General features: G+C 62.8%; 50 protein-coding genes, 3 tRNA genes, 1 pseudogene and 1 riboswitch (1 of these 55 only partly in view). Of the genes and pseudogenes, 35 read left to right on the top strand and 19 right to left on the bottom strand.

What is annotated here, in order from left to right:
• The 3 genes from mgtA to GGQ66_RS00250 all read right to left on the bottom strand — a co-directional run.
• Positions 1–1,091, bottom strand: partial view of a magnesium-translocating P-type ATPase gene (mgtA, locus tag GGQ66_RS00260; RefSeq protein ID WP_183788225.1) — the start only. Its footprint begins 1,504 nt before the window's first position; 1,091 of the gene's 2,595 nt are visible here — the first part of the coding sequence; the start codon lies at positions 1,089–1,091; the stop codon falls past the left edge of the window.
• Positions 1,092–1,137: 46 nt separating this feature from the next.
• Positions 1,138–1,530 carry a Co2+/Mg2+ efflux facilitator ApaG/CorD gene (apaG, locus tag GGQ66_RS00255; protein ID WP_183788223.1) on the bottom strand — a complete coding sequence of 131 codons (393 nt, stop codon included), beginning with the start codon at positions 1,528–1,530 and terminating at the stop codon, positions 1,138–1,140.
• A gap of 145 nt (positions 1,531–1,675) precedes the next feature.
• The gene (locus tag GGQ66_RS00250) at positions 1,676–2,860 is read right to left on the bottom strand and encodes an O-succinylhomoserine sulfhydrylase (protein WP_183788221.1); all 1,185 of its coding nucleotides are present in this window, start codon (positions 2,858–2,860) and stop codon (positions 1,676–1,678) included.
• 45 nt (positions 2,861–2,905) lie between these two features.
• A riboswitch (SAM riboswitch) is annotated at positions 2,906–2,984 on the bottom strand.
• Positions 2,985–3,060: 76 nt separating this feature from the next.
• Here GGQ66_RS00250 and GGQ66_RS00245 point away from each other — a divergent pair.
• The 3 genes from GGQ66_RS00245 to GGQ66_RS22965 all read left to right on the top strand — a co-directional run bounded on the left by GGQ66_RS00245 (position 3,061) and on the right by GGQ66_RS22965 (position 4,632).
• Positions 3,061–4,158: a 2'-deoxycytidine 5'-triphosphate deaminase gene (locus GGQ66_RS00245; RefSeq protein WP_183788219.1), complete on the top strand. Its 1,098-nt coding sequence runs from the start codon at positions 3,061–3,063 to the stop codon at positions 4,156–4,158.
• 65 nt (positions 4,159–4,223) lie between these two features.
• Positions 4,224–4,297: transfer RNA gene (locus GGQ66_RS00240), tRNA-Gly, on the top strand.
• Between the two features lie 134 nt (positions 4,298–4,431).
• On the top strand, positions 4,432–4,632 hold the full coding sequence (locus GGQ66_RS22965) for a hypothetical protein (RefSeq protein WP_237358746.1): 201 nt from the start codon (positions 4,432–4,434) through the stop codon (positions 4,630–4,632).
• 39 nt (positions 4,633–4,671) lie between these two features.
• Here the strand turns inward: GGQ66_RS22965 and GGQ66_RS22960 are convergent.
• Positions 4,672–5,466, bottom strand: a pseudogene (locus GGQ66_RS22960) (glycosyltransferase); the annotation flags it as partial.
• A gap of 198 nt (positions 5,467–5,664) precedes the next feature.
• On the opposite strand from GGQ66_RS22960, the gene GGQ66_RS22955 reads away from it, so the two are divergent.
• Together GGQ66_RS22955 and GGQ66_RS00230 are read left to right on the top strand one after the other, a co-directional pair.
• Positions 5,665–6,123: a hypothetical protein gene (locus GGQ66_RS22955; RefSeq protein ID WP_237358745.1), complete on the top strand. Its 459-nt coding sequence runs from the start codon at positions 5,665–5,667 to the stop codon at positions 6,121–6,123.
• 159 nt (positions 6,124–6,282) lie between these two features.
• Complete coding sequence (locus GGQ66_RS00230; RefSeq protein WP_183788217.1) at positions 6,283–7,164, top strand: transporter substrate-binding domain-containing protein; 882 nt, start codon at positions 6,283–6,285, stop codon at positions 7,162–7,164.
• A 6-nt stretch (positions 7,165–7,170) separates the two neighbouring features.
• Here GGQ66_RS00230 and GGQ66_RS00225 read toward each other — a convergent pair whose 3' ends face one another.
• From GGQ66_RS00225 to GGQ66_RS00215, 3 genes are all read right to left on the bottom strand, one after another.
• The gene (locus tag GGQ66_RS00225) at positions 7,171–7,836 is read right to left on the bottom strand and encodes a S24 family peptidase (RefSeq protein WP_183788215.1); all 666 of its coding nucleotides are present in this window, start codon (positions 7,834–7,836) and stop codon (positions 7,171–7,173) included.
• A 296-nt stretch (positions 7,837–8,132) separates the two neighbouring features.
• The gene (locus tag GGQ66_RS00220; protein ID WP_183788213.1) at positions 8,133–8,780 is read right to left on the bottom strand and encodes a response regulator; all 648 of its coding nucleotides are present in this window, start codon (positions 8,778–8,780) and stop codon (positions 8,133–8,135) included.
• A 150-nt stretch (positions 8,781–8,930) separates the two neighbouring features.
• Positions 8,931–9,353 (bottom strand): hypothetical protein, encoded by a 423-nt coding sequence (locus tag GGQ66_RS00215; protein WP_183788211.1) that lies wholly within the window; start codon positions 9,351–9,353, stop codon positions 8,931–8,933.
• A 127-nt stretch (positions 9,354–9,480) separates the two neighbouring features.
• Here GGQ66_RS00215 and GGQ66_RS00210 point away from each other — a divergent pair, with 127 nt between their 5' ends.
• The gene (locus GGQ66_RS00210) at positions 9,481–9,843 is read left to right on the top strand and encodes a DUF952 domain-containing protein (RefSeq protein ID WP_183788209.1); all 363 of its coding nucleotides are present in this window, start codon (positions 9,481–9,483) and stop codon (positions 9,841–9,843) included.
• On the top strand, positions 9,840–10,925 hold the full coding sequence (locus GGQ66_RS00205; RefSeq protein ID WP_183788207.1) for a quinone-dependent dihydroorotate dehydrogenase: 1,086 nt from the start codon (positions 9,840–9,842) through the stop codon (positions 10,923–10,925). The genes GGQ66_RS00210 and GGQ66_RS00205 overlap by 4 nt, the downstream gene beginning before the upstream one ends.
• Position 10,926: 1 nt before the next feature.
• On the opposite strand, the gene GGQ66_RS00200 is transcribed toward GGQ66_RS00205, so the two are convergent.
• Together GGQ66_RS00200 and GGQ66_RS00195 are read right to left on the bottom strand one after the other, a co-directional pair.
• Entirely contained in the window at positions 10,927–11,421 is a 495-nt protein-coding gene (locus GGQ66_RS00200) for a CAP domain-containing protein (protein ID WP_183788205.1), read from the bottom strand.
• A gap of 2 nt (positions 11,422–11,423) precedes the next feature.
• A complete protein-coding gene (locus GGQ66_RS00195) occupies positions 11,424–11,690 on the bottom strand; it encodes a DUF6460 domain-containing protein (RefSeq protein WP_183788203.1) in 267 nt (88 codons plus the stop codon).
• Positions 11,691–11,880: 190 nt separating this feature from the next.
• On the opposite strand from GGQ66_RS00195, the gene GGQ66_RS00190 reads away from it, so the two are divergent.
• The 5 genes from GGQ66_RS00190 to pdeM all read left to right on the top strand — a co-directional run bounded on the left by GGQ66_RS00190 (position 11,881) and on the right by pdeM (position 17,531).
• A complete protein-coding gene (locus GGQ66_RS00190) occupies positions 11,881–12,819 on the top strand; it encodes a class I SAM-dependent DNA methyltransferase (RefSeq protein WP_183788201.1) in 939 nt (312 codons plus the stop codon).
• A 133-nt stretch (positions 12,820–12,952) separates the two neighbouring features.
• Positions 12,953–13,591: a YitT family protein gene (locus GGQ66_RS00185; protein WP_183788198.1), complete on the top strand. Its 639-nt coding sequence runs from the start codon at positions 12,953–12,955 to the stop codon at positions 13,589–13,591.
• Between the two features lie 99 nt (positions 13,592–13,690).
• Positions 13,691–14,302: a YitT family protein gene (locus tag GGQ66_RS00180; protein WP_183788861.1), complete on the top strand. Its 612-nt coding sequence runs from the start codon at positions 13,691–13,693 to the stop codon at positions 14,300–14,302.
• Positions 14,302–16,779, top strand: coding sequence for a ligase-associated DNA damage response DEXH box helicase (locus GGQ66_RS00175; RefSeq protein WP_183788196.1), 2,478 nt, complete (start codon positions 14,302–14,304; stop codon positions 16,777–16,779). The genes GGQ66_RS00180 and GGQ66_RS00175 overlap by 1 nt, the downstream gene beginning before the upstream one ends.
• 26 nt (positions 16,780–16,805) lie before the next feature.
• On the top strand, positions 16,806–17,531 hold the full coding sequence (gene pdeM / locus GGQ66_RS00170) for a ligase-associated DNA damage response endonuclease PdeM (protein ID WP_183788194.1): 726 nt from the start codon (positions 16,806–16,808) through the stop codon (positions 17,529–17,531).
• Here the strand turns inward: pdeM and GGQ66_RS00165 are convergent.
• The 4 genes from GGQ66_RS00165 to GGQ66_RS00150 form a co-directional block, all read right to left on the bottom strand.
• On the bottom strand, positions 17,528–17,959 hold the full coding sequence (locus tag GGQ66_RS00165; RefSeq protein ID WP_183788192.1) for a universal stress protein: 432 nt from the start codon (positions 17,957–17,959) through the stop codon (positions 17,528–17,530). The two genes, pdeM and GGQ66_RS00165, sit on opposite strands and share 4 nt — an antisense overlap.
• Before the next feature lie 10 nt (positions 17,960–17,969).
• Positions 17,970–18,782 carry a TIGR02186 family protein gene (locus GGQ66_RS00160; protein WP_183788190.1) on the bottom strand — a complete coding sequence of 271 codons (813 nt, stop codon included), beginning with the start codon at positions 18,780–18,782 and terminating at the stop codon, positions 17,970–17,972.
• A 3-nt stretch (positions 18,783–18,785) separates the two neighbouring features.
• On the bottom strand, positions 18,786–19,706 hold the full coding sequence (locus GGQ66_RS00155; protein WP_183788188.1) for a sulfite exporter TauE/SafE family protein: 921 nt from the start codon (positions 19,704–19,706) through the stop codon (positions 18,786–18,788).
• A gap of 199 nt (positions 19,707–19,905) precedes the next feature.
• A complete protein-coding gene (locus GGQ66_RS00150) occupies positions 19,906–23,709 on the bottom strand; it encodes a peptidoglycan-binding protein (RefSeq protein WP_183788186.1) in 3,804 nt (1,267 codons plus the stop codon).
• Positions 23,710–24,175: 466 nt separating this feature from the next.
• Here GGQ66_RS00150 and GGQ66_RS00145 point away from each other — a divergent pair, with 466 nt between their 5' ends.
• The 4 genes from GGQ66_RS00145 (at position 24,176) to GGQ66_RS00130 (ending at position 30,000) form a co-directional block, all read left to right on the top strand.
• Positions 24,176–25,969, top strand: coding sequence for an acyl-CoA dehydrogenase C-terminal domain-containing protein (locus GGQ66_RS00145; protein ID WP_183788184.1), 1,794 nt, complete (start codon positions 24,176–24,178; stop codon positions 25,967–25,969).
• Between the two features lie 16 nt (positions 25,970–25,985).
• Positions 25,986–27,194 carry an acetyl-CoA C-acetyltransferase gene (locus GGQ66_RS00140; RefSeq protein ID WP_183788182.1) on the top strand — a complete coding sequence of 403 codons (1,209 nt, stop codon included), beginning with the start codon at positions 25,986–25,988 and terminating at the stop codon, positions 27,192–27,194.
• A gap of 21 nt (positions 27,195–27,215) precedes the next feature.
• Complete coding sequence (locus GGQ66_RS00135; protein ID WP_183788180.1) at positions 27,216–29,429, top strand: 3-hydroxyacyl-CoA dehydrogenase NAD-binding domain-containing protein; 2,214 nt, start codon at positions 27,216–27,218, stop codon at positions 29,427–29,429.
• 115 nt (positions 29,430–29,544) lie between these two features.
• Positions 29,545–30,000, top strand: coding sequence for a BA14K family protein (locus GGQ66_RS00130; protein WP_183788859.1), 456 nt, complete (start codon positions 29,545–29,547; stop codon positions 29,998–30,000).
• A gap of 51 nt (positions 30,001–30,051) precedes the next feature.
• On the opposite strand, the gene GGQ66_RS00125 is transcribed toward GGQ66_RS00130, so the two are convergent.
• From GGQ66_RS00125 to GGQ66_RS00115, 3 genes are all read right to left on the bottom strand, one after another.
• Positions 30,052–31,407, bottom strand: coding sequence for a virulence factor family protein (locus GGQ66_RS00125; RefSeq protein ID WP_183788178.1), 1,356 nt, complete (start codon positions 31,405–31,407; stop codon positions 30,052–30,054).
• Entirely contained in the window at positions 31,404–33,977 is a 2,574-nt protein-coding gene (gene mprF, locus GGQ66_RS00120; protein ID WP_183788176.1) for a bifunctional lysylphosphatidylglycerol flippase/synthetase MprF, read from the bottom strand. Before mprF ends, GGQ66_RS00125 begins: the two co-directional genes overlap by 4 nt.
• 73 nt (positions 33,978–34,050) lie before the next feature.
• Entirely contained in the window at positions 34,051–37,560 is a 3,510-nt protein-coding gene (locus GGQ66_RS00115; RefSeq protein WP_183788174.1) for a PAS domain-containing hybrid sensor histidine kinase/response regulator, read from the bottom strand.
• A gap of 258 nt (positions 37,561–37,818) precedes the next feature.
• On the opposite strand from GGQ66_RS00115, the gene mscL reads away from it, so the two are divergent.
• The 3 genes from mscL to galE all read left to right on the top strand — a co-directional run bounded on the left by mscL (position 37,819) and on the right by galE (position 40,828).
• A complete protein-coding gene (gene mscL, locus GGQ66_RS00110; RefSeq protein ID WP_183788172.1) occupies positions 37,819–38,247 on the top strand; it encodes a large conductance mechanosensitive channel protein MscL in 429 nt (142 codons plus the stop codon).
• A gap of 191 nt (positions 38,248–38,438) precedes the next feature.
• Positions 38,439–39,608, top strand: coding sequence for a pyridoxal phosphate-dependent aminotransferase (locus GGQ66_RS00105; RefSeq protein ID WP_183788169.1), 1,170 nt, complete (start codon positions 38,439–38,441; stop codon positions 39,606–39,608).
• 185 nt (positions 39,609–39,793) lie between these two features.
• Positions 39,794–40,828: a UDP-glucose 4-epimerase GalE gene (galE, locus tag GGQ66_RS00100; protein WP_183788167.1), complete on the top strand. Its 1,035-nt coding sequence runs from the start codon at positions 39,794–39,796 to the stop codon at positions 40,826–40,828.
• Between the two features lie 62 nt (positions 40,829–40,890).
• Here the strand turns inward: galE and GGQ66_RS00095 are convergent, their stop codons facing one another.
• Positions 40,891–41,229 carry a protein tyrosine phosphatase family protein gene (locus tag GGQ66_RS00095; protein ID WP_183788165.1) on the bottom strand — a complete coding sequence of 113 codons (339 nt, stop codon included), beginning with the start codon at positions 41,227–41,229 and terminating at the stop codon, positions 40,891–40,893.
• A gap of 284 nt (positions 41,230–41,513) precedes the next feature.
• Here GGQ66_RS00095 and GGQ66_RS00090 point away from each other — a divergent pair, with 284 nt between their 5' ends.
• The 6 genes from GGQ66_RS00090 to GGQ66_RS00065 are packed head-to-tail and all read left to right on the top strand — an operon-like array spanning position 41,514 to position 47,552.
• The gene (locus GGQ66_RS00090; protein WP_183788163.1) at positions 41,514–43,121 is read left to right on the top strand and encodes an ABC transporter substrate-binding protein; all 1,608 of its coding nucleotides are present in this window, start codon (positions 41,514–41,516) and stop codon (positions 43,119–43,121) included.
• Positions 43,122–43,128: 7 nt separating this feature from the next.
• A complete protein-coding gene (locus GGQ66_RS00085) occupies positions 43,129–44,118 on the top strand; it encodes an ABC transporter permease (RefSeq protein ID WP_183788160.1) in 990 nt (329 codons plus the stop codon).
• Positions 44,115–44,948, top strand: coding sequence for an ABC transporter permease (locus GGQ66_RS00080; RefSeq protein ID WP_183788158.1), 834 nt, complete (start codon positions 44,115–44,117; stop codon positions 44,946–44,948). The genes GGQ66_RS00085 and GGQ66_RS00080 overlap by 4 nt, the downstream gene beginning before the upstream one ends.
• On the top strand, positions 44,945–45,730 hold the full coding sequence (locus GGQ66_RS00075; protein ID WP_183788156.1) for an ATP-binding cassette domain-containing protein: 786 nt from the start codon (positions 44,945–44,947) through the stop codon (positions 45,728–45,730). Before GGQ66_RS00080 ends, GGQ66_RS00075 begins: the two co-directional genes overlap by 4 nt.
• A complete protein-coding gene (locus tag GGQ66_RS00070) occupies positions 45,727–46,509 on the top strand; it encodes an ATP-binding cassette domain-containing protein (RefSeq protein WP_183788154.1) in 783 nt (260 codons plus the stop codon). Before GGQ66_RS00075 ends, GGQ66_RS00070 begins: the two co-directional genes overlap by 4 nt.
• The gene (locus GGQ66_RS00065) at positions 46,506–47,552 is read left to right on the top strand and encodes a pyridoxal-phosphate-dependent aminotransferase family protein (RefSeq protein WP_183788152.1); all 1,047 of its coding nucleotides are present in this window, start codon (positions 46,506–46,508) and stop codon (positions 47,550–47,552) included. Before GGQ66_RS00070 ends, GGQ66_RS00065 begins: the two co-directional genes overlap by 4 nt.
• 1 nt (position 47,553) lies before the next feature.
• On the opposite strand, the gene GGQ66_RS00060 is transcribed toward GGQ66_RS00065, so the two are convergent.
• Positions 47,554–49,080: a peptidoglycan L,D-endopeptidase MepK gene (locus GGQ66_RS00060; protein ID WP_183788150.1), complete on the bottom strand. Its 1,527-nt coding sequence runs from the start codon at positions 49,078–49,080 to the stop codon at positions 47,554–47,556.
• A gap of 248 nt (positions 49,081–49,328) precedes the next feature.
• Positions 49,329–49,403, bottom strand: a tRNA-Thr gene (locus tag GGQ66_RS00055).
• 161 nt (positions 49,404–49,564) lie between these two features.
• On the opposite strand from GGQ66_RS00055, the gene GGQ66_RS00050 reads away from it, so the two are divergent.
• From GGQ66_RS00050 to GGQ66_RS00005, 10 genes are all read left to right on the top strand, one after another.
• Positions 49,565–49,765, top strand: a complete 201-nt coding sequence (locus GGQ66_RS00050; protein WP_183788148.1) for a hypothetical protein — start codon at positions 49,565–49,567, stop codon at positions 49,763–49,765.
• A 175-nt stretch (positions 49,766–49,940) separates the two neighbouring features.
• Entirely contained in the window at positions 49,941–51,233 is a 1,293-nt protein-coding gene (gene murA, locus GGQ66_RS00045; RefSeq protein WP_183788145.1) for a UDP-N-acetylglucosamine 1-carboxyvinyltransferase, read from the top strand.
• Between the two features lie 102 nt (positions 51,234–51,335).
• A complete protein-coding gene (locus GGQ66_RS00040; protein ID WP_183788143.1) occupies positions 51,336–51,776 on the top strand; it encodes a DUF2948 family protein in 441 nt (146 codons plus the stop codon).
• Between the two features lie 93 nt (positions 51,777–51,869).
• Positions 51,870–53,168 carry a histidinol dehydrogenase gene (gene hisD, locus GGQ66_RS00035; protein ID WP_183788141.1) on the top strand — a complete coding sequence of 433 codons (1,299 nt, stop codon included), beginning with the start codon at positions 51,870–51,872 and terminating at the stop codon, positions 53,166–53,168.
• A 3-nt stretch (positions 53,169–53,171) separates the two neighbouring features.
• Positions 53,172–53,645, top strand: a complete 474-nt coding sequence (locus GGQ66_RS00030) for a UPF0262 family protein (protein WP_183788139.1) — start codon at positions 53,172–53,174, stop codon at positions 53,643–53,645.
• Between the two features lie 5 nt (positions 53,646–53,650).
• Positions 53,651–54,115, top strand: coding sequence for an arsenate-mycothiol transferase ArsC (locus GGQ66_RS00025; protein WP_183788137.1), 465 nt, complete (start codon positions 53,651–53,653; stop codon positions 54,113–54,115).
• A gap of 133 nt (positions 54,116–54,248) precedes the next feature.
• Positions 54,249–54,467, top strand: coding sequence for a translation initiation factor IF-1 (gene infA, locus GGQ66_RS00020; RefSeq protein WP_027673809.1), 219 nt, complete (start codon positions 54,249–54,251; stop codon positions 54,465–54,467).
• Between the two features lie 81 nt (positions 54,468–54,548).
• A complete protein-coding gene (locus tag GGQ66_RS00015; protein ID WP_183788135.1) occupies positions 54,549–55,169 on the top strand; it encodes a Maf-like protein in 621 nt (206 codons plus the stop codon).
• Between the two features lie 4 nt (positions 55,170–55,173).
• Positions 55,174–55,386, top strand: a complete 213-nt coding sequence (gene yacG / locus GGQ66_RS00010; RefSeq protein ID WP_183788133.1) for a DNA gyrase inhibitor YacG — start codon at positions 55,174–55,176, stop codon at positions 55,384–55,386.
• 242 nt (positions 55,387–55,628) lie between these two features.
• A tRNA-Phe gene (locus GGQ66_RS00005) sits at positions 55,629–55,704 on the top strand.
• Positions 55,705–56,427: the final 723 nt, after the last annotated feature.

The raw sequence follows: 56,427 nt of genomic DNA, 5'->3' as shown, positions 1-56,427 counted from the left end.
GCCCAGAGCATCACGTCCGCCGAAGCCGCCCCGGCCGTATCGAAGGCGGCGTCCAGATGGATCACGCCCTCCGTCAGCGTGCCGGTCTTGTCGGTGCACAGAATGTCCATGCTGCCGAGATTTTCGATGGCGTCCAGCCGACGCACGATCACCCCACCAGCCGCCAGCGTTTTTGCCCCGCGTGCCAGCGTCACGCTGATGATTGCCGGCAGGAGTTCCGGTGTCAGCCCCACGGCCAGCGCCAGCGAGAAAAGCAGTGAATCCGTCAGCGGACGGCCGAACAGCAGGTTGAAGATGAAGACGATGAGCACGATGGCCAGCATCACCTGCGACATCAGATAGCCGAAGCGCTTCATGCCGATGTTGAAGGCGGTCTCGGGCGCGGAGCGCTCCAGAGATTCCGCGATCTTGGCAAACTCGGTCTTGTTACCGGTGGTCACGGCCAGCATGGTGGCCGTGCCGCTGCGCACGGAGGTGCCGGTGCAAACCATGTTGTTGCGCTTGGCGAGCGGCGCATCCGCCGGGCTTGTGCCCGGCCCCTTCACGACTGGAAAGGTCTCACCGGTCATTGCCGCTTCGCTGACATTGAAGTCGCGCGCTTCGATGAGGACCCCGTCGGCGGGAATGAGATTGCCGGCGGCAAGCTGGACGATATCGCCGGGCACGATGGTCTCTGCATCGATGGATTGTTCCCGCCCGTCGCGCACCACGTTCGCCCGTCGCGAAATGCTGGCTCTCAACGCCTGCATGGCCTTGGAGGCCCCGTATTCTTGCGTGAAGCTCAGAACGCAGCTTGCAAGAATGATGAGCGCGATGATGGTCGCTTCCTGAAGTTCGCCAGTGAAGGCGGAAACGATCGCGGCAAAGACGAGGATGAGCACCAGCGGGCTGGCGAACTGGCGCAGGAAAATGACGAGGCCGCTGGCGCTTTGCGCCTTGCCGATGCGGTTAGGCCCCTCGGTCGCGAGCCGGCTTTCGGCCTCGGCTGTGGAAAGGCCCGCCGGGCCGCTGCCAAGCGCCGCGGTCAGTTCATCGGTGGGCTTCGACCAGTAGGGATTGGCGGTGCTGTTTCGGGTTTGGGCCAGAGGCATGGGGACCTCCCTCAAGGGGAAAGAAAGCCGGGCGCGGGAATGCGCCTCAGTTCAGAATGCGGACCAGACCCGGAAGATCGAGAGAGAAGGCGGGAATGTCGGCGTTGAAAATGTCGCCTTCGTCCGTTTCCATGCGGAAATGGCCGAACATCATGCCCGACGGGGTGTCGAGCGGGCATCCGGAGGAATATTCGTAGACGCCGCCGGGCAGAATGCGCGGCTGGTCGCCGATGACGCCGGGGCCGGTCACTTCATCCACCTGCCCGTTCTCGTCGGTGATATGCCAGTAGCGGTGCGTGAGCGTCACGGCATTGTCGGAGTGGTTGGCGATGACGATGCGATAACCCCAGACATAGCGATTGTCTTCCGGATCGGATTGCTCCTCCAGATAAAACGGCTCAACTGAAATTTCGATGTCGCGCGTGCGGGCACGATACATCGGACCACCTTTTCCTTTCCCGGATACAAGGTCCGGGGTTGCGGGATCAACGGCTTGACCCCGCAACATATTCTACAGCTTTGCGGCAAGGTCAAGAAAGCCCTTGCCGAACGGATGCGAAGGGGTGGTGATCCGGAAGCCCGGATCAGCCCTGAACCTTGTCGAGCGCGGCAAGGACGTCCTCGATCAGGTCCTGCGTGTCCTCGATACCGGCGGAGAGGCGCAGCGTGCCGCCGGAAATGCCGAGTTCGGCGCGGGCCTCGTCGGTCAGGTTCTTGTGCGTCGTCGTGGCCGGATGGGTGATCAGGCTGCGGGCATCGCCGAGATTGTTGGAGATCTTGACGATCTTCAGGGCATCCTGAAGCGCGAAGGCCGCTTCCTTGCCGCCCTTCAGTTCCAGCGCCACCAGCGTCGAGCCGCCGGTCATCTGCTTGGCGATGATGTCAGCCTGCGGATGGTCCTTCCGGCCCGGATAGATGACGCGTGCCACCTTCTTGCTGTCGGCCAGCGCATCGGCGATGGCTGCGGCATTGGCGGCCTGCTGGCGAATGCGTAGCGGCAGCGTCTCAAGCCCCTTCAGCAGCACCCAGGCGTTGAACGGCGACATGGCCGGGCCCGTGTGGCGGAAGTAATCCTGAAACTCTTCTTCCATCCACTGCTTGTCGGCGAGAACGACGCCGCCGAGGCAGCGGCCCTGACCATCGATATGCTTCGTGGCGGAATAGACGACGATATCGACACCGAGTTCGAGCGGCTTCTGGAAGAGCGGCGTGGCGAACACGTTGTCGACCACCGTCTTGGCGCCGATCTGCTTGGCAAGTGCGGCCACGCCTGCGATGTCCACCACTTCCAGCGTCGGATTGGTCGGGCTTTCGAGGAAGAACAGCTTGGTGTTCGGGCGGATCGCGCTTTCCCAGTTCTTCAGGTCGCGTCCGTCGATCAGCGTGCATTCGACACCGTAGCGCGGTGCCAGCGTTTCGACCACCCAGCGGCAGGAGCCGAAGAGCGCACGGGCGGCGACGATGTGGTCGCCAGCCTTGACCTGGCAGAGAATGGCGGCTGCAACGGCGGCCATGCCCGAAGCGAGGGCGCGGGCGTCTTCCGCCCCTTCCAGCAGGCACATGCGCTTTTCGAACATGTCGTTCGTCGGGCTGGCGTAGCGGGCATAAATGAAGCCTTCCGTCTCGCCCTTGAAGCGGGCCTCGGCGGCGGCGGAGTTTTCATAGACGAAGCCCTGCGTCAGATAGATCGCTTCGGAGGTTTCGCCATAAGGAGAACGTAGTGTGCCGCCGTGAACGAGTTGAGTTGCGGGGCGCCATGTCTTGGTCATATCGGTTGCCTTCAAAACAAAAACCGGTCGCGAAAAGCAGACCGGTTTGATAGCAACCCGGCCTTTTTAGCTACTTGTTTAACGTGGCTGCAAGCCGACCGGCCAAATCACCACGGAATAGGATGTGCATTACGCCCGCTTGCGCCTTGCGTCAAGCGGCAGAGTTTGCTTCTGTCCCCGGTCAGACAGGGAAAATGACCATGACGGACAAACCGGGAATTCTGGCCGATAGCGCCATCCATGCGCTGTTTGCGACAGGCGCCTTGAAAAGCACGGCACGCCTCGATGCCGATCAGGTGCAACCGGCCAGCCTCGATCTCAGGCTCGGACCGAAAGCCTATCGCGTGCGCGCCAGTTTCATGCCCGGCCCCGGTCATCGGGTGGCCGACAAGCTGGAGCGGCTGAAGCTGCACGAGGTCGATCTTGAAGGCGGCGCGGTTCTCGAAACCGGCTGTGTCTATATCGTGCCGCTGATGGAAAGCCTGGCGCTGCCGGCGGCTCTGTCCGCCTCGGCCAACCCCAAGAGTTCCACGGGCCGGCTCGACATCTTTACGCGCGTCATCACCGATTTCGCCCAGGAATTCGACAAGATCCCGGCGGGTTACACTGGCGGGCTTTATCTCGAAGTGTCGCCGCGCACCTTCCCGATCGTTGTGCGAAAGGGGTCTCGTCTGTCGCAGATCCGTTTCCGCGTCGGTCATGCGCTCCTGTCGGAAGCCGAGCTTCTCGCGCTGCATGAGGCGGAAACGCTCGTCGCAAGCGAGCGCCCGAACGTTTCGGGCGGCGGCATTGCGCTCTCCATCGATCTCAAGGGCGTGGGGCCGGATGGCCTCGTCGGCTATCGCGGCAAGCACCATACGGCGGTCATCGATGTGGACATCAAGGCCGCTCACGATCTCTACGACTTCTGGGAGCCGCTCTACAGCCGCGGTCGCGATGAGTTGATCCTCGATCCCGACGAGTTCTACATTCTCGTCTCCCGCGAGGCGGTGCATGTGCCGCCGCTCTATGCGGCGGAAATGACGCCCTATGACCCGCTCGTCGGCGAATTCCGCGTGCATTATGCCGGCTTCTTCGATCCGGGTTTCGGCCATGCGGGTGCCGGTGGCGCTGGCAGCCGCGCCGTGCTGGAGGTTCGCAGTCACGAGGTTCCCTTCATTCTGGAGCATGGCCAGATCGTCGGTCGCCTGATTTACGAACACATGCAGGAGCCGCCGGCCGCGCTCTATGGCTCGGGCCTTGGTTCCAACTATCAGGCGCAGGGCCTGAAGCTCTCGAAGCATTTCCGCGTATCGTGAGTGCTTGACAGAGCCGGCGAACTGTCAGAAGAGTGCGGCAGTCTTCGCGTCGTGAGACGCGCCGGGCGGGTATGATGTAATGGTAGCCTGTCAGCTTCCCAAGCTGAACGCGCGGGTTCGATTCCCGCTACCCGCTCCAGTTTCCTCTTCCTCCATATCCTGCGCAGCAGGGATATGCGGCGTCTTCGCCCAGAAGAACGGTCGGGCGATGAGATCGGGTAAGGCCCGCCAGGCAGCCAGCGACAGCGCCAGCCAGTAGACAGGCAGGGCCCATTGCCGCCAGCCGATGGCGCGGCGCTCCTGCCGGGTCATGCGTTTCATGCCCATCTGCCGGAAAATCCAGTAGCTGCCGAGAACATTGAAAAGATCGATGGCCAGAAGGGTGTTCTCATTGGTGGTCAGCGGTCGGTCGCCAAGAAGGTCGTGCAGCGCATGAGCCACAAGCAGGATGGCGAGAGGATGGGCCAGCGATGACAGGATCATGCCACCGATGAGGAGATGAAAGGCAAGGCTCGCCTTCACGCCAATCTCGCGGACAAGCCTGAATGGCGAGCGCATTACCACCAGCCAGGTCTGCATCCAGCCCTTGTACCAGCGGGTGCGTTGATTGAGCCAGATGCGGAACCCTGTGGGTGCGTCCTCGACGGTCGGGAGGCTGAGCATCCCGCTTCGATAGCCGAGCCGGTGCAGGCGCAGGCCGAGATCGGCGTCTTCGGTGACGTTGAACGGGTCCCATCCGCCGATGGACCGCAGCACCTCCGTCCTGAAGTGATTGGACGTGCCGCCAAGCGGCAATGGCAGGTTGGAACGTGCCAGCATCGGTAGCAGCGAACGGAACAGGGCGGCATATTCCATTGAGAACAACGCGCTGACGGCGCTTTCCCGGCCATTGGCAATATGAAGGGGAGCCTGCAGGCAGGCCAGTGTCGCCGGCCCGGCGGAAAAGCGTCGGTGGGCCTCGCGCAACTGCCGGGGGTGCGGGCGGTCCTCGGCATCATAGATCACGGTGAAAGCGCCGCGCGCTCCACTTAACGCGTAGGTAAGCGCCTTCGGTTTCGTCACCGGCAGCATGGCCGGTACCTCGACGATCTCGAAAGCAGGGCCAAGCGGCAATGCTTTCAGTGCGGCAATGGTTTGGGTGTCACCGGCCTCACAGACCAGCTTGATATCCAGCCGCGATGAAGGCCAGTCGATCCGTTCGAGTGCTTCGACCAGTTGTCGCACCACGGCGCTTTCACGGTAAAGCGCGACCATGACCGTGTAGACCGGCAAGCCGGTCTCGTCCGGCGTTGCGGGTGGGATGTTCACAGGCTCTGCATTGGGGCCAAGAAGGGCGGCGGCACGGACCAGAAGGGCGGCAAAATAGAAGAACGACAGGAAGGTGTGCAGTGCCTGACCGGTCAAGAGAGGAGCGAGAAGTGCTCCGAAAGTCAGTGCCGTGAGCAGAATGCCGCCATAAAACCCCTGCAGGCCCCAGAGTGTGACCCGTGCCGAAAACTGTGGTGTGTGGTCGAAAAGGCGGGTCACGGCTTCCCGCACGCGCCGGCGCTCGCCCGCTTTCCAGACCGCAGCGCGCAGGGCCTTCCGGCTGGTGGCGGTCAGCGCCGTGCGGGCGTCCGGCAAACCATCGAGCAGGGCGGCGAGTTCGAAGAGCCGCGGCGCCGTCGGGACGACGGCAATGATGGGGGGCCTGCCCGGTGGATGAAGCCTCAACATCTCCGGCCGCAAAAGCTGAATATCGAGGCCAGACGTATCGGAGAGGTGGTTCGATGCAGGTTGCGGCAGGAAGGCAACGCCCAGATAGCGCGCCAAGGCGGCGAAGTAGTCGTTCTCGGTAAATCCGCTGGCGAGGATTTCGTCTTCGACAGTTGCGCCGCTGAGCGCCGCGCGATCCGCCATGCGCGCGATGAGGCCTGTGCCAAAGCCGGCGGCGGAGAGCGCTTCGGCCTCGCGGATCAGGTGTGACGCCACCGCCCCGTGGGATCCGGTGAGGGGGTACCGTTGTTCCGTGGCATGTCGCGATGCTGGTTCGGGAGGATCTGCGGCTTTGCCATGTCGCATGAGTCTGCTACCCTCTCCGCGAAGGTTGTGTGTTGTGACGTTTTTCCCCTGTAGCGGATCATAGTGATGGCATCGTTTTTTGCATCCCTCAAAAACAAGGGGTTGTATTTTTCCGGCATTTTGGTGTGTACGGTTGCGGCTCTTTCAGGGGAAGCTGGTGCCCAGGCAACGGCCCCCATGCAGGGCCTGCCGCTTCTCTTCGATGCGCGCGAGCATCTGCCCTTGCCCGATCTTTCCGCCTATCCGCGTCTTCGCTTCCTGACGACGACCGATTTCCCGCCCTTCAACTTTACCGATCAGAACGGACGTCTGACAGGCTTCCATATCGATCTCGTGCGCGAGATATGTGCGGTCCTCTCGATCGAGGATCGCTGTCAGATCCAGGCGGTGCCTTTCGGTGAACTGGAAACGGCGCTTGGAACAGGTCAGGGAGATGCGGTGATCGCCGGGGTTGCCGTGACCGCAGCGAAACGTGAACAGTTCCAGTTTTCGCGGCCTTATTTGCTGTTGCCGGCCCGGTTCGTGGTTACGAAATCGGCGCTCAAGACGGGGCAGGGTGTTCCCGCACCCGGTTGGCGTGTTGGCGTGGTCGCGGCCACGGCGCATGAGGCGATGGCGAAGGCCTGGTTTCCCGATATGCAAAGACAAGCCTTTGAAACCCCGGAGGCGTTACTTGAGGCGATGAAGACGGGAAAGATCGACGCGGGCTTTGCAGATGCGCTGCGCCTGTCCTTCTGGGTGTCGGGCGCAGGCTCGGGGGCTTGCTGCGCGCTGGCGCCGGGCGCCTATCTCTCCGAACGCTTTCTGGGCGAAGGGCTGGCCGTTATGGTGCGCCGTCAGGACACGACGCTGGCCGCCGCCTTCGATCACGCGCTCGCCGAACTTGCCGGCAGCGGGCGTCTGGAAGAAATCTATTTGCGCTATTTTCCACTGGGGCTGTTTTGATCCCGATTACTGGCTCGCCCAGATGATGCGGGCCACCCATTCCACCTCGCCCGTATCGAAACTGCGGTTCGGGTGTTCCGGGTTGAGCGACACAAGCTCGATTGTCCGGGGCGTCTGGCGGAAAAGAACCTTTGCCATCACCTCGCCCTCGCGGGTTTTCAAAACGACGCGGTCGCCGCGCCGCACTTGCGCGCCGGGCTCGACGATCAGCACGTCACCATCGCGATAAAGCGGCATCATGCTGTCGCCCTGCACCTCCAGTGCATAGCAACCCGTTCGCCGGGCGGGGTCGGCGGGAAAATCCACCACGTCCCAGCCCTGGCCGGCGGGAAATCCGCCATCATCGAAGAAGCCGCCAGCGCCGGCCTGGGCAAAGCCCAGCAGGGGAATGGCGCTGTTCTGCGGTGGAAATGCACCTTGCGGCAGGGCGTCGCGCACGCCGGACGGGGGCAGGCGGCTGAAGAATTCATCGACGCTGGCACCGGTTGCCTCGAGAACCTTTGCAATGGATTCCGTTGACGGCCAGCGCAGGCGGCCATCGGGCCCGAGCCGCTTCGATTTGTTGAAGGCCGTGGGATCAAGACCGGCCTTGCGTGCAAGGCCGGAGGGCGTCAGCTTGTTGTTTTCCGCCAGCGCATCGAGCGCGTCCCAGATCGTTTCATGCGAAAGCATTGCCGCCACTCCCGAAACCCGGCCTCATTCCGGCGCGGTTTGAATGCCCGCGATTGCTGCGCTCCACCCACATCAGTGCAGCGTTTTGAGCGACCTCAAAAGTGCGCTGTGAGCCTCAGGATCGGCACTCGCCCATCACGTTGACCGGGCGCATTTCACCTCACCTGGCTTGCAAAACGCGCCTTGAACCAGACGCTTTGCAAGCGTCTCTGCACGCCCGAACGCATGCGCGGGAGATTACCGGGAGACGGGGAGTGAGTAAAGAGGGAGAGGAATAAAATCCTCTGTCCTGGGTGTCAGGCCACCAGCGGCATGGTGATCTTGCTGAGCTGGATGACGGCCTGCGTGCGGCTGTCCACCTTGAGCTTCAGCAGGATGGCAGAGACATGCGCCTTGATCGTGGCTTCGGACACGCCGAGTTCATAGGCGATCTGCTTGTTGAGCAGGCCCTCGCGCAGCATGTTCAGCACGCGGTTCTGCTGCGGCGTCAACGTGCGCAGGCGGCCGATGAGTTCCGCCATGTCCGGGTCCTGTTCCTGAGCGCCCTTGTAGGAGGCGGGCGTGGCGATATCGCCTTCGAGAACGACGCGGATACTGTTGCGGATATCCTCAATGCCGGCGGACTTGGAAATGAAGCCAGAGGCGCCGAGTTCGATGGAACGGTGAATGGTCGTGGCGTCATCCGTGGCGGAAACGATGACAATGGGCAGGCTGTAGAATTCGGCTCTGAGCGACATCAGGCCGGAAAAGCCGCTGACACCCGGCATGGCGAGGTCGAGAAGCATGAGATCGGCGTCGGAATGGGCCGCGGCAGCCTTGCGGGCGGCGTCGAAATCGCCAGCCTCGACAATCGTTACATGACCTTCAATGCCGTCCACTGCCTGTCGCAGCGCGCCGCGAAACAACGGGTGATCGTCGGCGATGATGATGGTCAATGCTGCCATTTATCGGTTCCCTCCCAAGAACGGTTTACAATCCTGCCGTTCACTGTTTTTACTCGGCTGCCGACATTTATACAATAGTCTAGGGTCCCTGCCTACAGGATTCATATCGTCATTGCTATGAAAGCATGCGGCGAAGATATAGCGGCGGCATCACGTCCTTTCAGGTGGTCCGGGTACTGTTTTTTCTTCTTTTTCCCTGAACTCATCCACCAGTCCCATGAAGCTGCGCATGAAGCGTTCCATGATGGAAATGGATCGATCAACCTCCGCGTCGCTCGGCAGGGCCTGTTGCTTTGGCCCTGCACCGGTTTTTTCCAGCGCGGTCACGCGCTTTTCCAGCCGGTCGAGTTCATCCTCGAAGGCGGCACGCTCGTCGGCGGCCATGCGGCAGACGAGATTGCCATCGGTCAGCGTGCAATAGGACATGGCGCCACTTTGCCGGTCGAGGCGCACGAAGCCATCGCCGCTCTTTTCCAGAACGAACCGGTCGGTGGGTTGTTCCCGCGCCGTTTGCGCAAAAGCGACAATCGGCAGGACGGCAAGCGCCAGCGCGAAACCAAGCGGTCTTTTCATGGATATCGCTCCTCCTCTTTCGGGTCTCTCTTCGGGGGCGGACGGCCTGCAGGCCCGAGACCATGGACATGGCCGCCATTTTGCGGCAAACGAGGCGTCACATTCAACCGCTCGTGAAGGAACCGCGATGTCCGCAGCCGCGACTGCCGCCGTCATCTATAAGATCGTTCCCGTTGCGCTTTGGGAAGAGGCACGGAAAAACGGGCTTTTCGAGGGCGCGCCGGTCGATCTGGCTGATGGCTTCATCCATTTCTCGACGGCGGAGCAGGCGAAGGAAACGGCGGCCCGCCATTTCGCCGGCCAGGCTGATCTTCTGCTCGTATCGGTGGATGCAGCCGAACTCGGCGAAAAGCTGGTCTTCGAGCCCTCGCGCGGTGGCGCATTCTTTCCCCATCTCTATGCCCCGCTCGCATTCGCGGCTGTCCTTTCCGAAGCGCCCCTGCCGCTTGGTGAAGATGGCGCCCACATCTTTCCGGAGAATTTCGCATGACCGGCCTTTTCAAGCTTGCCCGTAACGGCCTGTTCCTCATTGACCCGGAAACGGCGCATGGCCTGATGATCAAGGCCCTGAAGGCGGGTCTGGTGCCGCCCTGCCGCCCTGTCGCCGATCCGCGCCTGGCGGTCACGGTCGCCGGCGTCACCTTCCCCAATCCGCTCGGCATGGCCGCCGGGTTCGACAAGAATGCCGAAGTGCCGGATGCGCTGCTTTCGCTGGGTTTCGGCTTTGCCGAGGTCGGCACGCTGACGCCGAAGCCGCAGGCAGGCAACCCCAAACCGCGCCTGTTTCGCCTGCCGGTGGACGAGGCCGTCATCAACCGCATGGGTTTCAACAATGAGGGGCACGCCCCCGCGCTCGCCCGCCTTCAGGCGCGTACCGGAAAACCCGGTGTCGTCGGCGTCAATATCGGCGCCAACAAGGACAGCGCCGACCGTGTGGCGGACTACGTGGAAGGCATCCGCCGGTTCTATGGCGTCGCCACCTATTTCACCGTCAACATTTCCTCGCCCAACACGCCGGGCCTGCGGGACCTGCAGGCGCGCGACAGCCTCAAGACGCTGCTGGAAGCGGTTCTGGCGGCCCGTGCCGACGAGGCTGCAAAGGCCGGCCGGCGCATTCCCGTTTTCCTGAAGATCGCGCCCGATCTGACGCGGGAGGGGCTGGACGATGTGGCCGCGGAAGTGCTGGAGCATGATCTCGATGGATTGATCGTCTCGAACACCACGCTGTCCCGCGACGGGTTGAAGGAGCAGGCGACCGCGAAGGAAGCGGGCGGCATGTCCGGCAAGCCGCTGTTCGAACGCTCGACGGCCGTGCTGGCCGCCACCCGCAAGCGTGTCGGCCCGGGCCTGCCGATCATCGGCGCCGGCGGCGTGTCGACCGCCGCCGATGTCGTGACCAAGATCAGGGCGGGTGCGGATCTCGTGCAGCTCTATTCGATGATGGTCTATGAAGGACCGGGCATTGCCGCCGCTATCCTGAAAGACCTTCCAGCCCTTGTCGACCGGGAAGGCGTGCAATCGATCACCGAGCTGCGCGACCGCGACGTGGACCGTTGGGCGGATCGCTTCTGAGCTATCGCGACAGCACCATTGCCCAGTAGGGATGGTTGCCGCTGGCCGGATCGCGTGCCACGGCCACGCCAAGCGTGGTGTAGGATGGCCCCAGCATGTTCTCGAGGTGGTGCGGCGAGGCGATCCACGCCTTGACCACGGCGTCTGTCGTCTGCTGGCCGGCGCCGATGTTTTCAGCGGCGGGCAGAGGCACGTTCGATGCCTTCATGCGCGCGCCAAAGCTGTCCGTAATCCCCATCAGGTGCTTCATCTGGCCGTTGGCGGCCATGCGGCTGGCCTGTTTCAGCGCGGCATCCTGCGAAGGCGCTGCAACCGAAAGCGCTGACAGGCCCTTGGAAGCGCGCAGCGCATTGACGGCGCCAAGCGCCTCTGCCGTCTTGTCCTCGGCGGTGCCGGTGAAGCTGCGTGGCGGTGGGGCCGTCGTGCAGGCGGCGAGAAAAGACAGGGCGCCTGCCGCGATGAACGGCAGCGCCCGGCGACGGAGAATTTTAGTCATGGTCAGCGCCTGTAGCTGATGATCCGGAGAATGATGAAGACGGGAATGACGACCGTCGCGCCCAGCGCCAGATAGCGCCACACCTCGCCCAGGGCCTCGAAGCCGCGATACCACAGGCCGAGGAAGAAGCGGTGCAGTCCGTCGAGAATATCGGCCGGGAAAATGCCGAGGAAGGCCATCACGAAGCCGACCACCAGCGACACCAGCAGCAACTTCACCAGCGTGCGTGCAGGCGTATCACCCAGGAAACGGTTGAACTGTTCGGACATGCGATACGTTCTCCTTCGAAACCGAGAGATAGGCTCTGGCGGTTGCGGCGGCAAGGGGTTTGGCAGAGGGGGTCTTGCTGCAAAGCGTGGAAATTTGATGGCAGGCCCGCCGTTGCTGGAAATCCCTTGCTTTCGACCGCACTTTTCCGCAAGGAAACGCACCGCTTCTCCTCCGTTTTCAGGATTTCCCATGGTGTCGGCCAGCCTTTCCTCGGGTGACGTTCTCGCAGACCGTCGCGCCGCTTACGCGAAAATGCTCTCGGAAGAGGGCCAGTTCGCGGAAGCGGCGGAACTCATGGAACAGGCGCTGGAACTTGCGCCCGACTGGCGGGCCGGCTGGTTCCAGCTTGGTGAATATCGCGAAAAGGCGGGACAGACGGACGGCGCCATAGGGGCCTATGCCCGCGTCGCCGAGGATGGTGGCGAGGATATTTTCGGCGCTCGGCTGAAGCTTGCCCTGCTGGGCGCGGCGGAGGTTCCGGCAAGCCCCGAAAGCACCTATGCCGAAAGCCTGTTCGACGATTATGCCGACAGGTTCGAAAAGGCGCTGACCGAAAAGCTTGGTTATGATCTTCCCGCCCTTCTGGCCAATCGCGTGGCGACCCATGGCGGTGGCGCGCCGCATTTTGCCGTCGCGGTCGATATCGGTTGCGGCACGGGGTTGGCGGGGCCGGAAATCCGGCCCTTCGCGGACCGCCTCGAAGGCTTCGACATCTCGCTGAACATGCTGGCCAAGGCGCGGGAAAAGGGCGTTTACGATTATCTTGACCGAGCCGACCTGTCTCTCAAGACGGATGAAAGCGGCCTTTTCGCCCCCGGTCTGCCGCATCACCGGGCCGATCTCGTTCTTGCAGCAGACGTCATGATGTATCTCGGCGATCTCGAGGCCGTCTTTGCGCTTACGGCCGCACTGGCGAAGCCCGCCGGTCTCTTCGCCTTCTCCGTCGAGGCAGCGGAAGAGGGCTATATCCTGCAGCCCTCGCTGCGTTACGCCCATTCGAAAACCCATGTTGAGGCTCTTTTTGCCCGTCATGGGTTCGATGAGCGCTTCTGCGAACGCGTCACCCTTCGCATGGATGGCGGGAAACCGGTCTTCGGCTTTGTGTTTATTGCTGAAAGACGGGCCTGACGGGATCGTTTCTTGCTATTTTCGGAAGGTGGGGTCGATAGGTCAGTATTGCTGACCGAACCACCTTGAAAACCAGCCCGGTAACCGGCACAATTCGGGGGGTCATCACGCCTGAAACCGGGGAGTTCCGCGCATGCCGCAGTTGAGCAAGGTATCGGGTTTCTGGAACACCAGCGCCACCCATCACACCGCTGTCGAAGACTTTCAGGGCCTCCTGACCGGCGCCATGGTGTCGTCCCTCGGCTTCTTCCTGCTCGGCAAGGCGGGTCTTCTGACGGGCGGCACGGCGGGTGTCGCCTTCCTGTTGCATTACGTGACCAATACCAGCTTCGGCTTCTGGTTCTTTCTCGTGAACCTGCCCTTTTATTATCTCTCCATCCGCAAGGTCGGTTGGGATTTCACCATCAAGACCTTCGTCGCCATCGGTCTGACTTCGCTCATCACCGAAATCCAGCCGCAGCTTCTGGGCTTTGACAAGCTCAATCCGATCTGGGCGGCGGTGCTGGGCGGCCTGCTTCTGGGGTATGGTCTGCTGGCGCTTTATCGCCACCGCGCCAGCCTTGGCGGCGTCGGCATTCTCGGCATCTATTTGCAGGACCGCTTCGGCATTCGCGCCGGTCTGGTGCAGATGACCTTCGATATCGGCGTGCTCATTGCAGCCTTTTTCGTTGTCGATCCCTTCATTGTCGGCTGTTCAGTGCTGTCGGCGGTGGTCATCAATCTTTTCGTTACGATCAACCACCGCAAGGATCGCTATATCGTTCTGCGCTGATGCGGGCTTGAACGGAGCGCGGGAGAGGATAAAACGGCTGCAGACCTGCCCGAATGCCGGCTCCGGAGACGCGCCTTGTCCGAAAAGAAAATCCTGAAGATGATGCTGGAATCAACGCCCGTGCGCCACTCGTTGGTGGAAGACGCGCAGGCGATCCTCGTGGGCGCCATGCTCTGCGCGCTCGGCGTCACGCTTCTGAAAAGCGCCGGCCTTCTGTCGGGTGGCACGGCGGGCGTGGCCTTCCTCACCTACTATGCTTTCGGCCTGCCCTTTGGTGCCGTGTTCTTCGCCATCAACCTGCCCTTCTATTACCTCGCGTGGAAGAAGGTCGGTCTCGCCTTCACCGTCAAGACCTTCATCGCCGTCACCATCACCTCCTTCATCACCGAGGCATTGCCGCGCTATATCGGCTTCGGCTTTCTCGATCCGGTGGTCTCTGCGCTGTTCGGCGGTGTGCTTCTGGGGAACGGCATGCTGGTCTTCTTCCGCCATCGCGCCAGCCTTGGCGGTTTCGGCATTCTCGCGCTCTGGCTTCAGGATCGCTATGGCATCAAGGCCGGACTGGTGCAGCTTGGTCTCGACATGATCATCCTCGCCGTATCCTTCCTCGTTGCGAGCCCCTATATCGTCTTTGCGTCTGTTCTCGGCGCAATCGCCATCAATATCGTGCTGGCGGTGAACCACCGCCGCGATCGCTATATCGCCGTCTGATGGACAAGGAAGGCACGCATCTTCCGCCGGTCTTCGAACGCTGGTTTGCGGAAAGGGCCTGGTCGCCGCGACCGCATCAGTTGGATCTTCTGGCCCGCGCCCGTGCCGGCGAAAGCACGTTGCTGATTGCACCCACCGGTGCCGGTAAAACGCTGGCGGGCTTTCTGCCTTCGCTGACGGCTCTGACCGAACGCGGCAGGCTACCGCCAGGAAGCCCCTTCACCGGCATTCACACGCTCTATATCTCGCCGCTCAAGGCGCTCGCCGTCGATATCGAGCGCAACCTGATGAAGCCCGTTTCCGCAATGGGCCTGCCGATCACCATCGAAAACCGCACGGGCGACACGCCGGTCTCCAAGCGCCAGCGCCAGAAGCTGAACCCGCCGGATATTCTGCTGACGACGCCGGAACAGGTGGCGCTGCTCATCGCCAACGGGCAGGCGGAACGGTTCTTCCGGGATTTGAAATTTGTCGTGCTGGATGAGTTGCATGCGCTCGTCACCTCCAAACGCGGCCAACTCCTGTCGCTCGGCCTTGCCCGGTTGCGGCAGATCGCACCGGATCTCCAGACCATCGGCCTCTCCGCCACCGTTTCCGAACCGATGGAGCTGCAACGCTGGCTCGTGGCGCAGCCGCCGGGCGGTGAGGCCCATGCCGGTCTGGTGACGGTGAAGGGCGGGGCGAAACCGCTGATCACCATTCTGGAAACCGAGGAACGCATTCCCTGGTCCGGCCACTCCGCGCGCTATGCGGTGCCGGATGTCTACGAGGTGCTGAAACAGGCGAAAATGGCGCTCATCTTCGTCAACACCCGCAGCCAGGCGGAGATGCTGTTTCAGGAACTATGGACCATCAACGACGATAACCTGCCGATTGCGCTGCATCACGGTTCGCTCGATGTGGCCCAGCGCCGCAAGGTGGAGGCGGCGATGGCCGATAACCGCCTGCGCGCCGTCGTCGCCACCTCCACGCTCGATCTCGGCATCGACTGGGGTGATGTCGACCTCGTACTGCATGTCGGTGCGCCGAAGGGCGCAAGCCGCCTTGCCCAGCGCATCGGCCGCGCCAACCACCGGATGGACGAGCCGAGCCGCGCCATCCTCGTGCCCGCCAACCGCTTCGAGGTCATGGAGTGCCGTGCGGCACTCGACGCGAACTATATCGGCGCTCAGGATACGCCGCCGCTTGGGGAAGGCTCGCTCGATGTGCTGGCCCAGCATGTGCTCGGCATGGCCTGCGCCGAACCCTTTTCGGCGGATGCGCTCTATGCCGAAGTGACGAGTGCTGAACCCTATCGCGACTTGCCGCGCGAAACTTTCGATCGCATCGTCGATTTCGTGGCAACCGGCGGCTACGCGCTGAAAACCTATGAGCGCTACGCGAAGATCCGGCTGAATGCGGATGGCCTCTGGCGCATTTCCAATCCGCAGGTGGCGCAGACCTATCGCCTGAACCTCGGCACCATCGTCGAATCCCCCATGCTGAATGTCCGGCTTGTGAAGCATGGCGGCAAGGCACGCTTCGGCGGCCTGTCGCTTGGCAAGGTCGAGGAATATTTTCTTGAACAGCTCGTGCAGGGCGATACGTTCCTGTTCTCAGGCAAGGTGCTGCGCTTTGAGGGCATTCGTGAAAACGAGTGCCTCGTCAGCCAGGCCTTTTCCTTCGACCCGAAAATCCCTGCCTATGCCGGCGGCAAGTTTCCGCTCTCCACGTTCCTTGCCGATCAGGTGCGCGGCCTGCTGGCTGACCCCGAAAGCTGGGGCAAGCTGCCGGAACAGGTGCGCGAATGGTTGGAAATCCAGCGTCTGCGCTCCATCCTGCCGAAGCGCGGCGAACTGTTGATCGAGACTTTCCCGCGTGCCGCCCGTTTCTACATGGTTGTCTATCCCTTCGAAGGGCGGCTGGCGCACCAGACGCTTGGCCTGCTTCTTACCCGCCGGCTGGAGCGCATGGGCCTGCAGCCGACCGGCTTTGCCGCCACCGACTATTCGCTTGCCGTCTGGGGCCTCAGGGACATGGAGGACGTGGATTTCGGCGAACTGTTCGATCAGGACATGCTGGGTGACGACCTTGAGGCATGGCTCGCCGAATCCTTCATGCTCAAACGCACTTTCCGCAACTGCGCCGTCATCGCCGGGCTGATCGAGCGCCGCCATCCCGGCAAGGAAAAGACCGGTCGGCAGGTCACGGTCTCGACCGACCTCATTTACGACGTGTTGCGCAGCCATGAACCCGATCACATCCTGTTGGAAGCGGCACGTCGCGATGCGGCGACCGGCCTGCTGGATATTGCCCGTCTTGGCGCTATGCTTGAGCGAATCAGGGGCCATATCACCCACAAGGCGCTGACACGGGTATCGCCGCTGGCCGTGCCCGTGCTGCTCGAAATCGGTCGGGAACCGGTCTCCGGCAGCGCCGAGGATGCGGTTCTGGAGGAAGCGGCGGGCGATCTGGTCGAGGACGCCATGCGGCTTTGACTGGCACGACATAAGAGGACGCAACGATGAACCGGATGGTTCTGGCTGAGACGCTGAAGACGGCACCGCTCGAAACCGGCGCGACCATCACGGTTGCCGGCGTCGAGGCCGTCTGTGAACCTTCCGGGGCGCTGTGGCTCCCGGAAAGGCGTCTGCTTGTCGTCTCCGATCTGCATCTGGAAAAGGGAGCGGCCTTTGCCCGCCGCCGCCAGTTCCTGCCGCCCTACGATACCGCCGCAACGCTTGCGCTGCTGGAACACGCGGTTGCCCGCCGCAATCCCGAAATCGTCATCAGCCTGGGTGACAGTTTCCATGACCGCATCGGCTCGGCCCATCTGCCCCTGCCGTTTCGCCAGCGGCTCTCCGCCCTGTCGCGGGGGCGGCAATGGATATGGATCAGCGGCAATCATGATCCCGATGGTGTCGAGGGACTGGAGGGGGATGTCGTCGAGGACATGTCCTGCGCCGGCCTGACTTTCCGGCACGAACCCGGGCATGGCAAGGCGCCGGGTGAGATCGCGGGCCACCTGCATCCGGCCGCTGCTGTCACAAGGCGGGAGAAGACGGTGCGGCGGCCCTGTTTCGCCAGCGACGGTGAACGGCTCATCATGCCGTCTTTCGGTGTCCTGACTGGCGGGCTCGATCTGCGCCACAAGGCGTTCACCGGCCTCTTCGACAAGGCGCGCCTGAGCGCCCATCTCATGAATGCGGGGCGGATCTACTCTGTACCCTATGGGCGATTGGCCGGTTAACGGTAGACGATCACCGGAACCTTGGATTCATTCAGTACCCGCGTCGTGACGCTGCCGAGCACGAGCGCCTTCAGGCCGCTGCGACCGTGCGAGCCCATGGCGATGAGATCGGCGCCGGCTTCTTCGGCGGCCAGCGCAATCGCGCCCGCCGGCTCGGAACTGTCGACCACCACGCCACCGGCCGTCACGCCGAGTTCCCCGGCGCGGGCCGTGGCCTCCGCCAGATATTTCTCCGCCTCGGCATGTGCTGTTTCCAGAAAATCGATGGTCGTCAGCGGCACGGTATCCATGGGCACGATCACCTGTGGCTCGACAACGGCGAGAAAGGTGACCTTCGATCCCAGAACTTTAGCGAGTTGCAGGCCCTGTTCGATGGCCATGGACGATCGGTCGGAGCCATCGGTGGGGATCAGAATGTGCTTGTACATGAAGTTCTCCTCAATCCTTGCGGAAGGCCACGCTTGCGCCCCAACCGGTGACAACGGCCAGTAACACGCAGAAAATGCCGTAGAGATAGGGCTGCTGATGCGCAGCGTCGGTAATGGTCTGTTCCAGCCCCGTCTTCACGACACGCAAAGGTAACGTGCGGCCGGCTACATAGGTTCCGCTCTTGAAGAGATAGGCCTTCACCGTATGAACGCCATCGGGAATGTTGGCCGGCAGGCGCAATGTGGCGCGGAACAGGTTGGAGGCAACGAAGCGTACGCCGTTGGTGTCGCGCTGGAAAAGCCCGTTGGTTTCCTTCAGCCGGCGAAACGCGTCCCGGAATTCGCCGAGCCGCGAGGCGGCCCCGGCAAAGTCCGTCGGCGTCAGGGGCATGTTGGAAAAGCCGGCTCCGACCTCGGCCAGAACCTGCGGCTTGGCGATGGCGTCGAGCGCACGGGTGGAGGCCAGTGAATAGGACTCCGGTGCCGGTGCAAAGCCGATTGACTGGGTGTTGACCCAGACGCCAAGCACGCGTTCCTTGCGGCGCACAGTGGCGGGCGCGGCGGGGCCTTCCAGCGTCACGATCACATCATACTGGCCGATGGCGAGCAGCAGTGCATCCGGATTGCCGAGCGCACCGAACACCGTCAGGTCCGCGCCGCGAAAATCGGAGGCGATGGCGATCTCGCTGGTCGATGTGCCGATCTCGATCGTCTCCTTCGGGCTGTCCGGCATCTGGAACGGCACCAGCGATTGCGCCGCCGCCGGCAGCACCGAAAGCGAAGACAGGGCGAAGAGAGCGGCAAAGGCTCGCCGGCGGAACATCGGTCAGAACCCTCCCACGGCGATGGAATAGATATCCTTCGGTGTCACGATGAGCTCGACGGCCAGACGCACGCCAACGGCCAGAACGAGCAGCGCCAGAAGGGCGCGCAACTGTTCACCACGCAGTTTCTGTCCCACGCGCAGACCGTATTGCGCGCCGATCACCCCGGCAATCATCAGGATGAAGGCCAGAACCACATCGACGGAATAGTTGGTCGCGGCCTGCACGATCGTCGCATAGGCGGTGGTGAAGATGATCTGGAACTGCGAGGTGCCAACCACGACATTGGTGGGGATACGCAGCAGATAGATCATGGCCGGTACCATGATGAAGCCGCCGCCCACCCCCATGATCGAGGTTAGGACGCCGATCACGAAGCCCAGCAGCAGAAGCGGCAGGACGCTCAGATAGATGCGCGACTTCTTGAAGCGCATCTTGAAGGGCAGGCCGTGAATCCAGTTGTGCTGGCCCGGCCGCTTCAGGGTGGCTGGCTGGTTGCGGGCCGCCTTGCGCATCGCCGAAAGGCTTTCCATCAGCATCAGGCTGCCGATGATGCCAAGCAGGATGACATAGAGCAGCGAGATGGTGAGATCGAGCTGGCCGAGCCGTCTCAGCCACGAGAAGATCCACACACCCACGGACGCGCCGACCAGCCCCCCCAGAAGAAGCACCGTCCCGAGCTTCATATCGAGCGTGCCACGCCGGAAATGGGTGATGGCACCGGACAGCGACGAGGCGACGACCTGATTGGCACCGGTGGCGACCGCCACGACCGGCGGCACATTGTAGAAGATGAGGAGCGGCGTGATGAGGAAACCACCACCCACGCCGAACATGCCGGACAGGAAACCGACAGCCGCACCCATCCCGAGAATGATGAACACATTCACCGAGAGTTCTGCGATGGGCAGGTAGATGGTCACGGCATCCTCGATACAACAAAAACCGGCAGTCGGCCCGCAAGGACGTGCGGGGAGGCCGGTCAAATGAAAAAGGCGCAGGGTGCTGCCCTGCGCCCAAGATGATCTTTGACCCTGCCGGATGGCCTGTCAATCGCCCGCTGTCCCCGGAGCGGTCCAAACCGCTTTTTTCATCAAAGTGTTACAGCGGTGGCGTCCGAAGTCACTTGTTGCGGGCCAGCAATTCCTTGACGAGCGCATCGGTGATCTTGCCGGTCGGCTCCTGACCAACCGATTTCTGGAAAGACTTGATGGCGGTCACGGTCTTCGGACCCAGTTCGCCATCCGGTGCGCCGGCATCGTAACCGTTGTTGTTCAGGATCGCCTGGATGTTGCGGATCGCCTTCTTCATGTCGATCGAAGCGGTTTTCAGCCCCTTGCCGGCCCATTCGTCTGGAATGATCGCATCATTGGCCTTGCTGTCCAGCGGAAGCTGTTTCCAGACTTCGGCCTTGGCACGGGCGCTTTCAAGCTGTTCCGGCTTCAGCGCATTCGCCACCTCGTCGCGCTTTTGCGCCGCGTCCTTGTCACCGCCATTGGCGGCAATGGCGAACCACTTGTAGCTTTCCTCCAGGTCGCGATTCACGCCGGAGCCGCGGGCATAGAGGATGGCCAGATTGAACTGGCTGTCGGAAACACCGAGATCGGCAGCCTGGCGGAACCAGTTGACGGCTTCGGTAAGATCCGGTGTGCCGGTCGCACCGGAGGCATACATGACGGCCAGATTGTGCATGGCGCTTGCATTACCCTGGCTGGCGGCCTTGCGGTAATATTCGATGGCCTTGGCCGCATCGGGCGCAACGCCCGTGCCCTTCTCATAAAGATTGGCGAGACGGTACTGCGCCGGTGCAAAGCCCCGGTCGGCGGAAAGCTTGTACCAGACGGCCGCTTCGGGCGGGTTGGCGGTCACGCCGCGGCCTTCGCTGTAACGCGCACCAATTTCGAACAGTGCCAGTGCATCGCCCTGACGGGCGGCATCGGCAAGGCTTGCCGGCTGCACATCGGCGGGCACGGAAATGGCAGGTGTCGTGGTGCCCGGCTGGGCCTCGAAGGTCGAGGTTGCCGTCGCGGCGGTGCCGGCCGGCGAAAGCGGCACGGTTTCCACATCGCCGGCGGGTGCCGGCGTGATCTGCGACGGTGCTGCCGTTTCGGCCTCGACTGCGGCCTGTTCCTGCGGTGCTTCGACGGCGGGCGCCATCGAGGTTTCCGCCTTCTTTTCCGGAACGGTTTCCTCGATCGCCGGGCGGTTCGTATTGTCGCCGACCGGGGGAACGCTGTTGCCGTTCAGGAGCGTGTTGACGAGCGGCATGCTCATGACGACGAGCAGAATGGCGCCGATGGTCAGAAGCAGCGGGCGGCGATAGCGGGAAAGGGCACTTTCCCCGGCAGTGCTTGCCGGTGCCCTGGTGGCCTTGCCCTTCTTGCCGGCACCCTTTTCCGGACCAAGCTCGCGCGCAGCGGCCTGGGCGGCACGGCGCGCGGCGGAAATGTAGTCCACCGGACCGTCCTCGGCGGCAGCCGCGTTCTGGCCCTGGCTGGCGCGCACGCGCTCCAGAATGCGCTTCACATCCGGAACGCCGGTGCCGGGCTCCAGAAATTCGTCCGCAGCACTGGCAATGGCCTGGTCATCCGGTGCAATCGGCGGGGCCGGATCGACAACGGTACGGCTGGCTTCGAAGGCGGCGGCGCTCTCCTTGGACTTGTTGAGGAAGCGCTTCGTCAGGCTGCCGATCAGGCTCGTCTTTTCCGCGGCGGCTTTGGCAACGGGCTTCGGCATTTCCGGCGGGCGGATGCCGGCAGCGGGTGCGGCGGCGCCTTCGCTCGACTTCACCTCGGAAATGATCGGGCCGTAATGGTCCTCACGACCGGCCGACGCGTTCGTCGGCCCTGGTGCGAAAAAATCGTCGCCCTCATCGTTGAACACCGGCACGGTGCTGGCGCCGATCGGGCGGCTGTCTTCGCGACGCGGCTCGCCGGTAAAGGCATAGGCCGGTTCTTCGGTGCGTGCGGCATCGGCTTGCCGGCGCGGTGCCGGCTCAGCATAGCCGTCCTCGACGGGCGCTTGCGGGCGGGTGCTTTCGATATGTTCAAGGCGGCCGGCAATCTGCAGAAGCGTATCGTGCAGCGCCTCGAAGGTGCGGTGCGTGCGCTCCTCGGAATTGCGCGTCAGTTCTTCCAGATGGCGCAGGTCGTCGGCCAGACCCGAAAGCGCGCCGATATCGGCGGCAGGCATCGCGGCAGCGGAAACGCCGCCACTGCGCATGAAACCATCGAGCACGGCTTCGGCGGCCTGCCGGGCGGCCTCGATGATATATTCATCGCTGGTCGCGATGTAGTCCTCGATGGCCGTCATGCGGCTGTCGAGTTCCGGCGAAAGCGTCAGCGGGCCGCTGGCGGTCCGCGGCTGGCTGATGAGGTGCGAGAGGTTGGCGATCTGCGCTTCGAGATTGGCAAGCGCGCGGTTGTCGGACACGGGCGCGTTGACCGTCTCGTCCAGACGCGCGGCGATGCCGCCGATCTGGTTTTCAAGGCGACGGATGGCGCTGTCGTCATAGGCCGGTGCCGGATGGCGCGAAACGTCCATCTCATCGATGCGGCGGGCCAGAAGATCGAGCCGTTCGGCCAGAACATCGTTGACGAGGCCGTGGTCCATCGCATCGATCTTCTGGGAAATGTCGGAGAGATAGCGGGTCAGGTCCGGCTGCTGCTGCGCCGGGCGCTGGTTGCTTTCCATCAGCGCGGAAAGCGCGTCGATGCGCTCTTCGAGGCGCGCGGCGGCGCGTTCGCCAGCCAGATCCTCAATGCGTTCGGCAAGCGATTCCAGCCGGGCGTTCAATGCCACGGCGGGGTCGGGCCGGCGGCTGGCGGCAGCACCGATATCCTCGATCTGTTCGGCGAGCGCGCCGATGCGGTTTTCCAGCCGTTGCAGGAAAACGGGATCGACGGCAGGTGTTGCCGCGCGCGAGGTGGCCGCGATGGCACGGGAAATCTCGTCCAGACGGCGGTCGAGCCCGGCGAACTGTTCGGCGGCAACCGCGGTGTCGCGCGGTTCGATACGCTTGCCGATCTCGTCCAGCGTGCTGGCGATCGACATCATGCGGTCCTCGAGCGCGCGGATCGCCGGAACGTCGTTCATCGAGCCAAGCTGGGACTTGATGTCATCAAGACGGTAGGCAAGTGACACCAGTTCGTCCTGAAGCGTTTCGGTGTTGAAGCCGCCCATGCGCTCCTCGAAGCCGTTCCAGCGGCTTTCCATGCGCTGGACGCTGTCCTCGCGGGCCAGGTTGTCCATCATGGCGCGCAGGTCTTCGAATTCGGCACGCAGGCTCTGGGCTTCATCCGGTCGGGCCTGACGGCTGATCTGGCCGATACCATCGGCAAGCCGGGCGAGGTCGCCGCGCATGTCCTCGGCATAGCGGCGGTCGCCGGCCATGGACTTGATGGCGCGCATTTCCGACAGGAGGCCGCCGATCTCGCGCGATACGCCTTCGGAAATATCCTGTTTCAGTTCGTGGCGCAGATTGACCAGCGCCTTGGCAATGTCCTGCTGCGTGGTGTCGCGGGCCGGCGCTTCGCTGCGATGGTCACGCGGGCGGGGACGCTCCTCGTAACGTTCGGCAGCGCGCGGCTGCGGTGCATAGGCTTCGCTGGCGCGAGGTGCATAGGGGTCGGCTGCGCGGGCCGGCTGACGGTTCGTCTCGAGCGCGCGCTGGCGCTGGCGGATTTCATCGAGCGCGCTCTGCACCGAGGAGCCGGCGGCACGGGCGGGCGGCGGCGGGCGGCGGTCATGTTCGATCTCGCGGTCACGCGGACGTTCGCGCTCCGGCGCTCGGCGCGGATCGCGTCCGCCGCCGGGGGCTCCCATCAGGTCCTCGATACGGGCTTCCAGACCCTCGATCGTGCGGCTCAGCGCATCGAGCGAAGACCTGTCGCCTTGGCGGGGATGAGAAGATCGCGATCCGTTCATGTTTCTGCTCGCTTCGACGTTGATCCGGCGGACAGCCGGATTTGGGCATGCTGCCCAACCGGCCCTGTTCGGGCCGAAAGGCGGAATCCCGGTCCTGCGGCTCTAGCAGGGTTGACTGTTGCGAGCCTGACCGGAAACGACATTTTCCCTCCGGTTCGCGCGAACCGATTCATGGGCAAATGTCGCCTACGCTCACATTTCACGAAACGTGGTAAACAACCCGTTAACTTCTGGAGTGTTTTCTTTAACAAACGGCTCCCGAAAGCGGGTGCGGCTGGTGAAAGTGCCGTGCGCAAAGAGTTTGCCGGCGCTTTTCACCGATCAAAAACTGTCGCGCAAGTTTGACTTGACGTTTACGCAAACGTCAATATTTTGATCCTTGAGGAGTGGCTGGCGGTATGAAGGAGGTTCGCGTTCGCGCGGGTGCCTCGCGTGCAGGAAGCCGGATGACGAGGAGGAGTAGACGATGCCTGTATACAAGGCGCCTGTAAAAGACACGCTGTTCGTGCTGAATGATGTTCTCAGCCTGCAGAATTATGGAAATCTGCCCGGTTTTGCCGATCTCGGTCCCGAGACGCTGGAAGCCATCGTCGGCGAGGCGGCGAAGCTGGCGGAAGAGCAGTTTTTCCCGCTTAACCTGCCAGGCGACAGCCAGGGCTGCAAGCGCAACGATGATGCGACCGTCGCAGTGCCAGACGGCTTCAAGCAGGCTTATGACGCCTATTGTCAGGGTGGTTGGCTGGGCCTTGCCGTGCCGGAGGAATTCGGCGGTCAGGGACTGCCCTACACGCTGCACGCCGCCGTCGGTGAATACATGTCGTCGGCCAATATCTCGCTCACCATGTATCCCGGCCTGACGCAGGGTGCGATCGCCGCGATCCTCGTGCACGGCTCTGACGCGCAAAAGGCGAAGTACCTGCCGAAGATGGTGGAGGGTATCTGGTCCGGCACCATGAACCTCACCGAACCCCATTGCGGCACCGACCTTGGCCTGCTGCGCACCAAAGCCGTTCCGGCGGGTGATGGTTCCTACAAAATCTCTGGCCAGAAGATCTTCATCTCCGCCGGCGAACATCCGATGACGGAAAACATCATCCATCTCGTGCTGGCCCGCATCGAAGGGGCTCCGGCAGGCACCAAGGGCATTTCTCTGTTCATCGTGCCGAAGTTCATCGTCAATGAAGACGGCACGCCCGGTGCCCGCAACGGCGTCGCCTGCGGCGCTATCGAACACAAGATGGGCATTCACGGCAATTCCACCTGCGTCATGAATTACGACGACGCCACCGGCTATCTCATCGGTGCCGAGAACAAGGGCCTTGCCGCCATGTTCGTGATGATGAACGAGGCCCGTCTCGGTGTTGGCCTTCAGGGCCTGTCAATCGGCGAGGCCGCCTACCAGAATGCTGCGTCCTATGCCCGCGACCGCCTTCAGGGCCGGGCGCTGACCGGCCCCAAGGCCCCGGAAAAGGCCGCAGACCCGATCATCGTGCACCCCGACGTGCGCCGCGCGCTGATGACCATGCGCGCCTATACCGAAGCCGGTCGCGCGTTCACGCTGTGGACGGCGCTGAAATCCGACATCGCGCATCGCTCGCCAGATGCCGTCGAGCGCCAGATGGCCGACGACCTGCTCTCGCTGGCGACGCCGATCCTCAAGGGCGTTCTGACCGACAAGGGCTTCGACCACGCGGTGGCCGCCCAGCAGGTATTCGGCGGTCACGGCTATATCGAGGAACATGGCATGAGCCAGTATGTCCGCGATGCCCGTATCACCATGATCTACGAGGGCGCGAACGGCATTCAGGCGCTTGATCTCGTTGGCCGCAAGCTGGCGGCCAACGGTGGCCGTGCGGTCATGGCCATGTTCAAGGAAATCGGCGATTTCTGCGAGGAAAACCGGGGCGACGAAAAGCTGACCTTCTTCACCAAGGGATTGAAGAAGGGCCTGAACGACCTTCAGGCGGCGACCATGTGGTTCATGCAGAACGCCATGGCGAAGCCCGACAATGCCGGTGCCGGTTCCACCGATTACATGCACCTCTTCGGCACGGTCGTTCTTGGCTACATGTGGGCGAAAATGGCGAAGGCTGCCGAAGACGCGCTGGCGGCAGGCGATCCGCGCAAGGATTTCCTTGAGGCCAAACTCGTCACGGCGCGGTTCTACATGGAGCGCATCATGCCGGAAACGGCGTTGCGCAAGACGCGCATCGAAGCGGGCGCCGACAGCCTGATGGCGCTTTCCGCCGACGCATTCTGATTTCCGGGAGGATGAAATGACGGACGTTTACATTTACGACCATGTGCGCACACCGCGCGGGCGCGGCAAGAAAGACGGATCGCTGCATGAAGTGCCCTCCGTGCGTCTAGCGGCCAAGGTGCTGGAGGCCCTGCGCGACCGCAACGGCATGGACACCGCGAAGGTCGACGATATCATCATGGGCTGTGTCGATCCGGTGATGGATGCCGGCGCGGTGATCCCCAAGGCGGCTGCGTTCGAAGCCGGCTATTCCACCAAGGCGCCGGGCATGCAGATCTCACGTTTCTGCGCCTCGGGTCTTGATGCCGTCAACTTCGCCGCCGCCAAGGTGGCGCAGGGGGCGGACGATCTGGTGGTTGCCGGTGGCGTCGAAAGCATGTCGCGCGTCGGGCTCGGCATGTCCGGCGGTTCGTGGTTCATGGACCCGTCCGTGAATTTCCCCGCCTATTTCATGCCGCAGGGCGTGTCCGCCGACCTCATCGCCACGAAATACGGTTTCAGCCGCGAAGACGTCGATGCCTATGCGGTGGAAAGCCAGAAGCGCGCCGCTCATTCATGGGAAAAGGGCTATTTCAGGAATTCCGTCATTCCGGTGAAGGACAGTAACGGCCTCGTCATTCTCGACCGTGACGAACATATGCGTCCGGGCACCGACATGCAGGCGCTTGCCGCGCTCCAGCCTTCGTTCCAGATGCCGGGCGAAATGGGCGGCTTCGAAGCTGTCGGCATTCAGGCACATCCTGAGATCGAACGCATCAACTATGTCCACCACGCCGGCAACTCGTCGGGCATCGTGGATGGCGCGGCGGGTGTCATTGTCGGCTCCAGGGAAGGCGGTGCCATCCTGGGCAAGAAGCCGCGCGGCCGCATCCGCGCTTTCGCCAATATCGGTTCCGATCCGGCGCTGATGCTGACCGGGCCGGTGGACGTGACGGAGAAGCTTCTGGCCCGCACCGGCATGAGGATTTCCGACATCGATCTCTTCGAACTCAACGAAGCCTTCGCCTCGGTCGTGCTGCGTTTCATGCAGCATTTCGAGGTGTCGCACGACATCATGAACGTCAATGGCGGCGCCATTGCCATGGGGCATCCGCTGGGCGCCACCGGCGCGATGATCCTCGGCACGGTGCTGGACGAACTGGAACGCCGCGATCTGAACACCGCGCTCGTCACGCTCTGCATCGGGGCAGGCATGGGCACGGCAACGCTCATCGAGCGTCTCTGAGTTTCGAGGGAGGAACGGAAAATGACTTACAGGAATTTCACCATCGAAACCGACGCCGACGGCATCGCCCTCGTCACCTGGGACATGCCGGAAAAGTCGATGAACGTGTTTACGGCCGAGGTTCTGCAGGAACTGGCCGCCATTCTCGATGCCACGGTGGCCGATGCTGCGGTCAAGGGCGTGGTCTTCACGTCCGGCAAATCCACCTTCTCGGGCGGTGCCGATCTCTCGATGATCAAGTCGATGTTCTCCTTCTATCAGGAAGAAAGCGCCAGGGACCCGGATGCTGCGGCGGCCAAGCTGTTCGAACTGGTCGGGCAGATGAGCGGGCTCTATCGCCGCATCGAAACCAACGGCAAGCCGTGGGTTGCGGCCATCAATGGCACCTGCATGGGCGGAGCGCTGGAACTGTCGCTTGCCTGCCATGGCCGGGTTGCCGCCGATGGCAAGAACGTCAAGCTGGCGCTGCCGGAAGTCAAGGTCGGCATCTTCCCCGGCGCGGGCGGCACGCAGCGCGTGGCGCGCCTCACCGATGCGCAATCGGCATTGCAGATGATGACCACCGGCCAGAGCCTGACGGCCCAGCGCGCCAAGGCCATGAACCTCGTGCATCAGGTCGTGCCCGCGGCGGACCTTGTGACGGCCGCAAAGCAGATGATCAAGGATGGCCTGAAACCCGTCGCGCCGTGGGACGAGCGCGGCTTCAAGGTTCCCGGCGGCGGCATCTGGACGCCGGCGGCGGCCCAGCTCTGGCCGGCAGCACCCGCCGTCCTGCGTCGCGAGACCGCCGGCAACTATCCCGCCGCGCTCGCAATCCTGAAATGCGTCTATGAAGGGCTTCAGGTGCCCTTCGACACCGGCCTGCGCATCGAGCAGCGCTATTTCACCGAAATCCTGCGCGGCAAGGTCGCCTTCGCGATGATCCGCTCACTGTTCATCTCCATGCAGGAACTCGGCAAGGGCGCGCGTCGCCCGGCAGGTCAACCGAAGACGGAGTTCACCAAGGTGGGCGTCGTCGGTGCGGGCTTCATGGGCGCTGCCGTCGCCTATGTCACAGCCGCCGCCGGCATTCCGGTGGTGCTGGTCGATCGCGATCAGGAAGCCGCCGACAAGGGCAAGGGCCATTGCGAGGAAACGGTGAAAGGCGCCGTCGGTAAGGGCAAGCTGAGCGCGGATGAGGGCAAGGCGATCCTCGACCTCATCACGCCGACCGCCGATTATGCGGCCCTTTCCGATGCGACCCTGGTCATCGAGGCGGTGTTCGAGGACCGCGACGTGAAGAAGGCGGTCATCGAGGCGGTGGAAGCCGTCCTGTCGCAAGGCGCGATCTTCGCCTCCAACACCTCGACGCTGCCGATCACCGGTCTTGCCAAGAATTCGAAGCGCCCGGCCGATTTCATCGGCATCCACTTCTTCTCGCCGGTCGAGAAGATGATGCTGACGGAAGTGATCCTCGGCAAGGAAACGGGTGACAGGGCGCTGGCCGTGGCGCTCGATTACGTCGCAAAGATCAGGAAGACACCCATCGTCGTCAACGATACGCGCGGTTTCTATGTAAACCGTTGCGTGCTGCGCTACATGGCCGAAAGCTACAACATGCTCATCGAAGGCGTGCCGCCGGTGATGATCGAGAATGCCGCGAAATTCGCAGGCATGCCGGTCGGGCCGCTGGCACTCAATGATGAAGTGGCTATCGACCTGTCGCTGAAGATCCTCAAGGCGACGGTTGCCGATCTCGGCGAAAAGGCTGTCGATCCGCGCCATCTGGAACTGGTAACGCGGCTTGTCGAACAGGAAGGCCGCTTCGGCCGCAAAAACGGCAAGGGCTTCTATGATTACCCGCCAAAGCCGGCGAAGAAGTCGCTGTGGCCCGGCCTCAAGGCCCTCTACCCGCAGCAGAAGCCGGATGATGTCGACATGGACGTTCTCAAGGAACGCTTCCTCGTGACCATTGCGCTGGAAGCCGCGCGCACGATGGAAGAGGGCATCGTCACCGATCCGCGCGAGGCCGATGTCGGCTCCATCCTCGGTTTCGGTTTTGCGCCCTATACGGGCGGCGCACTGTCCTACATCGATGGCATGGGCGTGAAGGCCTTTGTGGCGCTCGCCGAAAAGCTGGCTAAGGACTACGGCGCGCATTTCCGGCCAACGCCCCTTCTGAAGGAAATGGCGGAGAAGGGGGAAACCTTCTATGGGCGCTTCAACCCCTGGGGGGCGAGTGAACAGGCTGCCTGATTGCCAAAAAATGTCGGTGGCCGCGGGTAAACTCCGCGGCCGTTTCATTTCCGGGAACCATTTGGCGGACTTGGCCGTTATCCGCTCAGGAGAAGGAAAGGATATGACCATGAAAATGAAGTTCAGGTTCTTCACCATTGTGTCGCTCGGCTTTGCGCTGGTGGCGACCTCGCTGACCCCGGCTGCGGCCTTCAATGTGCCCCTGCCGATTGCAAAGCCTGCAACGAATGTCGAGGACGTCCAGTATCGGCCGCATCCGCGTGATCGCTGGCACCACAATCGCTGGGAGCGTGACCGCCGGGATCGTTACGGCTGGTATCGAGGCCACCGCGGCTATCGGGATTACCGTCCCGGCTATCGCCGCCATAACGACGGTTACTGGTATCCGCTCGCCGCTTTCGCCATCGGCTCGATCATCGGCGGCGCCATGACCGCCCCGCGCCCGGCTTACGCCATGCCGGCGCGCCACGTTCAGTGGTGCTCGGCGCGTTATCGTACCTATCGCGCCTACGACAACACCTATGTCCCGCGCGCCGGTGTTCGCGCCCAGTGCGTCTCGCCTTACCGTTGATCGCACCGAATACGAAAAAGCCCCGCTCTTGCGGGGCTTTTTGCGTTTGTGTCACTTTCCAGTGCGGGCCTTCAGGCTTGCAATAAGCTTCTGCGCCAGCGCCGGATAATCCTCGTCGAAATGGTGTCCGCCTTCGATGCGGATCGTCTCGACGCCCTTGTCGGCGAGCGTCGGGCAGGGGTCGTCTTCCTCATCGCTGCCATAGATGCATTGCAGCTTCTTCGGGTCGATCTTCGCCACAGCGTCCATGACGGCGGTGCCGTCGCTCGCATCGCTGGCGCCGATGATACCCATCACCGAAATCTCGTAATCGGCATAGCCGGACATGGCCATCAGCGATATGAGCGAAACGTCGTTCTTGAGGGCCGCCGGCAGGCGATCATAGGCATCGGGCATGACATCCGCGCCGAAGGAATAGCCGACCAGCATCACATGCTTCACGCCGAACTCCACGCGGTAATGGGTGATGATACGGGCGAGATCGCGCCCCACCTGCGCGGGCGTCAGCTTGGTCCAGAAATAGTGGAGGGAATCCAGACCGACGACGGGTACGCCGTTTTTCTGCAATTCCGCACCCACTTCCGCGTCGATATCGCGCCAGCCGCCATCGCCCGAGACGACGACGGCCATCGTATCCATGGTGGGCTTGGTTTCGAGAATGGTTAGCGGCAGGCCGAGCGTTTCCTCGACGGACGGCGGGTTTTCGACCAGCGGCAGAAGGTTCTCTGTCAGCGCTGCCGTCGCCTCCTTGTCGCTGTCGGCCAGTTCCACATCCGGCCAGTCCTTTTTCAGCGTTTCGGCATGGGCGCGGCCAGCCGCATCCGCCTTCTTCGTGAAAATGACGCTGACAGGATCCGGCAGGGCCCCTTCCGTCAGCGCATAGACGAACCGGTCGCCCTCCAGTTTTTTGTCCGCCGGGGTGCAGAGTTCCTTGGCGAGCGGAATGCCGGCCAGCGGATCGACCGCCACCGTTGCCGCCACCGTTGCGGGCGGTGTCTGGGCGGCCATGGCCAGCGCCAGCGCCCCGCCTTCGCCGATGCCGGCGATCACCGGGGGGCGATAGGTGGCGACACCCATGTTCCGCTCGATCTGCTGTGTTACGGATTCGATGTCGGAAATCGTGTAGACGCAATCGCCGTCATCGACTTTCAGTTTGGCGAGATAGGCGGGAAAATCGACGCCGATGACAAGCGCGCCCTCTTGCGAAAGTTCGGCGGCAACACCATCCTCCTTCGCCCCCCAGCCGGCGGCGTCGGAGAGCAGGACCACAGCCGACTTCACCGGGCCTGTCGGCTGGCTGACATGGGGTTCAGGCATCATCCCGAGATCAAGCGGAGCCGGATCGCTGGCAAAGGCAACGCAGGGAAAGAGCAGGGCGGCTGCAACCAGGCTTGCGTGTTTCATCATTTTCCGACGACTCCTTTTATACCACCGCCGATCAGCAGGGTTACGTCCATCAGGGCAATCAGCGGGTTTCCGCCGCCTGAAACGGCGAGATAGCGCGGTTGCCAATGGGGATTGAACTTCTGCTTGAAGGCACGCAGGCCCTTGAAATTATAGAAGCGTTCGCCGAGATCATAGACCGCGCCGCCCAGCCTGTCCCAGACGGGCGCCGCCTCGCGCTTGCGGATGCCGGCAAGCGGCGCCATGCCGAGATTGAAGGTGCTATAACCCTCTTCGCGCAAATGCAGCATGATCTTCACGAACAGGAAGTCCATCGCCCCCTTCGGCGCATCCGGGTGGAAGCGCATCAGGTCCACCGTTCCTTCGGCCTTGGTATCCGTGACCATGACCGTTGCGAAGGCGACGATCCGGTCTTCGACGCGAAGCACGGCGACCGGCTGGGAAGCGACGTAATCGGGATCGAAGATGCCCAGCGAAAAGCCCTTCTCGCGGCTGTCATGCTCGGCAAGCCAGGCATCGGAAACGGCGCGCAGGTCCTCCATCACCGCGGGCACGGCCTCGGGCGGAAGAAGCGCAAAAGTCAGCCCGTCACGTTCGCCGCGGCTGACCGACTGGCGCAAGTTCGCCCATCGACCGCCCTTCAGGTCGAAGGTGTCCAGCCGCACCTCTGCCAGTTCACCGAGCTTGAAGGCGCGAAGCCCCGCATCGGCCAAAGGCGAGAGAATGGCGGGCGAAACCTGATAGAAGACGGCACGCCCGCCTTGGGCACGGGCAAATTCCACGAATTGCCACACGAGTTCGGGCAGTTCGTCCGCTTCGCCCACCGGATCGAGGAAGGCTATGAACGAGCGCCCGTAGCAGCCATACATCAGGAAGCTTTTGCCGCTGTGCGAGAACATCACGCGCTTGTCGCCCATGCGAACCAGATTGGCGTCGGCGACGTCCTGCGTCATGACGATGGCGGTGGCCCTTTCCACCCCATGGGCTTCTTCGGGCGCCATATGGTGAACCACGGGCCTGAGCAGTGCGAAAAGACCGGCGGCGGTGCCGAAGATGGCAAGACCAAGGGCTGCGCGCAGCGAACGCGGTGCTTCCTCGGAAAACTCGAACTGCCACCACAGGTCGTGACTGTATTCCACATCGCGATAGACGAAGAACAGAATGGTGCAGGCGCCGGCCAGAACCACCAGCATGGCGAAGAGCCAGGGTGGCGAAAGCGGCTGGTTGATCAGCGAGGCGCGGCGATCGAAGCGGTGACGGGTCGCCACAAGGCTGAACACCAGAAGGGCCAGAAGCCCGGCTTCCACTACGGCGGCGGCCTTGACCAGCGAAAAGACGATGGCCGCAAGGCTCGCCACGATGGCCACGACCAGCGCCCCGTCCAGCCGTTGCTGAAGCCCTCGTGCCGCAAGGATCAGCACGAGGCCGAGGATGGAGGCGAGGAAATGCGCGCCTTCGATAAGCGGTAGCGGCAGGACATCGGAGAGGAAGTCGAGATTGACGTCCGGTGTCGGCGTGACGGAGGAGAGAACCAGCATCGTGCCGCACAGGAAGGCAAGCGCCGAGGTCAGCACCGGCGCCAACTGGGCGAGGGCGGCGACCGGAAGGCGGGTTGCCAGCGGCCGCACCAGCGACACGGAGAGAATGGCGATGGCGGTGACCATCGGCAGCACATAATAGATGATGCGGTATAAGACGAGCGCCGAGAGGATCTGTTCCACGCCGGCATCGCCGCCGCTGAGCGCGGCCACCATGACCGCTTCGAAAACACCGAGACCTGCCGGCACATGCGATAGCACGCCAAGACCGATCGCCGCCGCATAGATGGCGAGGAAGGACGGCCAGCCGAGACCGGTATGTGGCATCAGCACGTAGAGCACGCTGGCCGAGGCGGCGATATCGAGCGCGGTGACAAGGAACTGGCGGGCTGCGGTGGCCGTATCCGGCAGGGTCAGAGTCAGTTTGCCCAGTTTCAACGGCTTGCCGCGGTGACCGAGCCAGGCGAGGGCTGCAATCAGGATGAGCGCGACCACGGCGCCGGTTCGAAGCGCCAGTGGGTCGAGACCCATTGCGCTGCCGAGGTGGTTTGCAACCGGCAGCACTGCCAGCGCGGTCACGGTCGCAAGGCCAATGCCGAAGGAAAACGTAACAAAGGCGACAATCCGCGCGATATCTTCCGGCGAGAGGCCGAACTTCGTATAGACCCGGTAGCGGATGGCGCCGCCGCTCAACGGTCCGAAGCCGACGGAGTTGCTGACCGCATAGGCCGAGAACGCGGTCATGGCGACGGTGACGGGCGGCACCTTGTTGCGATGGATATAGGCCAGCGCATTGAAATCGTAGGCCACGAGCGCGGCATAGGAAAGGCCGGTGAAGAATACGGCCAGCAGCAGGTCGGAGACCGGCGTTGCCACAAGGGAGGCGACGACGTCGTCATAGCGCACTTCACCGGTCAGGCGATAGAGTGCGAAGACGACAAGGCCGAACACGCCAAGGGCGGCCGCGAAGGCAAGAGGTTCCGCCAGTCGCGCCAGAAGGCTGCGCGTGGCCGGGGCAAGCGAGGAGAATTTCATCGCGCGGCAATTCCGTTGAGAACAAAGCGTCGTCTTACATCGGGTGAATATGGCCGAATTCCAGCCGCCTCCCTTATTCTGCTGCGATTTTCTTCTGGCCGGCCACCTGGGTGAGGTAGGCGCGCAGTGCGGCCGGGCGAACCGGCTTGTGCTGCAGGCCGATATGGTGCTTCTCTGCCTCGCCGCGCACTTCCTGCGTCCGGTCGGCGGTGATGAGAAGGGCTGGAATGTCGCGCCCGTAAAGCGCGCGCAGTCGCAGAATGGCGCCGATGCCGCTTCCATCGTCCAGATGGTAATCGGCGATCACAAGGTCGGGCGCGTCCGGATTGTCTGCAAAAACCGTATCGAGCGCCTCGACCGAACCCGCCGTCTGCACGACGCAGCCCCAGCCCGAAATCAGCATGGACATGCCATCGAGAATGGCCTGCTCGTTATCGATGCAGAGCACCCGGAAGCCGCGCAGCGGCTGGATGGCCGGCTCCGGCGCGGGGGAGGCGACCACCGGCTGCGGCTGCGGCACGGTGAGGTCGAGCGGCGCGAAGACGCGGAAGGTCGTTCCCCTGCCGGGCCGCGACAGAAGCTCGACACGGTGGTTCAGTACCCGCGCGATGCGATCGACGATGGAGAGGCCAAGCCCGAGGCCCGAAGCCGTACGGGCCCCCTGATCCAGCCTGGCGAATTCCTTGAACACGGTGCGGAATTTGGAGGAGGGGATGCCGATGCCGGAATCCGTGACCTGAATGACCGTCTCGTTGCCCCATTTGCGCACGCCGACGATGACCTTGCCGGAGATCGTGTACTTGATGGCGTTGGATACAAGGTTCTGCACCAGCCGGCGCAGGAGATTGGGATCAGAGCGGGTTCTGAGCTTCGTCGGCAGAACCACGAATTCAAGGTTCTTTTCACGGGCCATGGGTGCGAAGTCGGTTTCGACGCGCTGCAGCAGTTCGTTGAGATCGACGGAGGAAAAGCGCGCTTTCATGGCGCCGGTGTCGAGGCGCGAAATGTCGAGAACGGCGCCGAGAATGATCTCCACCGATTCCAGCGCCGAATCGATGTTGCGTACCAGCGAACTGTTTTCGGAATCGCCCATGCGCTCCACCAGCGAGGAGGAGTAAAGACGTGCGGCATTCAACGGCTGAAGAATGTCGTGGCCGGCGGCGGCGAAGAAGCGGGTCTTGCCGATATTCGCCTCGTCGGCGCTGGCGCGGGCCTCGGCCAGTTCGCGGTTCACGCGGGTCAGTTCCGCGGTGCGTTCGCTCACTCGCTGTTCCAGCGTTTCGTTTGCCTGCTTCAGTGCCCGGTCTGCCTCCACGCGCTGGGTAATATCGGTAAAGGTCGCCACGATGCCCTTGTCGGGCATCGCGTTGGAGCGCACCTCGATGATGCGCTCGCCGCCAGACAGCACCAGCGGGAAGGGCGCATCCAGCGTGCGGAAGGTGGAGACAAGCTTTTGCGGTTCGTCCGGTGCGATGTCGCCGCGCTCGGTCAGGATGGCGATGATCTCGGTCAGCGGGAACCCGACCTGGCCGATATGCTCCGGCAGGTCAAGCAGCGAGCGGAATCGGCGGTTCCAGATCGTCAGGCGGTTCGAACTGTCGAAGACGGCGATGCCCTGGTCCATCTGCGACAGTGCGGTCTGCAGCATGTCCTGGTTATACTGCAGGGCCTCCGATGCCTGATCGAGCAGCCAGGCGGTGTCGGCGGAGGTGTCCTCGGCTTTTTGCAGGATGAGTGACAGCACGAGCCGTGCCGAGGAAGAGCCGATGGCGCTGCCGAGAAGCTGTTCGGAATAATGAATGAGCGCCATATCGGCGGGCTGGTCGTCCTCCAGCCTGCGGCCGATATTCTTTTCGTAGTTCTCGAAGGAGCGCATCATGCGCTCGTCGCCGAGATAGCGGGCGATGGCGACCTTGAGATCGCCGACATTGACGCGGGTCTTCCAGCCGCGCGTGGCGAACTGAGAGCGCGAGTGGCGCTTCACGAAGATGCCGGACTGGATACGCTCCACGGGTTTCGGGTTGCGCGACAGCGAGCCCAGCACGAAGGCGGTGCAGTTCACCAGCAGGCTCAGGATGGAGACGGTGACCAGCGGGTCCGAATGCTCCGAGTGAAAGGCGGAAATACCGGGGAACAGGAAGCCGAGAATGGCCGCCGCCACATGGCTGTTGTCCGGTCCGCCAAGGCTCGGCACGAAAAGCAGATAGGCCCAGACGAAGAAACCGGAGGTGAGGCCCGCAATAGCGCCGCGGGCATTTGCCCGCCGCCAGACCAGGCCGCCGAACAATGCCGGCGCCATCTGCGCCACCGCCGCAAAGGACAGCAGGCCGATGGAGGCAAGGCCGGTCTCGACATTGACCGAGCGGTAATAGAGATAGCCGAGCATCATGATCGCGAGGATCGCGGTACGGCGGATGTTGAGCAGCGTACGCGCGAAGTCGTCGCGCTGGCTCTGCCTGCCGATCAGGCGCTGGCGCAGCAGGATCGGCATGACGATATCGTTTGACACGGTGATGGCCAGCGCCACCGACGCGACGATGACCATGGCGGTGGCGGCGGAAAAACCGCCAATGAAGGTGATGAGCGTCACCAGCTTCATGTCATGGGAAAAGGGCAGTGCCAGAACATAGAGGTCGGCATTGCCGGTACCGCCGAACACGATCACGCCGCCGATGGCGACCGGCAGCACAAAGAGGTTGATGGCGACGAGATAGAGCGGCAGGAGCCGTCCGGCGCGGCGAAGTTCCTCAGGCGTCCGGTTTTCCACCACGGTCACATGGAACTGGCGCGGCAGGAGAATGATGGCGAAGGCCGAAAGCATGATAAGCACCAGCCAGCGGCTGATGGGCGTCTGGTAGGACAGCGCCTGCATGGCGCGTTGGTTGGAAAGCGCCTTTTCCCAGAGGTCGGCCGGCCCGTCGAAGATGAGGAACACCACCGCAAGGCAGGCGGTGCCAAAGGCGACCAGCTTGACCAGCGATTCCATGGAGACGGCGAGGATGAGGCCATCCTGATGCTCTGTTGCATCGGTGTGGCGCGTGCCGAAGATGATGGCGAAGACCGTGAGAATGGCGGTGACGAGCAGCGCGAGATCGACGAAATAAAGGTTGCCGTCGCCGATGCCGTAGGCGGCGGGATCGACCATGGCCGAAACCGAACCGGACACGGCCTTGAGCTGAAGCGCGATATAGGGAATGGCTCCGACCAGCGAAATGAGCGCGACGATGGTTGCCACTGCCGGGTTCTTGCCATAGCGCGCTGCAATGAAATCGGCGATGGAGGTGAGCTTTTCCGCCTTGGCGAGCGCGGTGATGCGCTGGAGCACCGGCATGCCGAGCGTAAAGACGAGAATCGGGCCGATATAGATCGCCATGAATTCGAGGCCACGGGCACTCGCAAGCCCCACGCCGCCGAAATAAGTCCAGGACGTGCAGTAGATCGCGATCGAAAGGGCATAGACCGTCGGTCGCCCCTTCTCAGGGACGCCCTTCTCCCGCGTCCGACGGTCGCCATAGCTTGCCACCGCAAACAGCAGCAGAAGATAGGCAAACGCGGCCGCCAAAATGATCCAGCCTGCGAGCATGTCTCCTCCGGGTCGCCGCTGATCGGTTGAGATCACCTATAGGGACAGGTCAAACCGCAACGCAAGGAAATTGTCCGTATTTAAGTCTTAGGTTTGACGGCCGGGTCGTGGAAGCAACCGGCTTCGGACGGAATCCATTGAAAAATTCGCTGTGGACGATACGTCTTTCTGCTAATAGTCAATCCGGCGCAGCGGCGAAGCATGACGCGTTCGCCGCGCCGGGTCAGGGGCTCGGAATTTAACCAAGGAGTGGGTAATATGCTGAATGAATTCAAGGCGTTCATCGCCAGGGGCAATGTGATGGACCTCGCAGTCGGCGTGATTATCGGCGGCGCGTTCGGCAAGATCGTTTCGTCACTGGTCGATGACATCATCATGCCGATCGTCGGTGCGATTTTCGGCGGTTTCGACTTTTCCAACTACTTCCTGCCGTTGAGTTCCAACGTAAACGCCGCGACGCTGGCCGCCGCCCGCGAACAGGGCGCCGTCTTCGCCTATGGCAACTTCATCACCGTCCTCATCAACTTCCTCATCCTGGCCTGGATCATCTTCCTGATGGTGAAGGCCGTGAACAAGTTGCGCCTGTCCGTTGAAAAGCAGAAGGTCGAAGAGCCCGCAGCACCTGTTGCTCCGCCGGCCGACATTCAGCTCCTGACCGAAATCCGCGACCTTCTCAAGAAAAGCTGATCCGGTTGCCGGGTCCGGGCGTGCGCCGACCTTGATCCATCACGGGAATAGATCGGTGCCGCACGGAATGTCATGGGATTTTTCATGGCATTTGGGCTAGAACACAAAAACGGATGCCGTCTGTCGGCATCGCAGGCCGGAACACCGTTTCCGGCCTTGTCATTTTTAAAACACCGATCAAGGAGAGCCCCGTGACGGTTCTGGAAAGCCTGAGCCCCCGCGCGCTTGCCGCCCCCGAAAGCGGCATTGTCGAAGTCATCACCTATGCCCGTGGCCGTGAAGGGTTGATTCCGCTCTGGGCCGGCGAAGGCGACCTGCCCACGCCCTCCTTCATCAGCGACGCCGTGGCCGAAGCCTTGAAGAACGGCGAGACCTTCTACACCTGGCAGCGGGGCATTCCGGAGCTGCGCCAGGCGCTCTCCGATTATTATGCGCGCCATTTCGACAAGCGGCTTTCGACCGACCATTTTTATGTCACCGGTTCGGGCATGCATGCCATCGCGCTGGCCGTTCAGGCCGTGACGGAGCCGGGCGACGAACTCATCTACCTCTCGCCCATCTGGCCGAACATCATTTCCGCCACGGAACTGGCGGGCGCGCATCCGAAGGGGGTCACGCTGTCCTTCACGGGTGGCCGCTGGGTGGTCGATCTCGACAAGCTGGAAGCCGCGATCACGCCTAGGACGCGGGCACTGTTCATCAATACGCCGTCGAACCCGACCGGCTGGACCGCGAACCGCGACGATCTCACCGCTATTCTGGCGCTGGCCCGCAAGCATGGTCTGTGGATTATCGCCGACGAGATCTACAGCCTCTATCATTTCGCAGGCGCGCGGCGCGCGCCTTCCTTCCTCGACATCATGGAAGAGGGCGACCGCATCATCTTCGCCAATTCCTTCTCGAAGAACTGGTCCATGACCGGCTGGCGCGTCGGCTGGCTGGTGGCCCCGCCGGAACTCGGCCAGGTGATCGAAAACCTCGTGCAGTATTCCAATTCCGGCGTGGCGCAGTTCATGCAGCGCGGCGCCGTCGTGGCGCTGAATGACGGTGACGACTTCGTGCGCGAGAATATCGAGCGGGCGCGCCAGGGCCGCGACATTCTTTGCGATACGCTGCTGGCCACCAATCGGGTCGAGACGCTGAAACCGGACGGCGCGCTTTATGCCTTCCTGAAGATCGATGGCATCACCGACAGCCGCCAGGCGGCCTTCGATATCGTTGACAAGGCGGCGGTGGCGCTGGCGCCTGGAACGGCCTTCGGGGCGGGCGGCGAGGTGATGCTGCGCGCCTGCTTCCTGCGCAACCCCGCTCAGGTGCGTGAAGCCGCCGCGCGTCTTGCCGATTACATCCGCAAGCTCTGACCCATTTTGGCGGCGGAACAGGGGTTTCGCCGCCAAAAGATAAAATTCTACCGAATTCTTCAAAATCTCTTTAAGTATAGATTTGAATTAACACTCCCATTTCTGGTGTGTAACTTCTGAAATAACCAATTTTGAATGGAGCCGTGCAATCTTACTTTCCATAAGAAAAGACAGGGAAGTAAGTCATGGCTGTTTTGGTTACGGGTGGGGCTGGATATATCGGCAGTCACATGGTCTGGGCCTTGCTGGATGCGGGTGAGGATGTCGTCGTTGTCGACCGGCTCTCGACCGGGTTCCGCTGGGCGGTTGCGCCGGATGCCCGGTTTTATCTGGGTGATGTCGGGGACCGGACGATTCTTCAACAGATCTTCAGCGAAAACAGGATCAACGCCATCCTGCACTTCGCCGGCTCGGTTGTCGTGCCGGAATCTGTCGCTCATCCGCTGCGTTACTACGAAAACAACACGGCCAACACGCGCACGCTGATTGATGAGGCAGTGGCTGCCGGCATTCCGCACATGATCTTCTCGTCCACGGCGGCGGTTTATGGTCGTCAGCCGGTGGCGGGTCCCGTGCCGGAAAGTGGTGTTGTCAGTCCCGAAACTCCCTATGGCCTGTCGAAGCTGATGTCTGAAATCATGCTGCGCGACACAGCCGCGGCCTATGACTTCAACTATGTGACGCTGCGTTACTTTAATGTTGCCGGCGCAGACGTGCAGGGCCGCACCGGTCAATCCACCAAGGGCGCGACCCACTTGATCAAGGTCGTCTGCGAGGCGGCGCTTGGCGCGCGCGATCACATCGATGTCTACGGCACGGATTATCCGACACCGGACGGTTCCGGCGTGCGGGACTTCATCCATGTCAACGATCTGGTCGAGGCGCATCTTTCGGCGCTGACCTACCTGCGTGCCGGTGGCGCGCCGCTGGTTGCCAATTGCGGTTATGGGCAGGGTTTCTCGGTGCTCGAAGTGCTGCAGGCGGTGATGGACATCGAGAACTGCGACTTCAAGGTGAATTTCTGTCCGCGCCGCGCCGGCGATCTCGCCAGTGTCATCGCCGACGCCCGGCTGATTGGTCAGGAGCTTGGCTGGGCGCCGCGCTACAACGACCTCAACCTGATCCTCCGGACCTCGCTCGACTGGGAGCGGCGGCTTCTGGAGCGGGCGGGCAACGATCTCGAAACAATTTATCGAAAGCTGGCCGCAGGCCGTTTTTGATAAACTCCGACGGTCCGGGGGGTAAAGGGCCGGAACGTCGGAGTGAAATTCGGATCAAGAATTCAGCCGCCCGCCTGCTGAGCCAGTTGGTAAAGCATGACGCAGCGGCCACCCGAGGCGCAATAGGCCAGAACCGGCCCTTCCGTCTGCCGCAAAATCGCGCCCAATTGCTTGGCCCGGTCCATCGGAGCCGCACCGGGAACGACGGGGAGGTAATGCGCGGGGATGCCGGCAGCACGAGCGGCGGTCTCGATCTCAGCGAAGGCGGGCTGGAAAAAACCCTCGCCGTCCGGACGCATGCAGATCACGGCGGTGTAACCCGCCTCCGCGATCTTCCCGATATCCTTGGGCGAAACCTGACCGCTGACGTGGTAGCTGGCATCGACGGGACGGATGTTCATGACGGGGGTACTCCTCGGAAGACGGATTAAAGCTGAAAGGGACGGGCGGATCATTGAAGCCGCCCGTTCAATACATATAATTATTTATATGTATATGACAATCCTCCGGCCGGGCGCGATCTGTCGAAGGGAAAAATTATTCTCCGGGGGATTGCCGTCCGGAATTTCGTCCCTGTAAGTTCGCTGGAGCAAAGCCGAAACTGGCTGCCTCGTTCCATCCGCTTTCCGGCGCCGCCGCCAGGTTCCTATCCTTGCACGACGGCTCTCCGAACAGGGAGTATGTCATGACTGTCCTCACCCTCTCCCGTCGCGGCCTTTTGAAGGGCGCAGCCCTCGGCCTGCTCGCCTCGACTGCTCCGATCGCGGTCATGGCCGCCGCTGCAAAGGGCGGTCGTCTCGTTGTTGCTGCCGATTCCGAGCCGAAAAACCTCAATCCGGCGATCGTCGCCTCCAATGGCGTCTTCTACATCGCCAGCAAGGTCATCGAACCGCTGGCCGAAGCCTCCTATGACGGCAAGGACGGGCTCGAGCCCCGTCTGGCCGTGTCCTGGGAAGGGGCGCAGGACGGGCGTTCCGTTACCTTCAAATTGCGCGAAGGCGTGACCTGGCACGATGGCAAGCCATTCACCTCCGCCGACGTTGCCTTCTCGGCGCTCGAAGTGTGGAAGAAGCTGCAGAATATCGGCCGCTCGGTCTTCGCCAATCTCGAAACAGTGGAAACGCCGGATGCGGCGACCGCCATTTTCCGCTTTTCGAAGCCGACGCCGTTCCAGCTCATCCGCAATGCGCTGCCGGTCGCGACCAGCGTCATTCCCAGGCATCTTTACGAGGGCACGGATATCGCCACCAATCCGGCCAATACCAGACTTGTCGGCACCGGTCCGTTCAAATTCACGGAATACAAGCCGGGCGAATACTACCGCCTGACCCGCAATGAGGCCTACTGGAACAAGCAGGCGCCGCTTCTCGATGAAATCGTCTATCGCGTCCTGCCCGACCGCGCCGGTGCGGGCGCGGCACTGGAGGCAGAGGAAATCCAGCTCGCCGCCTTCTCCGCCGTGCCGCTGGCCGATCTCGCCCGCATTTCCAAGGTTGCGGGCATCAAGGTCATTTCCAGGGGCTATGAGGCACTCACCTATCAGCTCATCGTGGAAATCAACCACCGCCGCAAGGAACTCGCCGATCTCAAGGTGCGCCAGGCGATTGCGCACGCCATCGACCGGAAGTTCGTGGTCGATACGATCTTCCTCGGCTATGCCGCCGCCTCCACCGGCCCGGTGCCGAGGAACGCGCCGGAATTCTACACCGCAGACGTGCCGACCTATGATTTCGACGTGGCCAAGGCCAACGCCCTGCTGGACGAGGCCGGTTACAAGGCGGGCGCCGATGGCAAGCGCTTCTCGTTGAAGCTCCTGCCGGCCCCGTATTTCAACGAGACGCGCCAGTTCGGCGCCTATCTGCGGCAGGCGCTCGCGGCCATCGGCATCGACGCGGAACTGGTGAACAACGATTCCGCCGCCCACCAGAAGGCGGTCTATACCGATCATGCTTTCGATCTGGCGGTGGCACCGCCGGTTTTCCGGGGCGATCCGGCCATCTCGACCACCATTCTCGTCCAGTCCGGCCTTCCCGCAGGCGTCGGTTTTTCCAATCAGGGCGGTTATGTCAGCTCGACGCTCGACAGCATCATTGCCAAGGCGGCGGAAACCATCGACACCGACGCCCGAACGGCACTCTACAAGGATTTCCAGAAGCAGGTGGTAGCCGACCTGCCACTCATCAACGTCGCCGAATGGGGCTTCATCACGGTGGCGCGCGACACGGTGGAAAACGTGCCGAGCAATCCGCGCTGGGCCGTGTCCAACTGGGCCGATACGGCGCTGAAGGGATGATCCTGTCGTGAAGCGTATCGCGGCACTGTTGAGGCGGCGGGCGATCACGGCTGTTCCCGTGCTGCTCATCGTCATTGCCGCGACGTTCCTGCTCCTTGAACATGCGCCGGGCGATGCGGTGGATTCCTATCTCGTTTCGCTTGGTGGTGGCGATGCGAAGCTTGCCGCAGAACTCAGGGCGCAATACGGGCTGGACCAGTCGGGCTTCGCCCGCTTCCGGCTCTATCTCTCGGCGCTTGCCCGCTTCGATCTCGGCTGGTCGGTCGCCTTCGACCGCCCGGTAATCGATCTGGTGCGCGAGCGCCTGCCGAATACGCTTCTTCTGATGGCGAGCGCCACAGCGCTGTCCTTCGGGCTCGGTTCCCTGCTTGGCATTGCCGCTGGCGCAAGGCCGGGCAGCCTCCGGGATCGGGCGCTTTCCATCGGGGCGCTGGCGCTATACGCCGTGCCGGGCTTCTGGCTCGGTCTGGTGCTCGTTCTCTTCTTTTCCGTTCAGTTGCGCTGGTTGCCGCTGGCCGGCATGGAAACCATCGCTTCGGGCAAGCAAGGGCTGGAGCGTGCACTCGATATTGCCCGCCATCTCGTGCTGCCGGTCACGGCGCTGGGCTTCATCTATCTCGCGCTTTTCCTGCGCGTCATGCGCTCGGGCATGGCCGAGGTCTGGCCGCTCGATTTCGTGTTGTTCGCCCGCTCGAAGGGGTTGTCGCGCACCCGCATCGTCTGGCGCCATGTGGCGCGCAACGCGCTTTTGCCGCTCGTCACCGTGCTTGGCCTTCAGGCAGCCGCCATGCTGGGCGGCAGCGTTGTCATCGAAAGCGTGTTCGCCATTCCGGGCTTCGGGCGGCTGGCGCAGGAGGCTGTCAGTGATCGCGATGCGCCACTTCTCGTCGGCGTCATCCTCACCAGCGCGGTGCTGGTCATCCTCGTCAACCTCACCGTTGATATCGTCTATGCCCTGCTCGATCCGCGCATCGGTTCGGGCGAGGAGGGCGCATGAGGTTTGCCCTACGCTTCACCCGTTCCGGCCCTGGCCTGATCGGCGCCGTCATCCTTGCGCTGCTGGCGCTTGCCGCCCTTGCCGCGCCGCTGCTCTTTCCGGGCGATCCGTTGAAGATCGCCGGTCCTGCCCTGACCGCGCCCTTCACCGATCCGGCCTTTCCTTTCGGCACGGATCGCCTTGGGCGGGATGTCCTGGCGGGTGTGTTTCACGGCGCGCGCGCCTCTCTGGCCGTCGGGCTTGCCGCCGCGTTTGCCGCGCTCGCCATCGGGCTTGTGGTCGGAACGCTGGCGGGCTTTGCCGGCGGCTTCATCGATGAAGCGCTGATGCGCGTCGCCGACGCTTTCCAGATCGTGCCGGGCTTTCTGCTGGCCCTTGCCTTCGTCTCGACGCTCGGCGCCTCCATGCCCACGGTCATTCTGGCGATTGCCCTTTCCGCCTGGGCGGAGCCGGCACGGCTGGCGCGCGCCGAGGTCCTTTCCATCCGCGAGCGCGATTATGTCGCCGCCGCCCGCATCATCGGCATGCATCCACTGGAAATCGCCTTCCGCGAGATCCTGCCCAACGCCCTGCCGCCGGTGCTTGCCTTTGCAGCCATTACCGTGGCGGGTGCGATCCTGACGGAAGCCGCACTTTCCTTCCTCGGCCTCGGTGATCCCAACGTCGTCACCTGGGGCGCGATGATTGCCGAGGGACGAAACGTGCTGCGCGCAGCACCTTTCCTTTCGATCATTCCCGGTCTGGCGCTGGTGTCCGCCGTTCTCGGCGTCTATCTCGTCAGCGAAGGCGTGAGCGACGCCCTGCGCCCGCGCGAGGGGAGGGCCGCATGACGGTTTTGTGCGACATTCGGCAACTCGCCATCCGTTATCCTCATGCGAAGGCTCCTTCGCTTGATCACGTATCGCTGACACTTCAGGCGGGTGAACGGCTGGCCGTGATCGGCGAAAGCGGTTCCGGCAAATCCACCTTTGCCCGCGCGCTGGCGGGGTTGCTGCCACCCGGCGTTACCGTGAGTGGCGAGATCGTCTGGCCTTCGTTCGCTCCCGCGCCGCTGCCGGGCCGCGATCTCGGCTTCGTCTTTCAGGATCCCGGCGCCAGTCTTAACCCGGTGCTGACCATTGGTGAACAGGTGGCCGAAGGTGCGAAACGGCATCTTGGCCTCAACTGGAAACAGGCTTTCGTGCGTGCCGCGGACCTTCTGGAGCGCGTACGCCTACCGGAGCCGGAACGTCTGCTCCGCGCCTTTCCGCATCAGCTTTCCGGTGGCCAGCGCCAGCGCGTGGCGATTGCCGCCGCCGTTGCCGCTCGCCCCTCAATTCTCGTGGCCGATGAAGTGACAAGCGCGCTCGATCAGGCGGTCCAGGCGGAAATCGTCGCGCTGCTCGATGATCTCGTGCGCGAGGAGGCAATGACACTCGTCTTCATCACCCACGACATGGCGCTGGCGTCGACGCTTGCCGACCGTATTGCCGTCTTCGCGGCGGGACGCTTGCAGGAAATCGGTCCGGTGCGGCAGGTCGTGGGCCATCCGCAGAGTGTGGCCGCCAAAACGCTTCTCGAGGCCCATATTGATCTCGAAACGCCGTCGCTGGTGGTCGGAGGCCGGCCATGAGCGCCGCCTTGCTCGAAGCCACCGATCTCCGGAAAAGCTGGGCCGCGCGCGGTCGCTCGGTGGTGGCGTTGAAAGAGGTTAACCTCACGGTTGCGCCCGGCGAGACGCTTGGCCTCGTCGGGCGCTCCGGCTGCGGCAAGTCCACGCTGGCCCGCGTCCTGACGCGATTGACGCCGCCGCAATCGGGCGCGATCCGCTTTCGCGGCGAGGACTGGCTGGCGCTTTCGGGGGCGGCGTTACGCACCGCGCGCCGCCACATGCAGATGGTGTTTCAGGACCCGCTCGGTGCCTTCAACCCGCGCGCCACGGTCGCCGGCGCTCTTGCCGATCCGTTGCGCATCCACGATCTCGTGCCGCCAGCCCGTCGGGCGGCCCGCATCGATGAACTTCTGGAGCGCGTCGGCCTCACCGCCGATTATGCGCGCCGCTCCATTCTTGAGCTTTCCGGCGGCCAGCGGCAGCGGGTGGCCATCGCCCGGGCACTGGCCTGCGAGCCGTCGCTGATCGTGCTGGACGAAGCGGTGTCGGCGCTCGATGTCTCCGTGCGTGCCCGCATTCTCGATCTGCTCGTCGATCTCCAGCGCGAGCATGGCCTGGCCTATATCTTCGTTTCGCACGATCTCGCCGCCGTGAAGGCGGTCTCCCACCGCATTGCCGTCATGGAAGCGGGCGAGATTGTCGAGGAAGGGCCGACCGACGCGGTAGTCGACCATCCGCAATCGCCAGCGGCGCGCGCATTAATCGCCGCCGTGCCCCGCCTGATAAGGGAAAAGCCATGAGCCGTTTTGACGCCACCGTCCTTCTCGATCCGCCCGCCTTTCCTGCCAGCGGTTACGCGCCGCTCGCCGATCGCATTGCCCGCCTGCTCGAAACGCGAAACGACGTCCTCTTCGTGCAGGCCGAAGCCGTTGTGGCGCTGGAGGCGGTGGCGACAAGCCTCGCGACACCGGCGCTGAAGGCGCTGAACATCGTCACCAGTCCCTATGGAACCCTGTTCGGCGGCTGGTTGCGCCGGGGTGGGGCGACCGTCACCGATCTTGTCGCAGAGCCGGCTCGCCCGGTGACAGTGGAGGCCGTGGAAGCCGTGCTTGATGCCGCGGAGGGGATCGACGTCATCGCTCTGGTCCATGCGGAATCCGCCAGCGGCATTCTCAACCCGCTGGAAGCCATCGCGAAGCGCGCGAAAGAGCGCGGCATCCTGCTTGTGGTCGATGCCGTGGCCTCGGTCGGCGGCCATCCCGTGGCGGTCGATGCGCTCGGCATCGATATCGCCGTCATCGGCCCGCAGAAGGCGCTGGCGGGGCCGGCCGGAATTTCGGCGGTATCGGTCAGCAAGCGGGCCTGGGCGCTGATCGACCGGCCCGATGCGCCGGTGAATTCCGTCCTCTCGCTCGCTGACCAGAAGCGCGACTGGCTGGACAAGGGGCGCGGTGCCTTGCCCGGCACGCCGCCGCCGCTGGAGTTTCATGCATTGAAGGCTGCGCTGGACCGGATCGAGGCCGAAGGGCTGGAGACAGTTCTCCGTCGCCATGCCAGAACCGCGGCCCAGGCGCGCGCCGCCGTCAGCGATCTCGGACTGACGGCTTTTGAGGCCGGGGAGCGCGCTTCCAATCTGGTGACGACGGTCGTTCTGCCCGAAGGGGTCGAGCCGGACAGCCTTCTCGTTCTGGAAGAAGTTATCCGTGTCGAATTGACAGCCGGTGTCGGGCCGGGTTCGGAGCGCCTGCTGCGCATCAACCACACCGGCCGCCGCGCTGACGAGAAGACGCTGCGCGAAACGCTCGCGGTTCTGGCAAAGGCGCTGGGGCAGGCGAGGGCCTGAATCAGAACCGTTTCGGATCGAAGCCGTAGACCGGAACCGTGCGCGGCTCTTCCTTGACCGGGACGACTGCCGGGGCTGGCGGCGTTACGCGCGGCGCCTTGGTCACCTTGATGGCTGGGCCAGCCATGGCAACGGCGGTCACCGGCGGCTGGGCGACGGGCTGCGATGCCGCCGCAGCCTGCGGCGCGGACAAGGGTTGCGCCGGACGCGCGGCTTCCGAGCGAATGGTCGCCGGTGCGCGCAGGGGCTCCGTGCCGCCCATCATCACATTGGTCGAGGGACGGAAGGTGCCGCTATTGGCTGGAACCTGCGCTACGGCGACCGGCTGCGGTTCGACCGTCGGGCGCAGCGTCGGTGCGGGCACGGCGGCGATGACGGGTTCGGCAGGCGCATCGGCGGGACGGCGCGAGGGAACCGGAACGAAGGCCAGTTCGGCCACCGGTGCATCGCTACGCGACAGGAGTGATGGCACGGGGATACGGTAATTGCCGAGATCGGCGAAGGCCGGTTGCTGCACTTCCTGCTGCATGGCCTGAAGGGCCGGTGTCGTGCCCGGCGGCGGTGTCAGGGCCGACATAAGCGTGCCCTGCGGCGCAGTCTGAACCAGCGCGGGGCGGTTGGACGGAATGGGGGCATTGAGACCGGCGGGAATGGGTGCCTGCGGCGGTGTCGCTTCCGCCGTCAGCACGGGCGGCTGGGCTGCCGGTGCTGCAGGAGCGGGCGGGCTTGCCGGGCTTTCCGGTGCGGCAATCGCATCGGCATCCTCATCCTCATCGCCACCACCGAAGAGGAAGGCAAGCAGGTTCGGGCGCTTCGGCTTTGAACCGCTGCTGTTGGCGATCTCGATTGGCGCGTCGGCGCGCGCCTTGTATTCGGCCAGCGCCTGCTCGTAACCCGGCAAGGGCTTGCCATCGGCGGGAATATGCAGCGTCTTTCCGCTCGGGAACAGTCGCACCAGTTCCTCGCGCGGCATGCGCGGCCAGGCGCGAACGCCGGCGACATCAAGGTGCACGAAGGGCGAGCGCGAGGTCGGATAGAAGCCGACACCGCCACGCTGATATTTCATGGCGGTTTCGCGCAGCGTCTTCAGCGGAATACCGGGAATGTAGAAATCCATTGCCTTGCCGCGCATGTGCTGGCTGGTCTCGGCCACGCCCTTGGTGCGCGAACGCAGCATGGCGTTGGTGGTGGGCGAGCGATAGGCGGAAACGACGTGGATGTAATCGGTAGCGCCGACCTTGTTATAGACTTCCCAGACAAGGTCGAACAGACGCGGGTCCATGCGGGTCGGTTCGTTGCGGCGCCAGTCACGCAGGAAACGGTTGATTTCCTGCAACCCCTTGGCATCGAACTTGCCGTTACGCTTGAAGGTGATCGTGGCCTTTTCACCAGTGTGGATGAAATAGAGCTTGAGGCTACGGGTTTCGCCGGCGGCATCGGCCGGCTTTGACGGCGCAAACCCGGCCACGAGCGCAAGCGCGGCAAGAGCGGCGAGGCGCCGGGCCATTTTCGTCGAAAACGACATCATTGCGCGCAGCCTGCAGCCGCTGGCGAAGAATGTCTTTCGGCAAGATACGTCATGGGCAGCGATACCATCCAGGCGCAACAGCCCCCGCCGTTACGCAATCTCCTCAAGACCGGTTTCAGCCAGAAAGCCAGTCTGCAACTATTGCCGCCGCAAGCCCTGCGGCCCGGCGCGGCAACTTCTTATAAAGCAAGGAGAAGAAGAAGGGAACCATCTCGATCACGCGGATTTCAATCGACTTTGAAGATGGATGGTGCTGCCGAGAGGATTTGAACCTCCGACCTCTCCCTTACCAAGGGAGTGCTCTACCCCTGAGCTACGGCAGCAAAAGAAGACTACGTTGCGGTGTTCCGCGTCGCCTTCGAGCGAGGGGGCTTCTGCCACAGCTTTTTGAGAAGCGCAAGCCGCATTGCAAACTAATTTCATTTGGCGGTTCAAAAAACGGGGGAGGGTTTTTCGTTTGCGTGCTTTGCGTTATGGAGGGGGTATGACTGACGAGAACCAGAACTCCGGGAAAACAAGGGTGTCCGGCGCCATTCGCACGGAAGCGGAACTGCGCCGCGAGCGTGCAGCCGCCAAGCTGCGGGAAAACCTGCTTCGCCGCAAACAGCAGGCCCGCGCCCGCCGCGCCGGCGAGGCCGACGAGACGGTCGGCTTGCCTGCGGCAAAAACGGACGAATCATCCTGATTGTCCGTCACGCTCCGGTCATGAATTGAAGCGCGGGCGGTTTTCGTCTAAAGCAGCCGCGAAACTTCCCTGGCCTCGCTTTTCAGGCTCATGAGGAACAGAGCCGGCAGGCGCCGACCGCCCGCCTTGAGGCCATGCGAACAAGAAGAAAGGCGGGCGAGGCCCGTAGGCGAACATGGATCGTATCAGAATTGTCGGCGGCAACCCGCTGAACGGCGTCATTCCGATCTCCGGCGCCAAGAACGCCGCCCTGCCGTTGATGATCGCCTCGCTTTTGACGAGCGACACGCTGACGCTCGAAAACGTACCGCATCTGGCCGATGTCGAACAGCTTCTGCGCATTCTCGGCAATCACGGCGTCGATGTTTCGGTCAATGGCCGCCGCGAGCGCCAGGGCGAAACCTATTCGCGCACCATTCATTTCACCTGCCGCACCATTGTCGATACGACCGCCCCTTACGAGCTCGTGTCGAAGATGCGCGCGAGCTTCTGGGTCATAGGCCCGCTTCTGGCGCGCGAAGGCCAGGCCCGCGTTTCCCTGCCGGGCGGCTGCGCCATCGGTACGCGCCCGGTCGATCTTTTCATCGACAGCCTTCAGGCGCTCGGTGCGACGATGGAAATCGATGGCGGCTACATCAATGCGACCGCACCGAAGGGCGGCCTTATCGGCGCGCACTATACCTTCCCCAAGGTTTCGGTCGGCGCCACCCACGTGTTGATGATGGCGGCGACGCTTGCGCGCGGCACGACGGTGATCGGCAACGCCGCCCGCGAGCCTGAGGTTGTCGATCTCGCGGCCTGCCTCAACGCTATGGGCGCGAAGATTTCCGGCGCGGGCACCTCCACCATCACCATCGAGGGCGTGACCTCGCTGTCCGGCGCGCGCCACCGCGTTCTGCCCGACCGTATCGAGACCGGCACCTACGCCATGGCCGTGGCCATGACGGGCGGTGACGTGATCCTCGAGGACACCGATATCAGCCTGCTGGAAAATGCCGTCGAGGCGCTCCGTCGCTCGGGCGCAACGGTGGAGCCGGTGGAGCGTGGCTTCCGGGTGGCCCGCAATGGCAACGGCATTCGCCCGGTGGATGTGGTGACGGAACCCTATCCGGGCTTCCCGACCGACCTTCAGGCGCAGTTCATGGCGCTGATGACCCGTGCACAGGGCGTTTCGCACGTCACCGAAACGATTTTCGAAAACCGTTTCATGCATGTGCAGGAACTGGCCCGTCTTGGCGCGAAGATATCGCTGTCGGGCCAGACGGCCCGCATCGAGGGCGTCGAGAAGCTGCGCGGCGCACCCGTCATGGCAACCGACCTGCGCGCCTCGGTGTCGCTGGTCATTGCCGGCCTCGCCGCCGAAGGCGAAACCATGGTCAGCCGTGTCTATCATCTCGATCGCGGTTTCGAGCGTCTGGAAGAGAAGCTGACGCGCTGCGGCGCCGTCGTAGAACGCATTCGCGACTGAGTTCCGTAATTGTTGCGGCGGCGGCCAGCGGCTGCCGTTGCATAACCGGTTACGCACGCCTATCTCACGGTTGTGCAACGGCGTGTAGCCCGAGGAAAAGCAATGACCGATCTCAAACTTCTGGCGCTGGATACGGAAGATCTCGCGATCATCTCCGCGCATGTTCAGGACAGCGTGTTCAAGACGAAAGATATGGCCTTCAGCCCGAAGGGCCGGCAATTTTCCCTTGCGGTGAACCGTTTCGTCTGGGAAGAAGCGGTAAGAAGCGCAAAGTCGTTCGAGCGCCGCCGGGCGGCGCTTGTCTTCAAGCGGGTCAGCGCCGTGCGGGTCGCCGGTATAGACCGCGCGAAGGTTGACGAGGTGCAGGATCTTCTGGCCATCCGCTTCACGCCCAACGGCGAGGGGCCGGATGGTACGGTGGAACTGACGCTGGCCGGCGGACGCGCTGTTGCGCTCGATGTGGAATGCATCGAACTGCAGCTTGCCGATATCGGCGGTGCGTGGGAAACGGAACACAGGCCGGACCACAAGGTTTCCGGCTGAGATGTGTCAGGGATAAAGCGAAAGCCGGTTCCCTGACGGGATGCTAAGGCCGCGGGGCGCGGATTGGCCCTGCGGGAAGAGGGGAACAGGCAAGTGGCTATCTGGCTCGATCGGTCGGCCGAGGATTTCGAAACGCGGTTCGCCGCCTTTCTGACAACCAAGCGCGAAGTCTCTGAGGATGTGAACGCGGTGGTGCGCGATATAATCGCCGATGTGCGTGCCCGTGGGGACGCTGCCCTCGCGGATTACTCCCGGCGTTTCGACGGTATCGATTTCACCGTTCTACCGATGAAGGTGACGGATGCCGAGATCGATGCGGCGATTGCCCAGGTCGACCCCGCTGTGCTGGACGCCCTGCATCTGGCCGCGGAGCGTATTGAAAAGCATCACGCCCGCCAGCTTCCCAAGGATGACATTTACGAAGACGCCATCGGCGTTACGCTTGGTTCGCGCTGGACGGCCATCGAGGCCGTCGGCCTCTACGTGCCCGGCGGCACGGCAAGCTACCCGAGTTCGGTGCTGATGAACGCCCTGCCGGCCCGCGTGGCCGGTGTGGAGCGCATCGTCATGGTCGTGCCGGCGCAGGCCGGGCAGTTGAACCCGACCGTGCTGGCCGCGGCCCGCATCGCCGGCGTCAAGGAAATCTACCGCATCGGCGGTGCGCAGGCCGTGGCGGCCCTTGCCTACGGCACGGAGACCATTGCCCCGGTGGCAAAGATCGTCGGTCCCGGCAATGCCTATGTCGCCGCCGCCAAGCGCCAGGTTTTCGGTACGGTCGGCATCGACATGATCGCCGGCCCCTCCGAAGTGCTGGTGATTGCCGACGCCAACAACGATCCCGACTGGATTGCCGCCGATCTTCTTGCCCAGGCCGAACACGACATGGGCGCCCAGTCGATCCTGATCACCGATGATGCCGCTTTCGGCAAGGCGGTCGAGCAGGCTGTCGAGCGCCAGCTCGGCACGCTTTCGCGGGCAGAGACGGCGCGGGCGAGCTGGCTCGATTTCGGCGCCATCATCCTCGTGCCCGATCTTGCCGCCGGCATTCCGCTGGCGAACCGCATTGCCGCAGAACATCTGGAACTCGCTGTCGATGACCCGGACACGCTGATGAAGGACGTACGCAATGCCGGTGCGATCTTCGTCGGACGTCACACGCCGGAAGTCATCGGCGATTATGTCGGCGGTTCCAACCATGTTCTGCCGACCGCCCGTTCGGCGCGTTTTTCGTCCGGCCTTTCGGTGCTGGATTACGTCAAGCGCACCTCCATCCTGCGGCTGGGGCCGGAACAGTTGAAGGCGCTTGCGCCGGCGGCCATTGCGCTGGCCAGGTCCGAAGGGCTCGATGCCCATGGCCGGTCGGTCGCGATCCGCCTGAACCTTGAGGGATAAGCGATGGCCGACGGCGATTTCCGGCTTTGCGATGTCATTCTGGACGAGTCCATCGGCCGTTCGACGCCGGATGTCGAACACGAGCGGGCCGTGGCGATCTTCGACCTCATCGAGGAAAACACCTTTCATCCCGTCGGCCATCCCGGCGGGCCTTACCGGCTGAGCATTTCGCTGGTCGATTCCAAGCTTGTCTTCGCCATCACCACGGAACAGGGTGCGGATGTTGCAACGCATATTCTTTCGCTGACGCCATTCCGGCGGATCATCAAGGATTACTTCATGATCTGCGAAAGCTATTACGAGGCCATCCGCTCCTCGACGCCTTCCCATATCGAGGCGATCGACATGGGCCGTCGCGGCATTCACAATGAAGGCTCGCAGACGCTGCAGGACCGACTGAAGGGCAAGATCGACTTCGACTTCGATACGGCCCGCCGCCTGTTTACTCTCGTCTGCGTGCTCTATTGGAAGGGCTAGACGGCATGGACGGTCCGGCCTCCGAAGCGATCACGCGCGTGCCGGGCTCGATCCTGTTCATGTGTGGCATGAATTCGATCCGCTCGCCGATGGCCGAGGCGCTGGCGCGGTCCATGCTGCCGAAAGGCACCTACATCGCCTCCGCCGGTGTGCGCAAGGGCGAACCGGACCCGTTTGTGGAAGCCGTGCTTTCGGAGCTGGGGCTGACCTCGCCGAAGCGGCAGCCGCAGACGCTGGAGGAACTGGAGGACGACTTCTTCGACCTCATTGTGACGCTGGCGCCCGAAGCCCATCACCGGGCGCTGGAACTGACCCGTTCGAGCGCTGTCGACGTCATGTACTGGCCGACACCCGATCCGACGGTGGCCACCGGCACCCGCGACCAGATCCTTGGCGCCTATCGCGATGTGCGCGATCACCTGTCCGGACTGATTTCCAGCCGTCTGGTGCGCTTGGGTGCCTCTTCGTGAGGGCTTCGGGAAAGCCTGCGAAATAACCATCAACTGCGTGGTTCACAAAAGCGTGGCGATTGTGTAGTTTCCGCGCAAATTTGCCGGGCGCATCGGCTGCCTGGCCTCAACTCGTGAGAAAGACAAGTCTTATATGACCAAGGAAGAAGTCCTCGAATTCCCCGGTGTTGTCACCGAACTCCTGCCGAACGCGACATTCCGCGTTAAGCTGGAAAACGAGCATGAAATCATCGCCCACACTGCGGGCCGCATGCGCAAGAACCGCATCCGCGTTCTCGCCGGCGACAAGGTTCTGGTTGAGATGACCCCCTACGACCTCACCAAGGGCCGTATCACCTACCGCTTCAAGTAAGAGCGGCGTAGCAAGGTCCAGTCAGGCGGCAGGGCACGGTTGTTCCTGCATGCGCCTGAACGTGAAAGTGCCGGAGGTAATATGGCGCCCGTCCACAAGCTGATATTGGCCTCGGGATCGCCGCGCCGGCTCGACTTGCTTGCCCAGGCGCGGATTGCGCCGGACCGCCTGATGCCCATGGACATCGATGAGACGCCGAAGAAGGCCGAGCATCCCCGCTCGCTTGCCCGGCGTCTTTCGGCGGAAAAGGCCGAGGCCGCACGCGCGGCCATCGATGGTGACCCGGCCTGGGGCGGTTCCTTCATTCTCTCGGCCGATACGGTGGTTGCCGTCGGTCGCCGCATTCTGCCCAAGGCTGAATATCTGGAAGAGGCAAACGGTGCTCTGGCGCTGCTCTCCGGACGCAGCCACTGGGTGTTCACCGGCGTTGCCGTCATCACGCCGTCCGGACAGATGCGCCAGACAGTCGTGGAAACCAAGGTGCGTTTCAAACGCCTCTCGGATCATGAACTGAACGCCTATCTCGATTCCGGCGAATGGCGCGGCAAGGCCGGCGCCTATGCCATCCAGGGCATTGCCGGCACCTTTGTGCAGAAACTGTCCGGTTCCTATACCGGCGTCGTCGGGCTGCCGCTCTACGAAACGCTGCGCATTCTCGAAGGTGAAGGTTACGACGCCGCTGCGAAATGGCGGGAGGGCTAAAGTCATGGCTGAGAAACAGGCCGGCACGGCCAAGGTCGAACCGCTGCGCAAGACGCGTCCCTGCGCCGAATGCGGCAAGCCTTCGGTCCGCGAACACTACCCCTTCTGTTCCGATCGCTGCCGCACGCTCGATCTTTCCCGCTGGCTGAAGGGCTCTTACGCCATTCCCGTGGCCGACGATGAAAGTCAGGCCGAATCCGAAGACGGAAACATCTGACTTTCCCAGCCGACCAAGATGTCTCTACGCTGCGCTGTGCCTGAAAACCGGGCGCTCGCCGCGCTAATTTCCCATGTCGAACGATTTGTTTTTCCACAGCAAACGGCAAATTTCACAAAGCGGTCAAAAAAGTTCGTTTTGCCGCTTGCCATCGCCGATCAAGCTGTTATAACCCCGCTCGCTTCCGGGGGAAACCAACACCCCCAGCGTTTCGGGAACGAACGCAGGTCTAGCAACCGGATGCCCGGATAGCTCAGTTGGTAGAGCAGCGGATTGAAAATCCGCGTGTCGGTGGTTCAAATCCGCCTCCGGGCACCATTTTTATTCAGCAAGATCAACGTGATGTGGCGCAGGCAAGGCTGGGTCTGCCGGTGATAAATGCGCTTGGGTGTCATTCTGGGTGTCGAGTCTATCCATTTCTTTTGTGCGCAATGTTCGGTTGTGGTGGCGCGTGTCTGATGTGCAGCGTAGTGTTAGGTACCGATTCAATGGATTTTTGGCAGCTAAGTGGACCTTGCGTTTGGCGATGAGAAATTGCGGTCTATCTGCCTGAAAAAGGCACGTGCGGTCGCGTCCGTTGGGCCAGAGATAGCGCACGAGCTTGTAAAGCGTCTTGCAGACGTCAGAGCGGCCGAAGTGGCTACCGATCTGCTTGTGGGCGTGTCCGCGTCAACGTGGAACGGTAGCGATGTGTTGGTCCTTTCTCTGAAAGGTGGATATGCACTGGTACTGACCGCCAATCATCTCCAAAATCCAACGACAGCGTGTGGCAAGATTAATTGGGCAGAAGTAACTCGGGTGAAGGTATTGGATCTATCAAGGGCTATTGTGCCATGAACGCACCTGATCAGCCGAATTGGGCATCTCCGGCGTGGGATACCATAGAAGACATTCTGCGTGATCGCGGGATTGAACTCGACGAGTTCGAGATAATGATGGGCTGTTGATTGCCACTGAGAACTGACCCGGCGTTGCCTGATATTTCCATTGAGAATTGACCCATGTTCCAACTTTCCCTCGCATGTTTTCAGCGGGGGCTAT

The sequence above is a fragment of the Allorhizobium borbori genome, assembly GCF_014196535.1.
Classification (GTDB): domain Bacteria; phylum Pseudomonadota; class Alphaproteobacteria; order Rhizobiales; family Rhizobiaceae; genus Ectorhizobium; species Ectorhizobium borbori.
This window is presented reverse-complemented; position numbering and strand designations above follow the sequence as displayed.

Excerpts from the sequence above, each read along its gene's own strand:
- apaG (WP_183788223.1), bottom strand. The coding sequence starts at position 1,530 with ATGTATCGTGCCCGCACGCGCGACATCGAAATTTCAGTTGAGCCGTTT.
- GGQ66_RS00250 (WP_183788221.1), bottom strand. The coding sequence starts at position 2,860 with ATGACCAAGACATGGCGCCCCGCAACTCAACTCGTTCACGGCGGCACA.
- GGQ66_RS00245 (WP_183788219.1), top strand. The coding sequence starts at position 3,061 with ATGACGGACAAACCGGGAATTCTGGCCGATAGCGCCATCCATGCGCTG.
- GGQ66_RS00225 (WP_183788215.1), bottom strand. The coding sequence starts at position 7,836 with ATGCTTTCGCATGAAACGATCTGGGACGCGCTCGATGCGCTGGCGGAA.
- GGQ66_RS00220 (WP_183788213.1), bottom strand. The coding sequence starts at position 8,780 with ATGGCAGCATTGACCATCATCATCGCCGACGATCACCCGTTGTTTCGC.
- GGQ66_RS00215 (WP_183788211.1), bottom strand. The coding sequence starts at position 9,353 with ATGAAAAGACCGCTTGGTTTCGCGCTGGCGCTTGCCGTCCTGCCGATT.
- GGQ66_RS00210 (WP_183788209.1), top strand. The coding sequence starts at position 9,481 with ATGTCCGCAGCCGCGACTGCCGCCGTCATCTATAAGATCGTTCCCGTT.
- GGQ66_RS00205 (WP_183788207.1), top strand. The coding sequence starts at position 9,840 with ATGACCGGCCTTTTCAAGCTTGCCCGTAACGGCCTGTTCCTCATTGAC.
- GGQ66_RS00200 (WP_183788205.1), bottom strand. The coding sequence starts at position 11,421 with ATGACTAAAATTCTCCGTCGCCGGGCGCTGCCGTTCATCGCGGCAGGC.
- GGQ66_RS00195 (WP_183788203.1), bottom strand. The coding sequence starts at position 11,690 with ATGTCCGAACAGTTCAACCGTTTCCTGGGTGATACGCCTGCACGCACG.
- GGQ66_RS00190 (WP_183788201.1), top strand. The coding sequence starts at position 11,881 with ATGGTGTCGGCCAGCCTTTCCTCGGGTGACGTTCTCGCAGACCGTCGC.
- GGQ66_RS00185 (WP_183788198.1), top strand. The coding sequence starts at position 12,953 with ATGCCGCAGTTGAGCAAGGTATCGGGTTTCTGGAACACCAGCGCCACC.
- GGQ66_RS00180 (WP_183788861.1), top strand. The coding sequence starts at position 13,691 with ATGATGCTGGAATCAACGCCCGTGCGCCACTCGTTGGTGGAAGACGCG.
- GGQ66_RS00175 (WP_183788196.1), top strand. The coding sequence starts at position 14,302 with ATGGACAAGGAAGGCACGCATCTTCCGCCGGTCTTCGAACGCTGGTTT.
- pdeM (WP_183788194.1), top strand. The coding sequence starts at position 16,806 with ATGAACCGGATGGTTCTGGCTGAGACGCTGAAGACGGCACCGCTCGAA.
- GGQ66_RS00165 (WP_183788192.1), bottom strand. The coding sequence starts at position 17,959 with ATGTACAAGCACATTCTGATCCCCACCGATGGCTCCGACCGATCGTCC.
- GGQ66_RS00160 (WP_183788190.1), bottom strand. The coding sequence starts at position 18,782 with ATGTTCCGCCGGCGAGCCTTTGCCGCTCTCTTCGCCCTGTCTTCGCTT.
- GGQ66_RS00150 (WP_183788186.1), bottom strand. The coding sequence starts at position 23,709 with ATGAACGGATCGCGATCTTCTCATCCCCGCCAAGGCGACAGGTCTTCG.
- GGQ66_RS00145 (WP_183788184.1), top strand. The coding sequence starts at position 24,176 with ATGCCTGTATACAAGGCGCCTGTAAAAGACACGCTGTTCGTGCTGAAT.
- GGQ66_RS00140 (WP_183788182.1), top strand. The coding sequence starts at position 25,986 with ATGACGGACGTTTACATTTACGACCATGTGCGCACACCGCGCGGGCGC.
- GGQ66_RS00135 (WP_183788180.1), top strand. The coding sequence starts at position 27,216 with ATGACTTACAGGAATTTCACCATCGAAACCGACGCCGACGGCATCGCC.
- GGQ66_RS00130 (WP_183788859.1), top strand. The coding sequence starts at position 29,545 with ATGAAGTTCAGGTTCTTCACCATTGTGTCGCTCGGCTTTGCGCTGGTG.
- GGQ66_RS00125 (WP_183788178.1), bottom strand. The coding sequence starts at position 31,407 with ATGATGAAACACGCAAGCCTGGTTGCAGCCGCCCTGCTCTTTCCCTGC.
- mprF (WP_183788176.1), bottom strand. The coding sequence starts at position 33,977 with ATGAAATTCTCCTCGCTTGCCCCGGCCACGCGCAGCCTTCTGGCGCGA.
- GGQ66_RS00115 (WP_183788174.1), bottom strand. The coding sequence starts at position 37,560 with ATGCTCGCAGGCTGGATCATTTTGGCGGCCGCGTTTGCCTATCTTCTG.
- mscL (WP_183788172.1), top strand. The coding sequence starts at position 37,819 with ATGCTGAATGAATTCAAGGCGTTCATCGCCAGGGGCAATGTGATGGAC.
- galE (WP_183788167.1), top strand. The coding sequence starts at position 39,794 with ATGGCTGTTTTGGTTACGGGTGGGGCTGGATATATCGGCAGTCACATG.
- GGQ66_RS00095 (WP_183788165.1), bottom strand. The coding sequence starts at position 41,229 with ATGAACATCCGTCCCGTCGATGCCAGCTACCACGTCAGCGGTCAGGTT.
- GGQ66_RS00090 (WP_183788163.1), top strand. The coding sequence starts at position 41,514 with ATGACTGTCCTCACCCTCTCCCGTCGCGGCCTTTTGAAGGGCGCAGCC.
- GGQ66_RS00080 (WP_183788158.1), top strand. The coding sequence starts at position 44,115 with ATGAGGTTTGCCCTACGCTTCACCCGTTCCGGCCCTGGCCTGATCGGC.
- GGQ66_RS00075 (WP_183788156.1), top strand. The coding sequence starts at position 44,945 with ATGACGGTTTTGTGCGACATTCGGCAACTCGCCATCCGTTATCCTCAT.
- GGQ66_RS00070 (WP_183788154.1), top strand. The coding sequence starts at position 45,727 with ATGAGCGCCGCCTTGCTCGAAGCCACCGATCTCCGGAAAAGCTGGGCC.
- GGQ66_RS00065 (WP_183788152.1), top strand. The coding sequence starts at position 46,506 with ATGAGCCGTTTTGACGCCACCGTCCTTCTCGATCCGCCCGCCTTTCCT.
- GGQ66_RS00060 (WP_183788150.1), bottom strand. The coding sequence starts at position 49,080 with ATGATGTCGTTTTCGACGAAAATGGCCCGGCGCCTCGCCGCTCTTGCC.
- GGQ66_RS00050 (WP_183788148.1), top strand. The coding sequence starts at position 49,565 with ATGACTGACGAGAACCAGAACTCCGGGAAAACAAGGGTGTCCGGCGCC.
- murA (WP_183788145.1), top strand. The coding sequence starts at position 49,941 with ATGGATCGTATCAGAATTGTCGGCGGCAACCCGCTGAACGGCGTCATT.
- GGQ66_RS00040 (WP_183788143.1), top strand. The coding sequence starts at position 51,336 with ATGACCGATCTCAAACTTCTGGCGCTGGATACGGAAGATCTCGCGATC.
- GGQ66_RS00030 (WP_183788139.1), top strand. The coding sequence starts at position 53,172 with ATGGCCGACGGCGATTTCCGGCTTTGCGATGTCATTCTGGACGAGTCC.
- GGQ66_RS00025 (WP_183788137.1), top strand. The coding sequence starts at position 53,651 with ATGGACGGTCCGGCCTCCGAAGCGATCACGCGCGTGCCGGGCTCGATC.
- infA (WP_027673809.1), top strand. The coding sequence starts at position 54,249 with ATGACCAAGGAAGAAGTCCTCGAATTCCCCGGTGTTGTCACCGAACTC.
- GGQ66_RS00015 (WP_183788135.1), top strand. The coding sequence starts at position 54,549 with ATGGCGCCCGTCCACAAGCTGATATTGGCCTCGGGATCGCCGCGCCGG.
- yacG (WP_183788133.1), top strand. The coding sequence starts at position 55,174 with ATGGCTGAGAAACAGGCCGGCACGGCCAAGGTCGAACCGCTGCGCAAG.